The 57,671-nt window shown below is 64.6% G+C and carries 44 protein-coding genes (2 of these 44 cut by a window edge); 30 read left to right on the forward strand and 14 right to left on the reverse strand.

Annotation, left to right across the window (positions count from 1 at the left end; all coding sequences use genetic code 11):
- The 4 genes in view from DCO45_RS05385 to DCO45_RS05400 are tightly spaced (at most 12 nt apart) and all read left to right on the forward strand, a layout consistent with a single transcriptional unit that may run on beyond the window.
- Positions 1-252 carry the 3' portion of a type II secretion system F family protein gene (locus DCO45_RS05385; protein WP_116924833.1) on the forward strand. The gene continues 636 nt to the left of window position 1, outside the view, so the window shows 252 of its 888 coding nt (coding positions 637-888); its start codon lies off the left edge, out of view; its stop codon occupies positions 250-252.
- Between the two features lie 11 nt (positions 253-263).
- Positions 264-572, forward strand: coding sequence for a DUF192 domain-containing protein (locus DCO45_RS05390; protein WP_243419251.1), 309 nt, complete (start codon positions 264-266; stop codon positions 570-572).
- Positions 573-584: 12 nt separating this feature from the next.
- Positions 585-1,754 (forward strand): TadE family protein, encoded by a 1,170-nt coding sequence (locus DCO45_RS05395; protein WP_116924835.1) that lies wholly within the window; start codon positions 585-587, stop codon positions 1,752-1,754.
- On the forward strand, positions 1,723-2,193 hold the full coding sequence (locus tag DCO45_RS05400; protein WP_133248074.1) for a hypothetical protein: 471 nt from the start codon (positions 1,723-1,725) through the stop codon (positions 2,191-2,193). Before DCO45_RS05395 ends, DCO45_RS05400 begins: the two co-directional genes overlap by 32 nt.
- A gap of 5 nt (positions 2,194-2,198) precedes the next feature.
- On the opposite strand, the gene DCO45_RS05405 is transcribed toward DCO45_RS05400, so the two are convergent.
- Genes DCO45_RS05405 through DCO45_RS05440 form a run of 8 tightly spaced genes read right to left on the reverse strand, consistent with a single transcriptional unit; the run spans position 2,199 to position 10,887 of the window.
- Positions 2,199-2,636, reverse strand: a complete 438-nt coding sequence (locus DCO45_RS05405) for a hypothetical protein (protein ID WP_116924837.1) — start codon at positions 2,634-2,636, stop codon at positions 2,199-2,201.
- 42 nt (positions 2,637-2,678) lie between these two features.
- Positions 2,679-3,842 (reverse strand): NADH:flavin oxidoreductase/NADH oxidase, encoded by a 1,164-nt coding sequence (locus DCO45_RS05410; RefSeq protein WP_116924838.1) that lies wholly within the window; start codon positions 3,840-3,842, stop codon positions 2,679-2,681.
- A gap of 11 nt (positions 3,843-3,853) precedes the next feature.
- Positions 3,854-5,086 carry an ABC transporter substrate-binding protein gene (locus DCO45_RS05415; RefSeq protein WP_116924935.1) on the reverse strand — a complete coding sequence of 411 codons (1,233 nt, stop codon included), beginning with the start codon at positions 5,084-5,086 and terminating at the stop codon, positions 3,854-3,856.
- Between the two features lie 18 nt (positions 5,087-5,104).
- The gene (locus DCO45_RS05420; protein ID WP_116924839.1) at positions 5,105-6,130 is read right to left on the reverse strand and encodes a tripartite tricarboxylate transporter substrate binding protein; all 1,026 of its coding nucleotides are present in this window, start codon (positions 6,128-6,130) and stop codon (positions 5,105-5,107) included.
- A gap of 60 nt (positions 6,131-6,190) precedes the next feature.
- Positions 6,191-6,928 carry an SDR family oxidoreductase gene (locus DCO45_RS05425; RefSeq protein ID WP_116924840.1) on the reverse strand — a complete coding sequence of 246 codons (738 nt, stop codon included), beginning with the start codon at positions 6,926-6,928 and terminating at the stop codon, positions 6,191-6,193.
- Positions 6,925-8,100: an acyl-CoA dehydrogenase family protein gene (locus DCO45_RS05430; protein ID WP_116924841.1), complete on the reverse strand. Its 1,176-nt coding sequence runs from the start codon at positions 8,098-8,100 to the stop codon at positions 6,925-6,927. The genes DCO45_RS05425 and DCO45_RS05430 overlap by 4 nt, the downstream gene beginning before the upstream one ends.
- A complete protein-coding gene (locus tag DCO45_RS05435) occupies positions 8,097-9,794 on the reverse strand; it encodes an AMP-binding protein (protein WP_116924842.1) in 1,698 nt (565 codons plus the stop codon). The genes DCO45_RS05430 and DCO45_RS05435 overlap by 4 nt, the downstream gene beginning before the upstream one ends.
- Positions 9,795-9,804: 10 nt before the next feature.
- The gene (locus tag DCO45_RS05440; protein WP_116924843.1) at positions 9,805-10,887 is read right to left on the reverse strand and encodes a cyclase family protein; all 1,083 of its coding nucleotides are present in this window, start codon (positions 10,885-10,887) and stop codon (positions 9,805-9,807) included.
- Positions 10,888-11,023: 136 nt separating this feature from the next.
- Here DCO45_RS05440 and DCO45_RS05445 point away from each other — a divergent pair, with 136 nt between their 5' ends.
- The 4 genes from DCO45_RS05445 (at position 11,024) to DCO45_RS05460 (ending at position 25,854) form a co-directional block, all read left to right on the forward strand.
- Positions 11,024-11,815, forward strand: coding sequence for an IclR family transcriptional regulator (locus DCO45_RS05445; protein ID WP_116924844.1), 792 nt, complete (start codon positions 11,024-11,026; stop codon positions 11,813-11,815).
- Between the two features lie 98 nt (positions 11,816-11,913).
- Positions 11,914-12,996 carry a TerB family tellurite resistance protein gene (locus DCO45_RS05450; RefSeq protein ID WP_116924845.1) on the forward strand — a complete coding sequence of 361 codons (1,083 nt, stop codon included), beginning with the start codon at positions 11,914-11,916 and terminating at the stop codon, positions 12,994-12,996.
- 518 nt (positions 12,997-13,514) lie between these two features.
- Entirely contained in the window at positions 13,515-21,584 is an 8,070-nt protein-coding gene (locus tag DCO45_RS05455) for a hypothetical protein (RefSeq protein ID WP_116924846.1), read from the forward strand.
- Positions 21,585-22,224: 640 nt separating this feature from the next.
- The gene (locus tag DCO45_RS05460; protein ID WP_116924847.1) at positions 22,225-25,854 is read left to right on the forward strand and encodes a choice-of-anchor P family protein; all 3,630 of its coding nucleotides are present in this window, start codon (positions 22,225-22,227) and stop codon (positions 25,852-25,854) included.
- Positions 25,855-25,989: 135 nt separating this feature from the next.
- Here DCO45_RS05460 and DCO45_RS22555 read toward each other — a convergent pair whose 3' ends face one another.
- On the reverse strand, positions 25,990-26,241 hold the full coding sequence (locus DCO45_RS22555; protein ID WP_133248075.1) for a hypothetical protein: 252 nt from the start codon (positions 26,239-26,241) through the stop codon (positions 25,990-25,992).
- Positions 26,242-26,373: 132 nt separating this feature from the next.
- On the opposite strand from DCO45_RS22555, the gene DCO45_RS05465 reads away from it, so the two are divergent.
- Together DCO45_RS05465 and DCO45_RS05470 are read left to right on the forward strand one after the other, a co-directional pair.
- Entirely contained in the window at positions 26,374-27,012 is a 639-nt protein-coding gene (locus DCO45_RS05465; RefSeq protein ID WP_116924848.1) for a DUF6806 family protein, read from the forward strand.
- Between the two features lie 85 nt (positions 27,013-27,097).
- The gene (locus tag DCO45_RS05470; protein ID WP_116924936.1) at positions 27,098-27,646 is read left to right on the forward strand and encodes a YgjP-like metallopeptidase domain-containing protein; all 549 of its coding nucleotides are present in this window, start codon (positions 27,098-27,100) and stop codon (positions 27,644-27,646) included.
- Here DCO45_RS05470 and murI read toward each other — a convergent pair whose 3' ends face one another.
- Positions 27,647-28,498: a glutamate racemase gene (murI, locus tag DCO45_RS05475; protein WP_116924849.1), complete on the reverse strand. Its 852-nt coding sequence runs from the start codon at positions 28,496-28,498 to the stop codon at positions 27,647-27,649.
- Between the two features lie 66 nt (positions 28,499-28,564).
- Positions 28,565-28,939: a hypothetical protein gene (locus DCO45_RS05480; RefSeq protein WP_116924850.1), complete on the reverse strand. Its 375-nt coding sequence runs from the start codon at positions 28,937-28,939 to the stop codon at positions 28,565-28,567.
- Positions 28,940-29,163: 224 nt separating this feature from the next.
- On the opposite strand from DCO45_RS05480, the gene DCO45_RS05485 reads away from it, so the two are divergent.
- Both DCO45_RS05485 and DCO45_RS05490 read left to right on the forward strand, forming a co-directional pair.
- Positions 29,164-29,868 carry a YebC/PmpR family DNA-binding transcriptional regulator gene (locus tag DCO45_RS05485; protein ID WP_116924851.1) on the forward strand — a complete coding sequence of 235 codons (705 nt, stop codon included), beginning with the start codon at positions 29,164-29,166 and terminating at the stop codon, positions 29,866-29,868.
- A gap of 178 nt (positions 29,869-30,046) precedes the next feature.
- Positions 30,047-30,325, forward strand: a complete 279-nt coding sequence (locus tag DCO45_RS05490) for a PsiF family protein (protein WP_021027750.1) — start codon at positions 30,047-30,049, stop codon at positions 30,323-30,325.
- A 129-nt stretch (positions 30,326-30,454) separates the two neighbouring features.
- Here DCO45_RS05490 and DCO45_RS05495 read toward each other — a convergent pair whose 3' ends face one another.
- Entirely contained in the window at positions 30,455-31,477 is a 1,023-nt protein-coding gene (locus DCO45_RS05495; protein WP_116924852.1) for a porin, read from the reverse strand.
- A gap of 293 nt (positions 31,478-31,770) precedes the next feature.
- Between DCO45_RS05495 and DCO45_RS05500 the strand changes: the two genes are divergently transcribed.
- From DCO45_RS05500 to DCO45_RS05545, 10 genes are all read left to right on the forward strand, one after another.
- A complete protein-coding gene (locus tag DCO45_RS05500; protein ID WP_116924853.1) occupies positions 31,771-32,388 on the forward strand; it encodes a Crp/Fnr family transcriptional regulator in 618 nt (205 codons plus the stop codon).
- Between the two features lie 217 nt (positions 32,389-32,605).
- Positions 32,606-34,672, forward strand: a complete 2,067-nt coding sequence (locus DCO45_RS05505; RefSeq protein WP_116924854.1) for a diguanylate cyclase — start codon at positions 32,606-32,608, stop codon at positions 34,670-34,672.
- A 102-nt stretch (positions 34,673-34,774) separates the two neighbouring features.
- Positions 34,775-35,722: a LysR family transcriptional regulator gene (locus tag DCO45_RS05510; RefSeq protein WP_116924855.1), complete on the forward strand. Its 948-nt coding sequence runs from the start codon at positions 34,775-34,777 to the stop codon at positions 35,720-35,722.
- A 62-nt stretch (positions 35,723-35,784) separates the two neighbouring features.
- Positions 35,785-37,377, forward strand: a complete 1,593-nt coding sequence (locus DCO45_RS05515; protein WP_116924856.1) for an ABC transporter ATP-binding protein — start codon at positions 35,785-35,787, stop codon at positions 37,375-37,377.
- A complete protein-coding gene (locus DCO45_RS05520) occupies positions 37,370-38,452 on the forward strand; it encodes an ABC transporter permease (protein ID WP_021027744.1) in 1,083 nt (360 codons plus the stop codon). The genes DCO45_RS05515 and DCO45_RS05520 overlap by 8 nt, the downstream gene beginning before the upstream one ends.
- Positions 38,452-39,372 (forward strand): ABC transporter permease, encoded by a 921-nt coding sequence (locus tag DCO45_RS05525; protein WP_116924857.1) that lies wholly within the window; start codon positions 38,452-38,454, stop codon positions 39,370-39,372. The genes DCO45_RS05520 and DCO45_RS05525 overlap by 1 nt, the downstream gene beginning before the upstream one ends.
- A gap of 78 nt (positions 39,373-39,450) precedes the next feature.
- Entirely contained in the window at positions 39,451-40,599 is a 1,149-nt protein-coding gene (locus DCO45_RS05530; RefSeq protein WP_116924858.1) for a BMP family ABC transporter substrate-binding protein, read from the forward strand.
- 201 nt (positions 40,600-40,800) lie between these two features.
- Positions 40,801-41,949, forward strand: coding sequence for a BMP family ABC transporter substrate-binding protein (locus tag DCO45_RS05535; RefSeq protein WP_116924859.1), 1,149 nt, complete (start codon positions 40,801-40,803; stop codon positions 41,947-41,949).
- 149 nt (positions 41,950-42,098) lie between these two features.
- Positions 42,099-43,088 (forward strand): aromatic ring-hydroxylating dioxygenase subunit alpha, encoded by a 990-nt coding sequence (locus DCO45_RS05540; RefSeq protein WP_116924860.1) that lies wholly within the window; start codon positions 42,099-42,101, stop codon positions 43,086-43,088.
- Between the two features lies 1 nt (position 43,089).
- Positions 43,090-44,133 carry an adenosine deaminase gene (locus tag DCO45_RS05545; protein WP_116924861.1) on the forward strand — a complete coding sequence of 348 codons (1,044 nt, stop codon included), beginning with the start codon at positions 43,090-43,092 and terminating at the stop codon, positions 44,131-44,133.
- A 65-nt stretch (positions 44,134-44,198) separates the two neighbouring features.
- On the opposite strand, the gene DCO45_RS05550 is transcribed toward DCO45_RS05545, so the two are convergent.
- Entirely contained in the window at positions 44,199-44,669 is a 471-nt protein-coding gene (locus DCO45_RS05550; RefSeq protein ID WP_116924937.1) for an HIT family protein, read from the reverse strand.
- A 285-nt stretch (positions 44,670-44,954) separates the two neighbouring features.
- Between DCO45_RS05550 and guaD the strand changes: the two genes are divergently transcribed.
- The 4 genes from guaD to DCO45_RS05570 all read left to right on the forward strand — a co-directional run bounded on the left by guaD (position 44,955) and on the right by DCO45_RS05570 (position 49,666).
- Entirely contained in the window at positions 44,955-46,256 is a 1,302-nt protein-coding gene (gene guaD, locus DCO45_RS05555; RefSeq protein WP_116924862.1) for a guanine deaminase, read from the forward strand.
- A 104-nt stretch (positions 46,257-46,360) separates the two neighbouring features.
- On the forward strand, positions 46,361-46,927 hold the full coding sequence (dcd, locus tag DCO45_RS05560) for a dCTP deaminase (protein ID WP_021027736.1): 567 nt from the start codon (positions 46,361-46,363) through the stop codon (positions 46,925-46,927).
- Positions 46,928-47,150: 223 nt separating this feature from the next.
- Positions 47,151-48,029 (forward strand): neutral zinc metallopeptidase, encoded by an 879-nt coding sequence (locus tag DCO45_RS05565; RefSeq protein ID WP_116924863.1) that lies wholly within the window; start codon positions 47,151-47,153, stop codon positions 48,027-48,029.
- Positions 48,030-48,214: 185 nt separating this feature from the next.
- The gene (locus DCO45_RS05570; protein WP_116924864.1) at positions 48,215-49,666 is read left to right on the forward strand and encodes a DEAD/DEAH box helicase; all 1,452 of its coding nucleotides are present in this window, start codon (positions 48,215-48,217) and stop codon (positions 49,664-49,666) included.
- A 60-nt stretch (positions 49,667-49,726) separates the two neighbouring features.
- Here DCO45_RS05570 and DCO45_RS05575 read toward each other — a convergent pair whose 3' ends face one another.
- Positions 49,727-50,569 (reverse strand): symmetrical bis(5'-nucleosyl)-tetraphosphatase, encoded by an 843-nt coding sequence (locus DCO45_RS05575; protein WP_116924865.1) that lies wholly within the window; start codon positions 50,567-50,569, stop codon positions 49,727-49,729.
- 26 nt (positions 50,570-50,595) lie between these two features.
- Here DCO45_RS05575 and DCO45_RS05580 point away from each other — a divergent pair, with 26 nt between their 5' ends.
- From DCO45_RS05580 to DCO45_RS05595, 4 genes are all read left to right on the forward strand, one after another.
- Positions 50,596-51,903: a hemolysin family protein gene (locus DCO45_RS05580; protein WP_279324801.1), complete on the forward strand. Its 1,308-nt coding sequence runs from the start codon at positions 50,596-50,598 to the stop codon at positions 51,901-51,903.
- 121 nt (positions 51,904-52,024) lie between these two features.
- Positions 52,025-52,312: an H-NS histone family protein gene (locus tag DCO45_RS05585; RefSeq protein WP_021027731.1), complete on the forward strand. Its 288-nt coding sequence runs from the start codon at positions 52,025-52,027 to the stop codon at positions 52,310-52,312.
- Between the two features lie 486 nt (positions 52,313-52,798).
- Entirely contained in the window at positions 52,799-55,723 is a 2,925-nt protein-coding gene (locus DCO45_RS05590) for an aconitate hydratase (protein ID WP_116924866.1), read from the forward strand.
- A gap of 157 nt (positions 55,724-55,880) precedes the next feature.
- Positions 55,881-57,671, forward strand: the 5' portion of a protein-coding gene (locus DCO45_RS05595; RefSeq protein WP_243419252.1) for a bifunctional diguanylate cyclase/phosphodiesterase. 1,068 nt of this gene lie beyond the right edge of the window; the window shows 1,791 of its 2,859 coding nt (coding positions 1-1,791); the start codon lies at positions 55,881-55,883; its stop codon lies beyond the right edge, outside the window.

The following is a 57,671-nucleotide window of genomic DNA, read 5'->3' on the forward strand; positions in this document are numbered from 1 at the left end:
CGCATGGACAACAAGCATGTGCGCGGCCTGGTCTCCAACCTGACGCAGGCCGAATCGCTGGGTGCCAGCGTCACCGATACCCTGGTCGCCATCTCCGAGCAGCGCCGTACCGAGCGCTTCCAGCATGCCGAGAAGCTGGCGATGGAAGCGCCCGTGAAGATGCTCGGCCCACTGGTGATCTTTATCTTTCCGGTCACCTTCATGGTGATCTTTTTTCCACTCGCGGTGCAGATGTACCAGACCTTGAAATGAAAGGGCCGGGCATGCCCGCAGTCAAAGTACAGCTGGCCCGGCGCTTTTCCGAGCGCGCCTTTGGCCTCATTTTTCGCCCGCCACCGGCCAGCGGCGAGGCGCTGGTGTTCGACCGCTGCGCGGCCGTGCACACCTGCTTCATGCGCTATGCGATCGATGTGGTGTTTGTCGATGCGCAGCAGCAGGTGCTGCGCATCAGCGCGGGCCTGGCGCCTTGGCGCATGGCCTGGTGCCGGGGTGCCAAGCGCGTGCTGGAGCTGCGCAGCGGCGAGGCCGCGCGCCTGGGCCTGGCGCCGGGCCAGCGGCTGCAACTGTGTTGAAGGAGCTTTGCCATGTTCTTGAAGAAAGCCAAGCCAGCGCGGCAACGCGGGGTGTCGATGACCGAGACCTTGATCGCGCTGCCGGTGGTACTGGTGTTCACGCTGTCGCTGATCCAGTTTGCGCTGATCTACCGCGCCAGGCTCACCTTACAGTACGCCGCCAACGAGGCCGCGCGCGTGGGCTCGCTCAACAATGCGCTGCCGCTGCCCTATGACCTGCGCATTCCGCTGGCCAAGAAGGGCATGCTGGCCGATGTGAGCCTGGGCAATGTCAAATCGGCGCTCACCAAGGGCAGCGTCTGGCAGGGCTTTGTGCGTGGCATGATGCCGCTCTATGTGGCAGAGTCCAGCGTCTCTGGCCTGCTCAAGGGCTGGGTCAATGCCAACACCGACCTGATCCAGGGCAGCTGTATCGAGTACGTCAACCCCACGCAGAACACCTTTTTGGACTGGGCCATGGTGGAGAACTATGGCGAGTCGCGCGGCATCGTGCGCATCCCCAACGACAGCCTGCGCTACCGCAAGCCGCTGCCTTATGAGCGCGATGCCCGCACGGGTGCCACCGACACCTACAACGGCGACACCCCGAACCTGGAAGACACGCGGCTGCGCGGCGCGGTCTCCAACAAGACCTTGGGCGAGACCAATATCCTGCACCTGCGCGTGCACTATGGCTACAAGCTCAGCGTGCCGATTGCCGGGCCCATCATCATCAAGGCCATGCAGGGCTACCGCTATGTCTCCAAGCACATCGGCTCGGTGCTGACCACCGGCGACGATGTGCTCGGTGCCGAAGCCACTGACCTCTCGGCCATCGATGCCTTCTTTCTGGCGAGCGACCGCTTTCCGCTCACGCAGGAAGCCTCGGTGGGCATGCAGTCCTCGCTGTACTGGCATCCGTTCTATGCCTTTGGGCCGGCGCGCGATACCTCGGACCTCAATGCCAGCTTCAAATGGGACGTGGCCGACGGCAACAGTGGGCTGGGCGACTACGCCACCCTGGTGCCGGATCTGGTCGGTAATATCCGTAACGGAGCGCAGTGGGTGACCGCCCATGTGGGCAATGCAGCCATGGATGGTCTCAAGGATGTGGTGGGCCTGCGCAATGCTTTTTGCCCCGCGATCTGGGCCAATCCGATGGGGGTGGAGAATGTTCCCAATCCATTCGATGCGGCGCCTTGATAGGTCACTGGCTGCTGCGGCCGCGCTGCTGCTGGTAGCACTGGGCGGCGCCCCGGCCTGGGCGCAGACGGTGTGCAAGAGCGAGGGCGTTGAATACATTCTGGGCGGTGCCGCTGCCGCCGGACCCGGCTGCAAGGCCGCAGCCGCCGCTGCACCGCCAGCACGCCGCACCTTGCGCACGGCCGCATCCGCACCCGCCCCAGCGCTCACCCCGTCGCAAGGCCCGCGCCCGCGTGAAGGCGCAGATTTTGGCCAGGACGAGCGCCTCCTGATCCTGGAGACCGAGCTGAAAAAGGCCCAGCAGGTGCTGCAGAGCTTCTCGCAGGCGCTGGGCGGTTCAGCCGGCAGTGCGGCACCGGCAGACAAGAGCCGTGCGCTGGCCGATGTGCGGGCCCTCACGGCCGAGCTGGCCCGGCTGCCGCCGGTAGCAAGCCGCTGAGCGCATTAGTCTTGCTCCTCCAGCGATTGCAGCAGCGCGCCCGCGTTCGCATAGCCCGCCGCCTTGGACCGTTGGGCCCAGAACCGTGCGCCGGCAGCGTCATGGGTGTAGATGGCGATTTGCGCCAGGTTGTAGGCGGCGGCGCCATCGCCCAGATCTGCGGCCAGCACCAGCCAGTCCCGCGCCTGGGCGTCATCGTTGTTTACGGAGCGCAGGTGCTGGTAGACATTGAGGGCGGCGCGCTTGTCGCCCGCCTGCGCCAGGCGCTTTTGGCGCAGCAGCTCAGATTCCGACATGCGCGCAATGCCGGCGCTGTTGGCGCCGGGCTCATAGCGGATGCCGGTCGGCGGGGCGGGCAGCGGCGCGTAGGGGATTTGCTTGCAACCGGCGCTGGCCAGTAGCGCAAGCAATGCCAAGGGGAGGGCGGTGGAGGACAGGCGCATCGACGCATTGTGGCATTGCGCAAGCCGGCGCCGCCAACACCCTCAGCGCACAAAGGTGGAGGGCTGCAGATCTGGTGTGGTCGCCTTGCGCCGCTCCAGCCAGAATGCCTCGTTCTTTGTCAGCATCTGGAAGTCCTGCGCATCCTGCAGCTTTTGCGCCGCATCCATCGGCCAGTTCGGGTTGTAAATCAGCTCACGTGCCAGCGCCACCAGGTCCGCATGGCCGTTGCGCAAAATGGCCTCGGCCTGCTGCGCATGCACGATCAGGCCCACGGCCATCGTGCGCGCGCCGGTGGCAGCCTGGATGGCCGATGCCAGTTCGACCTGGTAGCCATAGCTGGCAGATTGGCCGCTGCGCAGCGGCGAGCCGGCAATGCCGCCCGAGGAGCAGTCGATCACATCGACACCCAGCGGCAGCAGGCGTTTGACCAGCGCGATGCTGTCCTCCAGCGTCCAGCCACCGGGCGCGCCGTCGGTGCAAGACAGGCGCACAAAGAGGGGCAGGGCTGCTGGCCACACGGCGCGCACCGCATCGACGACGGTCAGCAGCAGCCGGCAGCGGTTGTCCAGGCTGCCGCCCCAGGCATCGCCGCGCTGGTTGGCCAGCGGTGACAGAAAGCTGTGCAGCAGGTAGCCATGGCCGGCATGCAGCTCCAGCACCTGGTAGCCCGCCTGCGCGGCGCGGCGGGCCGCAGCGGCAAAGGCCTCCACCACCTGCTGGATCTGCTGCAGCGACATGGGCAGCGGCGTTTCGAGGCCCTTGCCCGCCGGGATGGCGCTTGGGCCCATCGGCATCCAGGCATCCCAGTCGGCGATGTCCGGCTGGTAGGGCAGGGGCCCCCGGCCCTGTGCGGGTGTCAGTTGCCGGGCCTTTCGGCCGGCATGCATCAGCTGGATGCCCGGTGTGGTGCCGCAGTCGCGCATCAGCTGCACAATGCGCTGCAAGGGCGCGACCATGTCGTCCTGCCACAGCCCTATATCGCCCAAGGTGCCGCAGCCGCGCCGCTCCACACCGGTGCCTTCCTGGAACACCAGGCCGCTGCCGCCGGCGGCCAGGCGCCCCAGGTGCATCAGATGCCAGTCCTGCACCTGGCCGTGGCGGCCCTGGTACTGCCACATGGGGGCGGCGACGATGCGGTTCTTGATCACCACATCGCGCAGCTGCAGTGGGCTGAAAAGCTGGTTCTGGGTTTCGCTGTGGGGCATGTTGCTGCCGCCTACTTCTTGACCAGCGGGCAGGCCGATTCGGACAGCGGCAGGAAGGCCTTGTCGGCCGGCACCGTGCTGATGACCTTGTAGTAGTCCCAAGGTGCCTTGGACTCCTGCGGCGACTTGACCTGGAACAAGTACATGTCGTGCACCATCATGCCGTCCTCGCGCAGACGGCCGTTCTTGGTGAAGACATCGTTGATGGGCATCTCGCGCATCTTGGCCATCACCGCCTTGGCGTCCGTACTGCCGGCCGCCTCCACGGCCTTCAGGTAGTGCTTGACCGAAGAGTAGGCGCCCATCTGGCTCATATTGGGCATGGCGTTGACCTTGGCGAAGTACTTCTTCGAGAACGCGCGCGTCTCGTCATTCATGTCCCAGTAGAAGGCCTCGGACAGCAGCATGCCCTGCGCAGTGCGCAGGCCCACCGAATGCACATCGTTGATGTACATCAGCAGCGAGGCGAGCTTTTGCTTGCTCTCGGGGGTGATGCCGAATTCGCGCGCAGCCTTGATCGAGTTGACCAGGTCATTGCCGAAGTTGGCCAGGCCGATCACATCGGCCTTGCTGGCCTGGGCCTGCACCACGGCCGATGAAAAGTCCGAGCCATTGAGCGGGTGCCGGGTCTCGCCGATCACCTTGCCGCCCACGGTGGCAATGGCCTGGGTGGTGGCCTTGACGATGTCATAGCCGCCCGAGTAGTCGGCTGTCAGAAAGTACCACTGCTTGCCGATCTTCTCGGCCGCCGCCTTGCCCACGGTATTGGCCAGCGCGTACGAGTTGTAGGCCCAGTGCGCGACGGTGGGGCCACACATGTCACCGGTGATGCGGTCGCTGGCCGGGCCGCTCATCACCAGCACCTTGCCTTTTTCCTTGGCGATGTTGAGCACCGCGAGCGCGGCCGCGGAGCCGCCCACGTCCTGGATCGCGTCGACGCCGTTGTCATACCATTCGCGCGCCTTGGCCGCTGCCGAGTCGGCCTTGCTCTGGTGGTCAAAGGTCAGCAGCTCGACCTTGCGGCCCAGCACCTGGCCGCCGGCCTCATCGAGCGCCATCTGGGCAGCGGTGATGCTGCCCTTGCCGGTGATGGCCGAGTAGACGCCCGACTGGTCAACGATCAGGCCGATGCGCACCGGCGGGCCCGATTGCGCGATGGCGCTCAATGATAGGCACAGCAGCGCTGCGGCCAGGCCCAGCGGTTTGACGGGTGCGCGCAGCGCGGGGAGGTGAGAAATACGCATCATGGTGGTGTCTCCTGTTCAGCTTGTTGTCAGTACCTGGGATTCGCGGATCATGTGCTGCCAGCGCAGGCGCTCGGCCTGCAAGAATTTTTCATAGGCCTCAGGGCCCTGGGCGGTGACCGAGACGCCTTGCTTTTCCAGCAGGTTCTTGAGCTCAGGCGCCTGCAGCTGGGCCACGGTGGTGCGGCCCAGGCGCTCTACAACCTGGGCACTGGTCTTGCGCGGCACAAAAAAGCCGTTCCAGATCGGCGCGGCATAGCCGGGGTAGCCCAGCTCGGCGACGGTGGGGATCTCGGGCCAGGAAGCCATGCGCTGCGCGCTCAAGGTGGCCAGCACGCGCAGCTTGCCCGACTGCACCTGGGGGCGGGTAAAGAGCGCCGTCATCATGCCCATGTCCACGCGCTGCTGCAGCAGGTCCGGCAGGGCCGGGGCCTCGCCCTTGTAGGGCGCATGGATCATTTGCGCGCCACAGAGCTTCCCCAGGTACTCCATCGCCACATGCAGCGGGCCCAGCGGCCCGGTGGACATATAGCGCAGCTTGCCCGGTGTCTTCTTCGCATCGGCCAGCAGCTCGCCCAGGGTCTGGTAGGGGCTGTCTTGCGCCACCACGAGCACATAGTCCACATTGCAGATCGAGGCCACCGCCGCAAAGTCGCGCTGCGGCCGGTAGCCCAGGTCGGGCATCGTGTGCTCGAGCACGATATTGGTGCCCACGCCGCCCATCAGCACGTTGTAGCCATCGGGTTCGGCATGGGCCACCTGGGTCGCGCCGATGGCGCCGGCTGCGCCCACCTTGTTGTCGACCACCACCGGCTGGCCCAGGCCCGGCTCCAGCGCCTTGGCCAGCAGGCGGCCGAGCACATCGGTGGCGCCGCCGGCGGCAAAGGGCACGACCAACCGCACCGGGCGCGACGGGTAGGGGCTCTGCGCCCAGGCGTGCTGGCCGGCCAGCAGGCTGGCTGCGCCCCAGGCTGCATTGCGCAGCAGCCAGCGTCGCCGGTCCCGGTTGGCGGGTGTTTGGGTTGGGGAAAGTTGGTCGTTCATGGCATTGTCTCCGTGTCCTTTTTGTGGTGTTGCCGTGTCCAGAGGCCCCTTTTGAGAAAGCTATAGCCGGGTTGCGCTGATCGTGAGCCCTCCGTCGATGTGCAAGGTCTGGCCGGTGATGTAGCCCGCCAGCGGGTGCAGCAAGAAGTCGATGGCATGGGCGATCTCCACCGGCTCGGACACCCGCTGTAGCGGCACGGCGGCGAGCAACGCCTCGGTCTGCGGCGCGCCGGGCGGACTGGCGGTATTGAACAGCTCGGTGGCGACGGGCCCGGGGGCAATCACATTGACCGTTATCTGGTCCGGGGCCAGCTCCAGCGCCCAGGTGCGGCTCATGCCGATGACGGCGGCCTTGGTGGCGCTGTAGGCGGTGCGGTTGGGCTTGCCCAGCGCTGCGCGCGAGGAGATATTGACGACCCGGCCCGCGCGCGCCTGGCGCATGCCCGGCAGCAGCGCCTGCATGCAGACCAGGCAGGCGTTCACGTTCAGCGCCATGGCCTCGTTCATGTCGGCTACGCTGGTGTGGGCCAGGTCGGTGGTGTGGGCGAGCGCCGCGTTGTTGACCAGGCCATAGAACGGCGCCTGCGCGGCCAGGTCGCTGACCAGCGCCCGCGTGCCTTCCAGGTCCATCAGGTCACAGGCGATGAACTGCTCATCGGGCCGCGCGTCGGCGGGGATGCTGCGGGCCAGGCCAATCGTCTGGTAGCCCTTGTCGGCGAGGTAGCGCATCGTGGCGCGGCCAATGCCCCGGCTGGCGCCGGTCACCAATACGCGGGGTTGGCGGGAGCTGTCTGTCATGCCTGGCCTTTCAATAGTTGTCGACCGATGATGGTCTTTTGCACTTCGGTCGCACCTTCGTAGATGCGCATAGGGCGCACTTCGCGGTAGAGGCGCTCGACCACGCTGCCGCAGGTGATGCCCATGCCGCCCCACAGCTGCACGGCGGCATCGACCACCTGGAAGGCGGCCTCGGTGCCCTGCATCTTGGCCATCGCCGCCTCGGTGCTGATGCGGCGCTGACGCACATCGCGCAGCCAGGCGGCCTTGTGCACCAGCAGGCGTGCGGCTTCCAGCTGCGTCGCCATATCGGCCAGCTTGTGCTGCACGGTCTGCATCTCGGCCATCGCCTGGCCATAGAGCTGGCGCTGGCTGACCCGCGCCAGGGTCTCATCGAGCGCGCGCTGGCCCATGCCCAGCGCGGCGGCCCCCACCGAGCTGCGGAAGATATCGAGCACGCCCATCGCCACCTTGAAGCCTTCGCCCGGCTGGCCCAGCAGGCGGCCCGCAGGCACTTTGCACGCGTCAAAATGGATCTCGGCGAGCGGGTGGGGCGCGATGATGTCGATGGCGCGGTGGATGTAGAGGCCCGGGGTGTCGGCATCGACCAGCAAGGCCGACAGGCCGCTTGCACCCCTGGCCTCTTCGGTGCGGGCGATGACCACATAGAAGTCGGCGATGCCGCCGTTGGAGATATAGGACTTGGCGCCATCGAGCAGGTAGTGGTCGCCCTGCAGCACCGCCCGCGTCTTGGTGGCGGCCACGTCGGAGCCGCCATCGGGCTCGGTCAGCGCAAACGCTGCCACCTTGCGGCCCTGGCTGCAGGCCTGCACATAGGGCGCCACCAGCTGCGCATCACCCTTTTGCCATAGCGCAGCACTGCCGATGCCCTGCATGCTGAAGACAAAATCGGCCAGCGGCGCGTAGTAGCCCAGGCATTCGCGCACCAGGCAGATGGCGCGCAGGTCCACCGCAGGCGGCAGACCATCGGCCATTGCCGGCGCCGCATATTCCAGCAGGCCATGCTGGGCGAGGCTGTGCAGCCAGTGGGCGCATTCGGCATGCAGGTCGTGTGGGGTTTCATCGGCCAGGCGCGCACGGTTGTGGCTGATCCAGTCGTTGAGCCGGGCGATGACCTCGGCATGCCGGTCGTCAAAAAATGGCGTCTCGGCCAGGGTCCAGCTGTGCTTCATGCGCTGGCCTCCTGGGCGAGCAGGCTGTGGGCCAGGTCGCGCAGCTCGTTGCGTTTGACCTTCTTGCCATTGGGCCCCATGGTGTAGGGAAAGGTCTCGACCCGGAAGATACGGATGGGCACCTTGTAGCGCGCAATCTGCTGCTGCAGCTGGGCCTTGATCGCCTCTTCGTCCCAGCGTTGGTCGGCGTTGTCCCGGGGATCCAGCACAAAGGCCACCGGGCGCGAGCTGCCCGAGGCATTGACCGCGACCACCTGACAGGCGCTCGCCCCGCAAAGCGCCATCACCGACTCCTCAATCTCGGCCGGGTTGACCAAAAAGCCGCCGATGCGCAGCACATCGCCCAGGCGCGAGATATGGGTGAAGCCGCCATCGCCATTGAGGTAGCCCAGATCGCCCGAGCGCAGATAGCCGTCATCGGTAAAGGCCTGCTGCGTCGCCTGCGCGTCGTGCAGGTACTGCTGCATCAAGGTGGGGCTGTAGAACTCCAGCTCACCGGGCTCTTGCGCCTCGGCGATGGCGCCGGTCTCCAGATTGCGCACGCGCACCCGTGCCTGCGGGCAGACCGGAAAACCGCCGGACTGGGCGCGCCGGGGCAGAGGCGCCGCCGGGTCCTGGTGGGCAAACAGCGCAAAGGTCTCGCTCATGCCAAAGCAGCCGACCATCGGTATGCCGTACTGCAAGGCACGGGCGGGCAGCGCATCGAGCCCGGGCACAAAATTGGCATGGCCAAAAAAGCGCAGCGCCTGCGGCTGCCAGCCCGAGGGCAGCTCGGCGATGAGTTTGTCGACCATGTCGTTGGTGCCAAACATATGGGTGATGGGCTCGCGCTGCAGGCAGGCCGCTGCACGTGCGGTATCGAATACCTCGTGCAGCACCAGGCACGCGCCAGCTGCCAAGGTGGCCATCGCCGCCGTGTAGCCAAAGGCCCCGCACAGCGGCAGCGCCAGCAGGCTGCGGCAGCCGCTGTCGATGCCAAAGCCGGGTGCCACATCCTGTGCATGCTGGGCCACGCTGGCCTGGCGGTGCACGATGAGCTTGGGCTGGCTGGTGGTGCCCGAGGACGACAGGATGATGCAGGTCTGCGCGCCCTGGCAGTTGCTGCTGTGCGGCGTTGTTGCGGCTGCGGCCATCAGCGCCTGCCAGGGCTGGATCTGCAGCACGCCGCCACCGGCCTGCAGCGGGGCAGAGGCAGCGGTAGCCGGGCTCAGGCTGGCATCGATCAGGCACTGCAGGCTGCCGCCTTGCTGCGCCAGAATTTGCTCCAGGCTATTGCCGGGCAGCAGGCTGGCAGCACTCGCGGCTGCGCCATTCATCACGGCCAGCGCATTGGCGGTGGCTCGGTCAAAGGCCAGCGCCTTGCAGCCGGAGCGGTCGATAAAGCGGCTGATCTCCTTGACGCCCAGCTTGAGGTTGAGGCTCAAGCTGGTGATGCCCAGCTGGGCGCAGGCCAGGTGCAGCAGCAGCCAGTGCGGCGTGTTGGGCAGCCACAGGCCCAGCACATCGCCGGCCACCAGGCCTTGCTGGCGCAGGCCGTGGGCGCATTGCTGCACCTGGCTGCGCAGCTGGGCATAGCTGTGGGTGCTGGCGCCAAACTGCAGCGCGGGCGCATCGTCCGCGCCCAGCGCCAGCAGGCTGCGCACATCGTTGGCCCGCGCGCTGGGGGGCGCGCTGGCCATAGTTTGGGAGGTCATAGGTCGGCCTTTAGACGGTGGCCACGGGGGTGACGGGCGAGCCCACGGCGCCGGGCAGGCGCAACGCAGGGGCCGTGAGCATGAAGCGGTAGCGGCCATGGGCCTGCAGCCACTGCGCCAGCGGGTGCAGGTACCACAGCTCGCCAAACGGCATGCCGAGCTTGAACAGGCACAGCTCATGCAGTGGCAAAAAGGCGCAGTTGCCATCGACGGGCCGGCCGGGCACCGATTCGATGCCGTAGTTGTCGGCCACCAAGGTGGTGATGTGGCTGTCGATGATCCACTGCTGCAGCTCGGGATCACGCCCGTCGAGCACCGCGCCGACGGTCTCGGGCATATCGGACTTCGGCGGGCCATCGCAGGCGAGCAGCAGCTCGCTAAAGCCGGTGTAGAGCGCGACGATGTCGCCACGGGTCACCTCGATGCCATCGGCCTTGAGCACCTCCTTGAGCATCTTGCCCGAGACGAGCGTGTGGCCGTCGCCAAAGTGGCGGCGCAGGTTGACCAGCACGCCCCGGCCCTGGATGGCCTGCTCGGCCAGGCGCTCCACACCCAGCGCCTTGGCGCGGGACTGGCCGCCCATGTCCGGCAGGTCATCGGGCGCCAGAATGTCGATACCGGCCTGGAAGCCGTTGTAGTAGACCAGCTCGTCGACGCCATCGCCATTGATGTCGAAATGGCTGCCCACGTGCGAGAGCGCATCCCACTGCGTCGAGTACTGCAGGTAAATCTCGGCATAGTCGTCGCTGACCACATCGGTGTAGTTCGGGTTCTCACGCGAGAGCGCAAAGTTCAGGCCTGGGCCCAGCGGGCGGCGCGAGGGCTTGATGATCGGCGGGTGGCGGCGCGGGTTGAGCGCATTGCCGCCGGGCTTGTCCAGCGGCAGGCTCAGGCAAAAGCGCTCGCCGGTCTGTATCTCCTGCGCCGCTTCTTTGACCTTGTCCGCCGTCAGGTAGTTCAGGCGGCCGAGCTGGTCATCGGGGCCAAAGTCGCCCCAGTTCGATTGCGCGGGGCGCTGGGTCCAGCGCGGCGAGCCGGCGCTGCCGACAACTGGGGCAAGGTGCGGGGCATGTACAGGGCGGTAGGCGTTCATAGGGTTTTCCAGATAACGGGGGAGACAGCGCGCAGCGGCGATCTGCCGTAGCTTGTGCGCACCTCAAGAGGTACCGAGCAACTATGAGACGGGATGTGCCGGGATGGCAAAAGCTGGCAGCACGGATGTTCACGATATGAACTCAGGTTTTCCCGGGGCGCAAAGCCCTGCGCGCTTGGTCAAGGTGCTGCGGCTGCTCACGCGCCACCATGTGCAAGGCCTGTCGATTGCGGAGTTGACCGCGCAGTCGGGGCTGGACCGCTCGACCGCACGGCGCTTGCTGATGGTGCTGGCCCAGTCTGGCTATGCGGCCAAGGATGCAGTCACAGGCCGCTACCGCTTAGGCGTCGAAGCCATGCTGACGGGGCTGGCGGCGATGGCCAAGCCGCCCATCTTCGAGGTCTGTCACCCGGTGATGGTCAGCGTGGCCCGGCGCAGCGGCGACACGGTGTTTCTGATCATCCGCGTGGGCGACTTTGCCCACTGCCTGCATGTGCAGCCGGGCAGCACGGTGCTGCATGCCCACAGCCTGATGACCGGGCAGATCCGCCTGCTGGGACAGGGCACGGCCAGCCTGGCGCTGGCCGCCAGCCTGCGCGACGCCGAGCTGGAGCAGATCTACCAGCGCCGCCGGCTGGACTACGAGGCCGCCGGCATCAGCCAGGAGCGGCTGATGGACATGGTGCGCCAGACGCGCAAACGCGGCCATGCGCTCAGCTTCAACCTGCTCACCTCGGGCGCCACCGGCGTGGGGCTGGCGATCGAGTTCCAGACCGCCCATAGCGCGCACATGGCCGCCATCAGCGTGGCCAACCACGACGCGCAGATGGATGCGCTGCACCAGGCGCAGGCGCTGCAGGTGCTGCGCGAGGAGTTGGCCCAGGCGGGTATTGCGCAGGTGGGCGGCGGCGATCGCGTAGGACGGTAGCGCAGAGTGGCCGCTGGCAAGCCAGGGAGCGGAACCTGGACCGCGCCCTGGGCTCCAAGTGCGTTCTTTTGTGCACTTTTAACGCGGAGCCCTGATACATGACGACTGAAGAAATTCGTGCCACTTTGACCCTGTGCCTGCTCGCCTCGTTCGCCGATGGCGAGAAGCACGAGCGCGAGCGCGAGCAGATCCGCCAGGTGGCCGAGGGCCTGGCGGCCGACCAGCAGATCAACCTGCCCCACCTCTACCAGGATGTGCTGCTGCGCCGTGTGCAATTGGGCGATGTGCTGGCCCAACTGCAGACCACCGAGGCGCGCCAGCTCGCCTATGAGATGGCGCTGTGCGTCTGCGAAGCCGATGGCAGCACCAGCCCCAAGGAAGCGGCCTTTTTGGCGCAACTGCGCGAGGCTTTTGGTACGGCAGGGCAGGCGCCCACCGCGCCCGGTCCTACCGCAGCGCCTGCAGTGGCTGCCGCGACGGGGATGGCTGCAGCGGCAGCGTTGGCCACGCCGCCCGCGCAGGCGCTGGCCGGCAACCTGGTCGATGCGCCATTGAACGCCGCCTTGCCCGACACCCCGCTGGCGCTGACGGAGCCCGCGCCCCATCCGGCAGCGGCCGACCCGCTGGTGCCGGCGCAGGCCGAGCGCCGGCCCTCGAGCTTGTCGGTGGAGGCCATGGACCAGAAGATCCTCAAGGCCTCGATTCTCAACGGTGCGATCGAGCTGCTGCCCGAGAACCTCTCGACGCTGGCGATCATTCCGCTGCAGATGCGCCTGGTCTACCAGATCGGGCAGAACTATGGCTACGAGCTGGACAAGGGCCACATCAAGGACCTGCTGGGCGCGCTGGGTGTCGGCTTGACCTCGCAGTACCTGGAGCAGGCGGGGCGCAAGCTGCTGGGTGGCCTGCTGGGCAAGGCCGGCAAGGGCTTGCTCGGCGGCCTGGGCCGGCAGGCCGTCAGCAGCGGCATGAGCTTTGCCTCCACCTATGCGCTGGGCCATGTCGCCAACCAGTACTACGCCGGCGGGCGCCAGCTGTCGACTGACATGCTGAAGAACGCCTACCAGCATGTGATGCAGGATGGCCGCCAGCTGCAGTCGCGCTACCAGGCGCAGATGCAGGAGACCGCGAGCGGCCTGAACACCGCCAAGATCCTGTCGATGGTGCGTGGCGGTCAGTAGCGATATTTCTAAATGTAACTATCGCTGTAAGTCAAATGCTTGAATAAATGCAGGACGACACCGGCAAGGTTGTCAAAATGCATGAATAGTCGCTTGGTGATTTTGCGATGGGGTTCTGCCCAGCCCGCCATTTTGGCGGGCTTTTTTGTCTGACGTCTGCGCGACAAAAAATCATACAAAAACGAGCACTTATCCTATATTTCTCCTCTGAGTTCTGGCGGAGAAAGACCCGAAGTGCACGGCATATTCTGTCGCTCAAGAGGGCGAGGGCGGTAACCCGCACAGGCGGTTTGACCCGCTGGCGCAGCCCGCTTTGGTTATAGACCAGAACTAGCTGCGCTTATAAATTCTTTCAATAAATTAATTTTAGATTTACCAAAGGTTCGCAGTACGGTTGCCCTTGTGAATCGTTGTGTTTGCATGAGTAATCAGCGGCACCTGTCCTCGACCGCCGGGGGGTATGGCCTGGATTGATCCCACCTATCCTGGCGTCCTGGCTTGGTGCCCAAGGAGACGCTATGAACCCGATTGGTGCGCAGAGGACCCTCCGCCATCTGCTCTACGGGGGGCTCGCGAGCCTGGCCCTCATCTGCAGTTCCGCCGTCCAGGCGGCCTCGGCCGGATCCGGCCGGGCCTATGGCCTGCAGGTCACCGCCGATGTGGTGGGTGTGGGACTCGGTGTCCCGATTGCCGATACCGGCCAGAAAACGGCACCACCGGATTTCAATACCCCCACCTCGGTCGTCAGTGCGTCTGTCGCTGCAGGCGTAGGCAATTTGCTGACCGTGCGTACGGGCGTGCTCAACGCCGCCACGCAAAGCAAGCTGGCGCAAAACAGTGTGGTGTCTTCGTCCTCCGTCAACGGCTTGGCCCTCAAGCTCGCGGGGCTGGCGCTGGGGGCTGACACCATCAGTTCGCAAGCCAAGATGTCGTGCGACAACGGGGTGCCCAAACCAGAGGGCAGCGCACAAATCCTCGGGGCGACGGGATCGCTCGTGGGGGTGAGTGTGGCGGCAAATACCCAAACCAATCTGACGATTGGCGTGCCCACGCTCGGAACCATGGTGGGGGTCGTCCTCCACACCAATGAGCAAATACTGAGCAACCAGGGCAAGACACTGAGCGTCAATGCGCTGCGTGTGGAGCTGGTCGCCTCTGCGCTGGGCGCGCGGTTGCTCGGTGCATCCGTCGTGGTAGGCAACTCCTCTGCAACCCTGTCCGATTGCGCGCCCACGGTCACGCTGGCGCCCTTGCCGTTGATTACCACCAGCAACCAGGCGGCTATATCCGTTAGCGGAACCTGCAGCGCCGGCAGTGGCAATGTGGCCATCAGCTCTACGCCCACCGGCGTGAGCCAGTCGCTGCCTTGCTCTGCCACTGGCAGCTATTCCGGTTCGGTGGACACCACAGCGCTGGCCGATGGTCCCGTGACGCTCACGGCATCACAGAGCCCCGCAGGGCCGACCAGCTCGTCGAGCCAGTCCACCACCAAGAACACGGCCCCGGTCTTGCAACCGCCAGTCGTGACGGTCGTCTCTGCGCCGCCTATCACCGCAGCGAACCAGGCGTCCTACAGCGTCTCGGGCACCTGCTCGGCCAATGGTGCATCGGTCTCCATCCTGGTCGGGGTAGTGCCCGCATCGGCACAGTGCAGCGGCGGCCTCTGGTCCGCCTCCGGCCTGAATGTCACAGCCGTGCCCAATGGGGCGGTCACGGTCATGGCCTCGCAAACTGTCAGTGGTCTGCTCGGCTCGGGCAGCTTGACGACCAGCAAGGACGCCGCAGGGGTTCTGCCCGTGGTGGTCGTTACGTCGGCACCTGCGATCACCGCAGCGAACCAGGCCTCCTATACCGTCTCGGGCACATGTTCGGTGAACGGCACCAACGTTTCCGTCGTCATCGACACTGTCAATGCCACGGTGCCCTGTACTGGCAATATCTGGGCCGCCGCAGGCCTGGATGTCACGGCCTTGCCCAATGGGGCTGTCACGGTCACTGCGTCGCAAACCGTTGGTAACCAAACGGGATCGGGCAATCTGGGGACCACGAAGGACTCGGCCGGTGCTATCCCCGTCGTGACCATCAGCCTGGCTCCCGCCATCACGCTGGCCAACCAGGCGGCCTATACGGTTTCGGGCAGCTGCTCGGTCAACGGCAGCAACGTGGCCGTGCTGGTGGGCTCGGTCGCTGCCTCTGCGCTGTGTGCGAATGGCAGCTGGTCCACGGCCGGCCTGGATGTCAGTGGCTTGCCCAATGGGGCCGTCACGGTCATGGCGTCGCAAACGTTGGGCGGCCAAACCGGATCGGCCAGCCTGGTGACCAGCAAGGACGTGACGGGCGCCGTGCCCGTGGTAGCGGTGACCTCGGCCCCCGCGATCACGGCAGTGAACCAGAGCTCTTACACGGTATCTGGTACCTGTTCGGCCAGCGGCACCAACGTGGCCGTGCTGATCGGCTCCATCTCGGCTGCGGCGCCTTGTAACGGCGGCATCTGGTCCACCGCAGCGGTGGATGTCGGTAGCCTGCTCGATGGCGCGGTCACGGTGACGGCGTCGCAGACGGTGGGCGGCCAGACGGGATCGGGCAGCCTGCAGACCAGCAAGAACACGGTGGTGGACGCCCCCGTGGTGACCATTAGCTCGGCACCCGCCATCACGGCGCTCAATGAGGGCGCCTATACCGTCTCGGGCACCTGCTCGGCCAATGGCACGAATGTCGCTGTGCTGGTCGGCTCCGTGGCGGCTTCGGCGCCCTGTACGGGCAACATCTGGTCCAGCTCAGGTCTCGATGTCAGCGGCTTGGCGGATGGGCCGGTGCTGGTCTCCGCCTCGCAAACGGTAGGCGCGCAAACGGGGTCGGGCACGCTGGTGACAGCCAAAGACACGGCGGGTGTCGCACCGGTGGTGACCATCAGCGCTGCACCCGCCATCACGGCGCTGAACGAGGCAGCCTATACCGTCTCGGGCACTTGCTCGGTCAACGGGTCCAACGTCAACGTCCTGATCGGCTCCATCTCTGCATCGGCGACCTGCGATGCCGGCCTCTGGACCACCCCGGCGCTGAATGTCGCTGCTTTGCCGGATGGCGCGGTCACCGTGACCGCTTCGCAAACCGCCAATGGCCAAACCGGATCGGGCACGCTGGTGATCGCCAAGGACACGGCGGGAGTCGCTCCTTCCGTGGCCGTCACATCGGCTCCCGCCATCACGGGTTCCAACCAGGCGTCCTATGTCGTTTCGGGCACCTGCTCGGCCAACGGCAGCAACGTGGCCGTTCTGGTCGGCTCCATCGCTGCCACGGCACTGTGCGACGGCGGTGTCTGGGCCACGGCAGGCCTGGATGTCAGTGGCTTGCCCGATGGCGCGGTCACGGTCACGGCCACGCAAACCGTCGGTGACCGAACGGGATCGGGCAGCCTGGTGACGAGCAAGAGTTCGGCCAGCATCGCTCCTGTGGTGAGCATCACCTCGGCGCCTGCGATCACGGCAGCGAACGAGTTGTCCTATACCGTCTCGGGCACCTGCTCGGTCAACGGCACGGGTGTTGATGTGCTGGTCGGCACCGTCGCTGGCTCGGCGCCCTGCAGTGGCGGCATCTGGTCCACCGCAGGCCTCAATGTCAGTGGCTTGCCCAATGGACCCGTCTCGGTCGTTGCCTCGCAGACGGTGGGCGGCCTGACGGGCTCGGGGAGTTTGGTGATTGGAAAGGACTCCGAGGGAATCGCCCCGGTGGTCACCATTACCTCGGCGCCCGCGATCACCGCGGCCAACCAGTCGGCCTATACCGTATCGGGCACCTGCTCGGAAAACGGCGTGGTGGTAACGGTGCATGTCGGTGACGTTGCAGCGGTGCCGCAGCCTGTGTGCAACGGCGGCATCTGGTCGACCGCAGCGATGGATGTCAGCGCCTTGCCCGATGAGATGGTGCTGGTGACGGCTTCGCAGACGCTGAACGGCCAAACCGGATCGGGCAGCCTGGTGACCGCCAAGGACACGGCCGGCATCGCGCCGGTGGTGGCCATCAGCTCGGCACCGGCCATCACGGCTGCCAACCAGTCTGCCTATACCGTCTCGGGTACCTGCACGGTGGATGGCAGCAACGTGGCGGTACTGGTCGGCTCGGTTGCGGCTTCGGCCCCATGCAGCGGCGGCAGCTGGACCAGCGCAGGGCTGGATGTCAGTGGTTTGCCCGATGGATCAGTCACGGTGACGGCCTCGCAAACGGCCGGTGGTTTGACGGGATCGGGCAGTTTGGTGACCGCCAAGGACACGGCAGGCGTTGCCCCGTCGGTGTCCATCACTTCGGCAGCGGCGATCACGGCGGCCAACCAGTCGGCCTATGTCGTATCGGGCACTTGCTCGGTCAACGGCACGGATGTCTCCGTTCTGGTGGGCCAGGTCGCTGCAGCGGCGCCTTGCAGCAGCGGTACCTGGGTTACCGCTGGCATGGACGTGAGCGGCTTGCCCGCTGGCGCGGTCACGGTCATGGCATCGCAAACGGCGGGTAGCCAAACGGGATCGGTGAGCCTGGTGATCAACAAGGAGCCGGTGGGGATCGTGCCCGTGGTGGCCATCACCCTGCCACCTGACATTACCGTATCTAACCAGGCGGCCTACACCGTCTCGGGCACCTGCTCGGTGGCCGGTACCAACGTGGCGGTTCAGGTTGTATCCATCGCCGCATCGGTGGCATGCGACGGCAGCAGTTGGACCACGGCTCCGCTGGATGTCAGTGGCTTGCCGGATGGATTGGTGACGGTGACCGCCTCGCAGACCGTGAGTGGCGGCTCGGGATCGGCCAGTGTGGTGGTCAACAAGACTGCGGCCGCTACTGCGCCTGTGGTGACCATTGGCTCTGCTCCCGCCATTACGCTGGCCAACCAGGTGTCCTACACGGTCTCGGGCACTTGCTCGGCGAGCGGCATCAGTGTCGCCGTCCAGGTCGGCAGTGTCCCAGCGTCTGCGACCTGTGACGCGGGAGCCTGGACTGCGTCGGGTCTGAATGTCAGTGCCTTGCCTGACGGGGTGGTCGTCGTGACCGCGGAGCAAATCGTTGGCGGCTTGTCCGGGTCGGACAGCGTGGAGACCACCAAGGCCACTGCAGCGATTGTTCCTGTGGTGGTCATCACCTCCGCGCCTGCAATCACCGCCTTGAATGAGGCCGCCTATACCGTCTCGGGCACCTGCTCGGTCAACGGTGAAGTGGTGACGGTACTCGTCGGCTCGATACCTGCATCGGCAACCTGCAGCGATGGCATCTGGGCCACCGAGCCCATCAATGTCAGTGGGCTGGCTGATGGACAGATTACGGTGCAGGCCTCGCAAGACGCCGGTGGCCAGACGGGAACAGTCAGCCTGGTGATCAGCAAGGACTCTGCCGGAGCTGCGCCCGCCGTGGGTGTGGTCTCGGCACCGCCGATCACGGCAGCGAACCAATCGGCTTACACCGTCTCGGGTACCTGCTCAGTCAATGGCGCAGCGGTGGCTGTTCAAATCGGCTCGGTTCCTGCATCGGCGCAGTGCAATGCCGGTATCTGGTCGAGCACGGCCGTGGACGTCAGTGCCTTGCCCGATGGCCCGGTCACCGTGACAGTTTCGCAAACGCTGGGCACACAAACCGGCACGGGCAGCCTGGTGACCACCAAGGATGCGGCCGGAATCGTACCCGTGGTGAGCGTGACGTCGGCACCTGCGATCACGTTGGCCAACCAGGCAGCCTATACCGTCTCGGGCTCTTGCTCGGTGGGCGGCAGCAACGTGGCGGTCCTGGTCGGCTCGGTATCGGCGTCGGCAGTGTGCAATGCGGGCATCTGGTCCACAGCAGCTGTTGATGTCACTGCCTTGCCTGATGGAGCAGTCACCGTCATGGCCTCGCAAACTGCCAGTGGTCAAACGGGATCGGGCAGCTTGGTGACCAGCAAGGAGACGGCAGGCGCCGCCCCAGTGGTGACCGTCAGCTCGGCACCCGCCATTACCGCAGCCAACCAGGCGTCGTATACCGTCTCGGGCAGCTGCTCGGCCGACGGCATCCCTGTCGCGGTTCAGGTCGGTTCGGTGGCTGCAAGCGCGCCATGCGCGGCTGGCAACTGGTCCGCCGCTGGTCTGGATGTCACTGGCCTGGCCGATGGACCGGTCACCGTAACTGCGGCGCAGACCGTCGGCAGTGTGCTGGGCTCGGGTAGCCTGGTGACCCTCAAGGACACCGCTGGTGTCGTCCCGGTGGTGACCGTTACTTCGGCTCCCGCCATCACGGCTGCCAACCAGGGCTCGTATGTCGTCTCGGGCAGCTGCTCGGTCAACAGTACGACGGTGGCTGTACAGATCGGCTCGGTGTCGTCATCGGCGCCATGCGCCGGAAACCTCTGGACCATCCCCGCGGTGGATGTCAGTGGTCTGCCCGATGGATCGGTCACGGTGACCGTTGCGCAGACGGTTGGCGCCCTGCAGGGATCGGGCAGCCTGGTGACCAACAAGAGCACAGGTGGTGTCCAACCCGTGGTGACGATTACCTCGGCTGCGGACATCACGGCAGCCAACCAGTCGGCCTATAGCGTCTCGGGAACCTGCTCGGTCAACGGTACCAATGTGGATGTGCTGGTCGGCTCGGTGTCCGCATCGGTGCCCTGCACCAGCGGCAGTTGGATGACCGCAGCGTTGAATGTCAGTGGCTTGCAGGACGGCACGGTCACTGTGACGGCTCAGCAAACGGTGGGGGCCCTGGTGGGGTCGGCCAATGTGCAAGTCAACAAGGGCACTGGCGTAACTACACCCGTGGTGACCATTACGTCGGCACCTGCCATCACGGCAGCCAACGCATCGGCGTACTCCGTCTCGGGCACTTGCTCGGTGGGCGGCAGCAATGTGGATGTGCAGGTCGGCTCGGTGTCTGCAACGGCGCCGTGCACGGGTGGCCTCTGGGCGACCGAGGGCATGGATGTCCGTGGTCTGCCCGATGGAGCAGTTGCCGTGACGGCATCGCAGACGGACCAAGCCGGCAACACGGGCAGCATCACCCGCGAAGTCTCGAAGTCGACGGGCTCTGGCGGCGAGCCGCCCGAGCCTCCCGTTGCCCGGATTGCGCCCCAGAACGGTACCTGGATCATCAGCGATGAGCTCAATGGCGAGCCAGGCCGCGGCATGGGTATCGACATCCAGGACGGCGTGCTGTTCATGCAGGTCTACAACTACCGCCAGTCGGGGGAGGCGACCTTTCACACGGCACTGGGCACCTTGCGCGACAACAAAGTGACCGCTCCGCTGTACTTCTACGAAGGCGGGCGCTACTTTGGCAGCGAGCAACGCGATGGCCATGCGGCCGGCAGCCCTGGCAATGTGGTCATCACCTTCACCAGCCGCAGCACCGGTACGATCCAGTTCCCGGGCGAGCCGGTAAAGGCCATGCACCGCTTTGACTATGAGGGCACGCCCGCTGGTGTCTTCTCCGATCCGGCCTTTGTCGACCGCTGGGCCATGGTCGAGCTCAACAGCAGCAACCAACCGGTGCGCAGCTGGTGGGCCGATATCGGCACGAGCGAGCAGGTCTCGATGAGCGAGGATTGGGCGGCAGCAGCGATGGGCTGGCCATACCCACCTACCGTGGCAACGGCGGTCCATGGCTTTGGCGGCACCTTGTCGGGCCATGTGGTGGCGCAATGCAGCTACGGCGGCCGGGGTCTGGTGTTCAACTGCTCGGGCAACCGTGCGGGGGCTAACGGTGCGCCGGTGATCGCGATGACGATGCAGCGTGGTGTTGACCAGCTCAGCGGCACGGTGAAGGAGGGCGGTGGAGACACCCGGCGCCTGGTGGGCTTCCGCGTGGCCCGTGCTGCCTACTCCTGGCAGGACAACCAGAGCGTGCGCACCAGCTACTACGCGCCAGGCTACCTGCCTGAGTCGGGTACCTGGGTCGTCAGTAGCGAGTTGCGGGGCCTGCCAGGTCGCGGTATTTCCATCGAGCTGCAAAAGCCGCTGAACCAGGAGGAGCATCTGTTGTTCATGTCGGTGTACGACTACCAGAGCGACGGCAAGGCGACGTTCCACAGTGTGCTTGGCGCGCATGACGCATCGACCACACCAGAGCCCAACACCCCCGATCTGCCCACAGTGCAGTACCAGGGCGGGCGTTACTTTGGTGGCCCGGCTGCGAGTGCTCGCTTCAAGGCGGAAGCGGGACCGACCCAGTCGATCCACTTCAGTGCGCCTTCGGTGGGAACGCTGGCCTTCCCCGGCGAGCAGCCGTTGCAGATAGAGCGTTTCTACTATGGCGTCAACAAGGGCTCGGCCCAGTCGCTGCGCGGATCCTGGTCGGTGCTGTCTGCCACGGATGCGATGCCAAGCCGGATCTTCCGCTTCCAAAAGCGCGACGAGAACTCGGTCATCGATACCGACTCGGGCTATGTCTGTGTCGCCGAAGTGCTGCGCCAGTACAACTTCCGCTGCACTGGCCCTGCGGGCACACCGGCCTTCCGTTTTGTCGCAGGCTTCTATGGCGCCAGCTCCGGCATTGTGGGAGACGCCGAAGATGCCCCAGCCATCACCGTGATGCGGGTGACGGATCCGAACGGCGAGATGGTGCAGGCAGGCGACTGAGGCCAATGAGCCACCGCGGGCCGGCCAAGGCGCAGCGGTGGCAACTGAGCCGGGTTGCGGTCCAGATAAAGCATCTACTTGAGGTTTGAAGGCTATGGCGCTGTTGCCAAATCGGCATCGAATCTATGCCAGGATGTAACCGCCGCTGTAAGCCGAGGCCTTGATTTGACGGTAGAAGGCGCTGTCAGATATGTCAGACGGAGCAGAGTTGAGACGGCTCCCGGGGGCTATGTACCTCTCCACCGCACTTGGCCCACCGTGATTGGGGGGCTCTTTGGTGACTGCGAGGGCTGCGAGCGACCTTTGCAAAAAAATGCATTTATGCGCGATTTCTCCTCTGTAAATCCGCAGTGCAGTAGCAAGGGGGGGGCCGACATGGGCGGATTGGACAGGTCTGCTCCCCCTGTGCTGTGCGGCCCGTAAGAGCCGGGGCTGTTGTAACCAGCTATTGGGGGGAGATGGTTGTGCTTATAAGTGTACTCAATAAAATAATTTACCGTTTACCAAAGATTCGCAGTACCTTTGCGCTTGTGAGTAGTTGTGTTTGTATGAGCAATCAGCAGCACCTGTCCTCGGCCGGTTGGTGGGGTCTGAGTGGATCACCCCCAACGGGCGTTATGGCGGTGCAGAAGGAGACGCTATGAACCCGATTGGTGCACAGAGAACTATCCGCCGTCTGCTGTACGGGGGGCTTGCAGGGCTGGCCTTCGTCTGCAGCACTTCCGCCCTGGCGGCATCCTCAGGATCCGGGCGGGCCTATGGCCTGCAGGTCACTGCCGATGTGCTCGGGGCAGGGCTGGGAGTCCCATTTGCGGATACCGGCCAAAAAAGTGCACCACCGGATTTCAACACGCCTGTTTCTGTAGCGAGTGTGGGCGTGACCGCCGGAGCCAATCTGCTGAGCGTGGGCACGGGTGTCATCAACTCCTCCACCCAAAGCAATCTGGCGCAGAACAACGTGGTATCCAACAGCTCCGTGGACGGTTTGAATCTGACGCTGGCGGGGTTGTCTCTGGGTGCCAATACCATCAGCTCTCAAGCCCGTATGGCCTGCGTCAACGGCGTGCCGCAAGGCTCGGGCGATGCCCAGATACTCGGCGGAACCGGCGCGCTCAGCGGAGTCAGCGCAAGCCTCAATGGTCTTGTAAACCTGACGATCGGGGTGCCAACCATTGGCACGGAGGTGGGTGTCAAGCTCTACACCAATGAGCAAAGCCAAAGCGGCACCTCCATGAGCGTGACCGCGCTGCGCATTGAGTTGGTGGCCAAGGCCTTGACCCTGCCTTTGCTCAACGCCTCGGTGATCGTGGGCAACTCCACCGCATCCATGCCCGATTGCAAGCCCACGGTGACCCTGAATCCTCTGCCGCCGATCAACGCGGGCAACCAGGCGTCGGTGCCCATCAGCGGCAGTTGCAGTGCCGGCAGCGGCAATGTGGCCATCAGCTCCAACCCAGCAGGCGTGAGCCAGTCGCTGCTCTGTGCAGCAGACGGCACCTATTCGGGCTCGGTCAATGCACAAGGCCTGCCCGATGGCACGGTGACGATCACCGCGACACAGACGGTGTCCGGACAGCCCCCTGGCTCGGCGAGCCAGTCGACCACCAAGAGCACGGGCTCGGTACCCCAGTTGCCGGTGGTGGCCGTCGTTGCGGCGCCCCAGATCACGGCAGCGAACCAGGCCTCGTACACGGTGTCGGGCACCTGTTCGGCCAATGGTGAGGCGGTGGCCGTCATGGTTGGATCGGTCCCGGCATCGGCGCTGTGCGGCGGCGGTGTCTGGTCGGCCTCGGGCATCAATGTGAGCGGTTTGCCTGATGGATCGGTCACGGTGACGGCCTCGCAGACGGTGGGCGGTCAGACCGGCTCGGGTAGCCTGGTGACCGGCAAGGACGCGACCGCCCCCGCGGTGGCGATTACCTCGGCACCGGTGATCAATGCGGCCAACCAGTCGTCGTATGGCGTGGCGGGCAGCTGCTCTGAAAACGGGGCGGCGGTCACGGTGCGCGTGGGGACCGTGGCTGCTGTGCCGCAGCCTGTGTGCAACAGCGGTATCTGGTCCACCTCGGGCCTGGATGTCAGTGGTCTGCCTGCAGGCGCGGTTACGGTAACCGCGATGCAGACCGATGCGGCCGGCAACATCGGCAGTGCCAGCCGCACGACCAGCAAGGACAGCAGCGCAGCTGCCGTCACGGTGGTGGTGGCGCCGCGTATCAACAGCAGCAACCAGGCCAGCTATGGCGGCGTCTCCGGCGCCTGCAGTGCGGCTGGCGGCATGGTGACGGTGGCCATTGGCAGCATCAGCAACACGGCGGCCTGCACGGGTGGCAACTGGAGCTTGAGCGCTGTCGATGTGCGCAGCCTGCCTGAGGGCACGGTGGTGGTGAAGGCCTCGCAGACAGTGGCTGGCACCGTCATCTCCGGCACGCTCAACACCGTCAAGGACACGACGGCGCCTGCGGTCTCGATCAGCACCGCGCCGACCATTGATACCTTGAACCAGAACGCCTACAGCCCAGCGGGTACCTGCACCAGCGGCGACGGCGCAGTCACGGTGAGTGTGGGATCCATCAAGGTGACGGTGGCCTGCGTCAACGGCACCTGGACGGCGCCTGGCATGCAGGTGGGCGCCTTGCCCAAGGGACCGGTCACGGTGACGGCATCGCAGACCGATGAAGCGGGCAATACCGGCAGCAGCAGCCGCGAAGTGGCCAAGACCTCGGACCCCAATGGCGAGCTGCCTGCCGGTCTGATCGCAGCCCAGAGCGGCACCTGGATCATCAAGGACGAACTCAATGGGGAGCCGGGTCGCGGCATGGGCATCGACATCCAGGATGGGGTGCTGTTCATGCAGGTCTACAACTACCGTGCTTCGGGTGCGCCGACCTTCCACACAGCACTGGGCACCCTGCACGACAACACGGTGACCGCGCCGCTGTATTTCTACGAAGGCGGGCGCTTCTTTGGCAGCGAACAACGCGACGGCCATGAGGCGGGCAGCCCCGGCAATGTGGTGATCACCTTCACCAGCCGCAACACCGGCACGATCCAGTTCCCAGGCGAGCCCACCAAGGCGATGCAGCGCTACGACTATGAAGGCACGCCAGCTGGCGTCTTTTCCGACCCGGCCTTTGTCGATCGCTGGGCGATGGTCGAGTTCAACAGCAGCAACCAACCGGTGCGCAGCTGGTGGGCCGATATTGGCACGAGCGAACAGGTGCCCATGAGTGGCGAATGGGCGGCTGCGGCGATGGCCTGGCCTTATCCCGCTACAGCGGCAACAACCGTGCATGGCTTTGGCGGCACCTTGTCCGGCCGTGTGGTGGCGCAGTGCAGCTACAGCGGCAGCGGTGTGGTGTTCAACTGCGCGGGCAACCGGGCGGGCGGCGCAGGCGGCGGTGCCGTGGTGTCACTGTCCTTGCAGCGCGGCGTGGACCAGATCAGTGGCAGCGTGCAAGAGGGCGGTGGCGAGGCCCGGCGCCTGGTCGGTTTCCGCATCGCTCGTGCCGCCTACACCCGCCAGAACAACCAGAATGTGCGCACCAGCTACTACGCACCGGGCTATGCCCTTGAGTCGGGCACCTGGGTGGTCAGCAGCGAGCTGCGGGGTCTGCCGGGTCGGGGGATTTCGATCGAGCTGCAAAAGCCTGTGACCAGCGAAGACCATATGCTGTTCATGTCGGTGTACGACTATGAGAGCAACGGACAGGCGACCTTCCACAGCCTGCTGGGCGCGCATGATGCCTCCACCACGCCAGAGCCCAACACCCCCGATCTGCCCACGGTGCAGTACCAGGGTGGGCGCTACTTTGGTGGCCCGGCTGCGATTGCCAGCTTCAAGGCCGATGCTGGTCTGACCCGGTCGATCCACTTCACCGCGCCATCGGTGGGAACGCTGGCCTTCCCCGGTGAGCAAGCGGTACAGATCGAGCGCTTCTACTACGGTGTGAACAAGGCCTCGGCCCAGTCGCTGCGCGGATCCTGGGTGCTGCTGTCGCAAACGGATGCGATAGCCAGCCGCAGCTTCCGCTTCCAGACACGCGATGCCAACTCGGTGATCGATGCGGCCTCGGGCTATGTCTGTGTCGCCGAAGTGCTGCGCCAGTTCAACTTCCGCTGCACCGGCCCGTCAGGCTCCCCAGCCTTCCGCTTTGTGGCCGGCTTCTATGGCGCCAGCACCGGCATTGTGGGAGACGCCGAGGATGCGCCGGCCATCACCGTGGTGCGGGTGACCGACCCGAACGGCGAGATGGTGCAGGCGGGCGACTGAGGAGGGGACACATCGCTGGCCCGGCCTTAGCCGGCCGGGCCGGACCTGGCCTCACCAGGCCGGGCACAGCGGTGGCTACTGACCCTGCGGGACAGGTCCGGGGCCAGACCTGTTAAAATACCTGGGCGCCAAGCACTACTGAGCAACGGTTTCGCAGAAAACGCCTGCAAACCGTTGTTTTTTATTGCCTGCGCCCCAGGCGCTGGCCGGGCATTGCGAAGACATGCTGGCAGCGACGACGACCGTTTCGCATCCCCGGCCTGTGCTGTGCGGGATGCGGTGCGCGAGCCAGCAGGCATCCTGCTGGCTTTTTCTTCGTCTGTGGTCGACAAACCGGGCACAATGTCCGATATTGAAGATATTGCGCCGCTCGGGTGGGTGGCGCATGGAGAGTCGCCAACCTGGCCCCGCATCGGTGGCTGTGCTGGCGCCTTGTGCAGAGCGATGCGGTGTGCCGTGTCATCAGGCGTGGGGTTGGCGAGCGCAAGCGGGCAGCCCCCATTTAGGAAGGTACAGAACATGCCCAGTTACAACCCACCCTTTGAGATCCATGTCCACGGACAAGTGCTGCTGCGCGCCGATGTCGGATTTGACCAGCTGCAAGAGGCCTTGAAACCGCTGTGGGGCTATGCGGGCGCCAAGTCCCTGGTCGATGGCGCGGAGAGCGCTTACGAGGAAGAGCCCGGCATTCTGTTCGAGCCCAAGGACCATATGCTGCAGATGTGCTGGACGGTGCGCGGCGATGATGATTTTCGCCAGTCGCTCGACGACATGTGCATGAACCTCAATGAGCTGGCCGACCAGGGTGCGGCGATCGAGGTCACTTTCTATGACGCCGAGTTTGACGACGAGGAGCAGGACCGCAGCGCCGAGTCGCGCGATGACTTCATGATGCTGTTTGTGGGCCCGACGCCTGCGGCCATCATGCAGGTGCAGCGCGACATGCTGGTGCAGGACGTCGTGAGCACGATGGAGCGCCACTTCGATGCCGGTGAACTCGTCGGTGTCGTCGGTGAGATCGACAAGCTGTTCAGCCAGCGCTTTGATGCGCTGGTCGATTCACTGGAGATCGGCAAGCCGCCTCGCGGCACGGGTGGCACCGGCGGCCCTGGTGGTGGCCACGGCGGCGGCGGTCGCCGCCCGCGCCACCTGCACTGAAAATAAGGCTGCGCGCGCCCCAAGCGCAGCGCATGTTGTTTATCCCAAGGCAGCCGCTGTGCTGCCTTTGTTGTTTGCTCGCGCCATGTCCAGCCCTGTCCCGCTTCCCTATTTGCAGTCCTACCCCGCCAGCTTACAGCAGCAGGCCGCAAGCCTGGTGCAATCGGGCCAGCTGGGCCAGTGGCTGCTGCAGCGCCATCCGCAGCCGCACCAGATGCGCTCGGACAAGGCCTTGCATGCCTATGTGATGGGCCTCAAGGGCGAGCACATGCGCAACAGCGCGGGCTTGGCCAAGGTGGTATATGACAGCAAGCTGCAGCTGGTCTACCAGGCGCTGGGCATCCATGTGCGCAGCGGCAAAAACCATGGCGGCAAGACCCAGTCGCGCCACGAGATCCGCATTGGCAGCCTCTTCAAGCATGCGCCCGAGGCCTTTTTGCGCATGATTGCCGTGCATGAGCTCGCGCACCTGCGCGAGTCCGACCACAACAAGGCCTTCTACCAGCTGTGCGAATACATGGAGCCGTCCTACCACCAACTGGAGCTGGAGGTGCGCCTGTACCTGACCTGGCTGGACCAGGGCGGCCACCGGCTGTGGCAGCTGGGTGCTGAATCGGCGGACGGCGCCCGCTGATCAGCCAGCGGCCTGGCAGCGCTGCGGCGGCAGCCCCAGCCACTGCGCGGCGGCGTATTGCAGCGCCGCCAGCTCGCCGGTGGTCACCAGGCTGCAGGCCTCGTCAAGGCTGGGCGCCTGCGCCGGCTTGCGCAGCATGCCGGTGGCGTGCAGCAGGCTGAAGGTGCGGCGGGCCACGGGCGTGGCCGTGTCGAGCAGTTGCACCTGCTCGCCCACCAGCGCGCGCAAGGTGTCGGTGGCAAAAATGTAATGGGTGCAGCCCAGCACCAAGGTGTCGATCTGGCCGGGCTGCGCGCCAAAGCGGCCCATGGCGGCCAGGTAGGTCTGGCACAGGTCCTGGATTTGCGCGGCATCGGCGGCTGCATCACGCCCGGGGCGGGTGCTGTCTTCAATCGCCCGTGCCAGCCCATTGCAGGCCTGCACCACAAAGCGGGTCTGGGCCGCATGCGCCGTCTGCAGGGCGGCAAAGCGGCTGCTGCTGACGGTGCCCTGGGTGGCGATCACGCCCACCACATGGGTCTGGCTGTGCTGGGCGGCGGGCTTGAGGGCAGGCTCCACCCCGATGATGGGCAGGCCCGGGTGCTGCTCGCGCAGGCCCTCAATCGCCGCTGCGGTGGCGGTGTTGCAGGCAATCACCAGCGCCTTGATGTCGTGGCGCTCGCGCATCTGCTGCGTGATGTGGGCGCAGCGCTGCTGCACAAAGGCGTCGCCACGCTCGCCATAAGGGGCATTGCCGCTGTCGGCCACATAGACGAACTGCTCATGGGGCAGCACATCGCGCAGCGCGCGCAGCACACTCAGGCCGCCGATACCGCTGTCAAAAACACCAATGGGGGAGAGAGGGTGGGGCATGGGGGCGAGCAAGGTCAAGGCTGAGAAAAAGGCGCGGGCGCCGTGATTGTAGGCAGGCTGCAGCTTTTATGCATCGACCGCTGCGAGCAGCATCAGGCTGGTACAGACAATGCTGAGGAGCCAAACCCCGAGCACGACGCCCAGCACATGGGGCCAGCGCGACAGGCCCGGCCAGCAGCGCCGCAGCAGGCAGTGCAGCGGCGTGATCAGCAAAGCCTGCAAAAAGCTCGCCGAGATCAGGATGGGCCAGAGGCTGTCGCCATGGATGGCCTGGAGCAGCGCGCCATCGCCCGCCCAGACAAAGAGCTGCTCGGCCGGCGCGTAGCTGGCAAAGCCGGGTAGGCCCAGCAGTACCAAGGACAGCACGAGGCCGCCCAGGCTCCAGAGCAGGGGGGTGCGCTGGGCCTGGGTCCAACGCCAAAGTCGCTGCAGAACATGCATGGCGGTATTGTGCCTTTGAACGGCAGGCGCAGCCCGTGCTGCGCCGTCGCCCCAGCGTCGCCTGGCCGCTGCGATGCCCCAGGTTTTTTGGCAAGAATTTCCCCTTATAGCCAGCACAGCCTTGGGCGGCAGTGTATAAATTTGCCCTGTCAATCTGGGCTTTGCCCGGCATTGTTGCCAGCAGCGACCGCTGCTGCCCAACCAACAACTAGGAAAACGCAGCCATGGGCGCGCAATGGAAAGCAAAGGGCAAGGCGCTGGTCGCTGATGCCAAGGGAAAACTCTTTGGCAAACTGGTCAAGGAAATCACGGTCGCGGCGCGTTTAGGCGGGGGTGACCCGGCCAGCAATTCGCGCCTGCGCATGGCTGTGGAAGCGGCCCGCAAGGCCTCGATGCCCAAGGACACCTTGGAGCGCGCGATCAAGAAGGGCTCGGGCGCTGGCGCCGATGCCGTCAACTACTCGACCGTGTTGTTCGAAGGCTATGCACCCCACCGCGTGCCGGTGATGGTCGAGTGCCTGACCGACAACCCCAACCGCACGGCGCCCAATATGCGCGTGTGCTTCCGCAAGGGCCAGCTCACGGCCGTGGCCTGGGATTTTGACCATGTGGGCATGGTCGAAGGCGAAGCGGAGAACGGCGCTGATGTGGAGCTGGCCGCGATCGAAGCGGGCGCGCAGGATTTCGAGCCCGCCGAAGAAGAGGGCGTGACCCTGTTCATCACCGAGCCCTCGGATTTGGACACCGTCAGCAAGGCCTTGCCCGACCAGGGCATCAAGGTGCTGTCGGCCAAGCTGGGCTACAAGGCCAAGAACCCCGTCAGCATGGGCAGCCTGCCCGCCGAGGCGCAGGAAGAAGTGCAAGCCTTCTTGGCCGGCCTGGAAAACGATGACGACGTGCAGAACATCTATGTGGGCCTGGTGGACTGATCGCAGTCCCTGCCAACCCTCTTGAGAACGGCCGCGCAGGCCGTTTTTTCATGGGCGCTTGTGAGGCCGTCGTAGGCAGTTTGCGCTTCTTCATCATCTGCCCATTGACAGGGCGGGCCAGATATGCAGAAATTCGCTTGCGCTGGTCGTCGGCGCAGTTTAGATAAGAGCCCATACCATGAAAAAACTCATCGTCCTTGCCAGCATCGCGCTGGCATCCCAGTTTGCGCTGGCAGCCGACAAGACCCCCACGGCCCAGCAGCAGCTGATGGGTACGTGCAACACCGAGGCCAAGACCAAGGAGCTCAAGGGCGATCAGCGCAAGGCGTTCATGTCCAGCTGCTTGTCTGATGGCCGCAAGCGCCAGCAAGAACGCATGAAGACCTGCAACGTCGATGCCACTGGCAAGAAGGGCGACGAGCGCAAGGCCTTCATGAGCGAGTGCCTGAAGAAGTAAATACTTCTTTCGATCCGGCGCCAACGTGCTGGGTCTGCCGAACCGGCAGGAAAAAACGCCAAGCATGCACACATGCTTGGCGTTTTGCGTGGTGGGCCCGAAGGCCGCACAGATCGCTACAGAAACCGTTTAGAAGCGGTGGCGCACGCCCACACCAAAGCTGGTGCCGTTGCCGAAGTTCTTGACCTTGTCGTACATCACGATCGCGTAGCCATCGGTGCGCTTGGAGAAGTCGTAGTTGTAGCCGACCGAGACGGTATCACGCTTGGAATCGCTGTCTTGCAGCTTGCTGTGGGCCCAGGCGGCGAGGATGCGGCTGGTGGCGCCCAGTGGCACGGTCGCGCCCAGGCTGGCGGTCTTGATCTTGAAGTCGGTGTCCTTGCCAGTGGTCTGGCCGTAGGTCGCGTAGGCCTTGGCAAAACCGGCGTCATAGCTGGTGCCCAGCATCCAGTTGCGGTGGTTCTCGGGCAGCACCACGGACACGGGGTTGCTCAGGTCCACGTCTTCGTAGAAGCCGGTGATGGCAAAGGGGCCGCTCGCGTAGGTGGCGTTCAGGCCGATGTTGTTCTTGCCGCCTTGGCCAGCCTGTTCACCAAACTGGTAGTGCAGGTTGCCGCTGAAGCCGCCGACCTTGGGCGTGCTGTAGATCACCTGGTTGCCCCAGCCGGTGTCGGAGGGGTTGCTGCTCTGCCAGCCGCTCTTGTTGAACAGCGACACGTTTTGGTGCAGCACCAGCGGCGAGAAGGTGAAGGAATCCCCAAAGGGGTTCATCGAGATCGTGGGCACAAAGTTGGGCGCCACGGTGCGGCCCAGGGTGACGGCGCCGAAATCGCCTGACAGCGACACCAGCGCATCGCGCGACCAGAAGATATCGCCGTTGAAGCGGCCGGGTGTGCCGGTGTCTGCGCGCATGAAGCTGGTCAGCACAAAGCTGGCCTTGAGGCCGCCGCCCAGGTCTTCCGTGCCCTTGAAGCCGAACCAGGAGGTGGTCATGCCACCGCTGCCCAGCGTGGAGGTGCGGCCATCATCGCCAGGAGCTTTCATCGAGCCGATATACATATCGACCAAGCCGGTGGCGGTCACCGACGATTGGGCCTGCGCCGCGGAGGCGCAGACGGCCATCACGGCCAGGGCGAGCAGTTTGTTGTTCATGGCATTCCTTTGTTACAAGCGTGTGAATTTGTGATAGCGGTGAATTGTGAAGTCAGTGCCGACCGCTCTGAGCAATATGTGTGCCAAAAGCTAAAAAAACCGCTGGTAAAGACCCGAGGTGTGGCGTGTACGCCGCATATTGGGGGTATATGGTTTTTGCATGGACTTAGCCGCTGTTGCCAGATGAGCACGGTGGATCAGGGCTGAAAGCTGCCGTGGTGGCGGGGCTGATCGCTGGCAAGGATTGATGTAGCTCAATGTGCGCAGGCGTCAATCGGGGCAAAGTGCGGCCCATGCCTGACTTACTCTGCCTGGATGAATTCGCCCCCCACAGCGCCGGCGCCGGTGCCTTGCTGCGCCAGCGCCACCAGCACTTGCTGGATGTGCTGTACCTGGAGCGGGGCTCGGTCGCCTTCGGGGTGCAGGAAGAGGGCCGCATGCGCCACCTCCTCGGGGTCATGGAGGGGCCCTGCTGGCTCGATGCCGCGCCGGCACTGGCCGAGCAGCCCTGTGCGGTGGACATGGTGGCGCGCACCGCCGTGCAATGGCGGGCGGTGCCCGTAGTGCAGCTGCGCAGTTACCTGCTGCAGTGGCCGGCCGAGGCCCAAGGCCTGGTGGCCAGCATGGCCCAGGGCTACTGCCAGCAGGCTGCGCTGGCAGTCAGCCGGGTGGCGCAGGACGCTGTGGCGCGCTGCGCCGAGTGGCTGCTGCAGCATGCCGAGCCCGGCGACCAGGGGCTGCGGGTGCAACTGGCACAATCGAAACGCCAGATTGCCGCGCACCTGGGCATTGCGCCCGAGACGCTCTCGCGCGTGCTGCGCCAATTGCGCGACCAGGGCCTGCTTGACGGCCTGGGAAAGAACCTCTGGCTGCCGCAGCCCGAGTCGCTGCGCCAGCTCGCCAAGTCCTAGCCAACCCTATCGGGCCCTGCCCAGCATGGGCCAGCCCATCGGTGACCCGGGTTTTCTCCGTCCGGTCTTTTCCCGATACCGGCGCCGGACCTAAACAGCGAACATGTGCGCAGCTGAAAGGAGGCGCCGCATGCCAGAGTCTGTTATTTGCTATTGCCGGGCCGACTCGGGCGTTCGCTGCCGCAGGCCATGGGCCATGCAGGTCAGGTAGCGCGGCATGGATGACAGGAAGGTGCATTGGCAGCCAGATCCCCCACCCCCGGTCGACGGCCTGCGCGATACGGCCGGGCCCTGGCTGTGGCGCCTGTGGGTGGTGGTGCCCTTGATGGTGCTGCTGGGCACGGCGCTGGTGCAGTGGCTGGCGATCCATGCCAGCCAGCAGACGGTGATCACCCAGCTGTCGGCCCAGCAGGCCGACGAGACCGAGATGCTGGCCAGGCTGATGGGCAGCAAGTTCGAGCAAAGCCAGAAGGTGCTGGGGGCCCTTGCCGAAGCGGCTGCGCCCTGGGTGCAAGGCCCCGCGTCCCAGCCGCCCCCGCTGCTGGAGCAGGGTCTGGCGGCCACGCGCTACTTTGACAGCCTGGTGTTTGCGCGCGGCACCCAGGTCTTCAGGCGCCATGTGCGCGATGCGGGCGAGGGCGACGAGGCCGTCGAGCCAGCCGAGCGCGATGTGCTGCGCCGCGTGATGGTCGATGGCAAGCCCCTGGTGTCCGAACCTTTCAAAAGTGCGTCCGGCGGGCCCAGCATTGCGCTGGGCATTGCGCTGCGCGACAAGCAAGGTGCAGTGCAAGGCGCCATGGCCGGGGTGCTGCGGCTGCAGTCCCAGAGCCTGTTGCCGGTATCGCTGGCAGCCACCCCGCCGGACAGCGGACAACTGGTGCTGATGACGGCAGCGGGCGTGCTGGTCTCCCACCCCGACCCGACGCGCATTCTGGGCACGACCGAAGATGACGCCTTGTTGGCCCCGGTGCTGCAACGCTGGCAGGAGCGCGCTGCCCGTGGCGGCGCCCAGACCGCGCAGTCCTGGTGGCTGGCGCCCAACCTGGTGAGCGTCGCGCAGATGCCTGCGGCCCGCTGGCTGGTGGTGCGCGTCATGCCCCATGACCAGAGCCTGCAAAGCTGGGGGCGCCAGTGGCGCAGCTGGTGGTGGCTGCTGCTCATGCCTGTGGCCCTGGCAGCGCTGACCTGCCTGTGGCTGTGGGCGCACAGCCGGCGCTTCAAGCAATTGGTGGCGCAGACACCGCTGCCCGTTGCACCCACCCCGGTGCTGGCACTGGCCTCGGGGCCGGTCCAGGTGGCCGACCCTGCCAGCGGCCCGCCGCCCGACGAGATTGACCGCATGGGCATGCACCTGCAAGAGCTGGGCCAGCAGCGCGAATCGCTGGCCGAGCAGTTGCGCCAACAGCAGCAACTGGCCGAGAGTGTGCTCGCGCATGCGCGTTTTTCCTTTTTGCTGCTGCAGCGCGATCAGATTCAACAGGTCTCCCAGGCGCTGGCCCATTTGCTGGGCTACAGCCGCCAGGACCTGCAAGGCCAGCCGGTGCGCATGCTGGCGATGGCCGACCAGGACTTCGACCAGGCCTGGGAGCAACTGGCCCCGGATCTGGAGCGCCTGGGCAGCGCTGAGACCAGCGTGGTGCTGCGCCACCAGTCGGGCGCGCCGGTCATGGTCAGCCTGCACCTGGTGAACATTGCGCAGGCGGGGCCGGATCTGCGCTGGTGCTTTGTGCGCGCCGGCCAGGCCCGCGTGGCCGCGCAGTCGCCCAGCCGCATGGACAAGCTCACCCTGCTGCCCAACTACGAGGCCTTGCTGCTGCACCTGACCGCCCTGCTGCAGGCTAGGCGCGAGGGGCTGGACCAGTCCTCGCCCAGCGCGCCGGTGCTGTTCTATGTGAATGTCGACAATATGTCGGCCATCAATGCACTGGCCGGCCATGCACAGGGCGATCTGGTGCTGCAGCATGTGGCGCGCCAGCTGCAGCTGCTGCAGCCTTTCCAGGGCTATGCGGCGCGGGTGGCGGGCGACAAGTTTGCGCTGGTGCTGCGCCAGTGCAGCCCGGAAAAGGCCCATGAGCTGGCTGCCCAGCTCTGCGACACCCTGCAGAACTGGCAGCCCCAGCTGCGCAGCAAGCATTTTGTGGTCACCGTCAGCATCGGTCTGCTTCAGATGGATGCCTCGTTTTCCGATGCGCTGCAGGTGGTGCGTGCCGCCGACATGGCCAGCTACAGCGCTAAGCGCCAGGGCGGCAACCGGGCCTGCTGGCGTGAGGCCAAGGTGGCCTGAAGGCCAGGGGCTGAGGGACATCCGCCACAGCTTGGGGTAACAACCGGGATAGGCTGCAGCCCCCGGCTGATAAGCTTGAATGTCCTCATTCAAAACACCCGCATGCGCGACCAAGCCCTGTTTGACAAGATTGACCTGCACCTGATCCGGGTGCTGCACACGGTGCTGACCGAGCGCAGCGTCTCGCGGGCGGCCTTGCGCCTGGGCATGTACCAGCCGGCGGTGTCGGCCGCACTCAAGCGCCTGCGCGACCTGGTGGGCGACCCTTTGCTGGTGCGCTCGGGCGCGGCGATGATGCCCACCGACAAGGGCCAGCGCATGGTCGAGCCGGCCGCTGCCATCCTGCGCGCTGCCGAAGGCCTGTTCAGTGATGCCCGCGATTTTGACCCGCAGACGGCGACCCGCACTTTCCGCATTGCAGCGAGTGATTACTTCGATCCGCTGTTCCTGCCCGCGCTGGTCGCGCGCATCAAGTCCGAGGCGCCGCTGTGCGTGGTGGAGATCTACCCGCTGTCGTCCGAAACCCACTACCACGCCCAGCTCGCCCAGGGCGATATCGATGTGGTGGTGGGCAACTGGCTGCAGCCCACCGGTGACCTGCACATGACCAGCCTGATGAGCGATGAGGTGGTGAGCCTGGTCAGCCGCCGCCACCCGGCCGTGCGGCGGGGCTGGGATGTCGAGGCCTGGCTGCAGGCCGAGCATATTGCGCCCACTGCCACGCACCCGGGCGCGCGCGGCATCATCGACGCCCGGCTTGATGCACTGGGGGTGGAGCGGCGCATCATGGCGCGCTGCGCCCACTTCAGTGCCATTCCTGCCATGGTGGCATCGAGCTTGCTTGTGCTGACCACGGGGCGCCAGTTCTGTGAGCGCTTTGTCGACACGCATGCGCTGGCCATTTTGGACTGCCCGCTGGCGCTGCCGCCGCTCGATTACTACCTGCTGTGGCACGCCCGGACCCATGCCTCTGATGCGGCCATCTGGCTGCGCAGCTGCCTGAAAAAAACCGCGCTCTCGCTGCGAAGCCCGGCGGGCTATTCGCCGTGAGTGAGCGCATCTTCGCGTTTTATCCCGCGCTCGGGTAACAATTTGAGGGACAATTGCCGCCCATGAAAGAACAGACCCCGACACCGACGACCGATGGCGCGGCCGCGCCCCGGTTACAGCTGATCGGCATCACCAAGCGCTACCCAGCGGTTGTAGCCAATAACAAAGTAGCGTTGACTGTACGCGCCGGGGAAATCCACGCCGTGCTAGGCGAGAACGGCGCGGGCAAGTCCACGTTGATGAAGATCATCTACGGCTCGGTCAAACCCGATGAGGGACAGATCCTGGTCGACGGCCAGCCAGTGCAGATCCGCAACCCCCAGGAGGCACGCCAGCTGGGCATCAGCATGGTGTTCCAGCATTTCAGCCTGTTTGACACCTTGACGGTGGCCGAGAACGTCTGGCTGGGTCAGAACAAGCGGATGTCGCTCGCGGAAGTGACCGCCCGCATCACCGAGGTGGCCAGCGAGTATGGCCTGGACATCGATCCGCAGCGGCCGGTGCACAGCCTGTCGGTGGGCGAGATGCAGCGGGTGGAGATCATCCGCGGCCTGCTCACCCGCCCCCGCGTGCTGATCCTCGATGAGCCGACCTCGGTGCTCACGCCCCAGGCGGTGGAAAAGCTGTTTGTCGTGCTGCGCAAGCTGGCCGCCGAGGGCTGCAGCATTCTCTATATCAGCCACAAGCTCCATGAAATCCGCGCGCTGTGCACCGCCTGCACGGTGCTGCGTGGTGGCGAGGTGACCGGCGAGTGCGACCCGCGTGAGCAAAGCAATGCCTCGCTGTCGCGCATGATGATTGGCGCCGAGCCGCCGATGCTCAAGCTGCGCCCCAGCCAGGCAGGGGCCACGGTGCTGAGCGTGCAGCAGCTGCGCCTGGCCAAGCAGGACCCGTTTGGTGTGGACCTGGATGGCATTTCGCTGCAGGTGCGGGCCGGCGAGGTGGTGGGGATTGCCGGTGTCTCGGGCAATGGCCAAAAGGAGCTGCTCTATGCGCTCTCGGGCGAAGACATGCGCGCCGAGCCGCAGGCCGTGCTGATGGATGCCACGCCGATGGGGCGCATGGGTCCGGGCCAGCGCCGCGCGCTGGGCCTGCATTTTGTGCCCGAAGAACGCCTGGGGCGGGGCGCCGTGCCCAGCATGAGCCTGGCGCACAACCTGGTGTTGACGCGCAACGAGATGCTGGGCGCCGGCGGCTGGCTGCGCATGGGCCAGCTCGACCAGATGGCGCGGGGCATCATCGCGCGCTTTGGTGTCAAGGCTGGTGGCCCGCAGGCCAGTGCGCAGTCGCTCTCGGGCGGCAACCTGCAAAAGTTCATCGTGGGCCGGGAAATCGATGCCCAGCCCCGCCTGCTGATCGTCTCGCAGCCCACCTGGGGGGTGGATGTGGGCGCGGCAGCGCAGATCCGCGGCGAGATCCTGGCGCTACGCGATGCGGGCTGCGCCGTGCTGGTGCTCAGTGAGGAGTTGGAAGAATTGTTTGAAATCAGTGATCGCCTGCATGTGATTGCCAAGGGCCGCCTGTCGCCATCGGTGGCGCGGGCCGATGCCTCGGTGCAGTTGATCGGCGAATGGATGAGTGGCCTCTGGGAAGGCCGCAATGCCGCCCCGGCTGCCGCTGCTGCCGCTCTCGCCGAGGAGGGCCGCCATGCTTAAGCTAGAGCAACGCCCCCAGGCCTCGCGCTTTTGGACTTTTGGCTCGCCGGTGCTGGCCTTGCTGATCACCGTGCTGATAGGCGTGGGCCTGTTTGTGCTGCTGGGCAAGGACCCGGTCAAGGGCCTGCAGGCCTTTTTCTGGGAGCCGATCAAGTCTGGCTACGCGCTGGGCGAGCTGACGATGAAGGCCACGCCGCTGCTGCTGATTGCACTGGGCCTGGCCGTCTGCTTTCGCTCCAATGTCTGGAACATTGGTGCCGAGGGCCAGTTTGTCATTGGCGCCGTGGCCGCGGGCGGTATGGCCTTGCTGGCTGACAAGAATACCGGGCCCTGGATCGTGCCCGTCATCCTGCTGGCTGGCATGCTCGGCGGCATGGTCTGGGCCGGCATCGTGGCCTGGCTGCGCGACCGCTTCAATGCCAACGAGATCCTCGTCAGCCTGATGCTGGTCTATGTCGCCACGCTGGTGCTGGGCTACCTGGTCTACGGGCCCTGGAAAGACCCGATGGGCTACAACTTTCCGCAGACCAAGAGCTTCGAGAAAATCACGCAAATCCCCAAACTGGTGCAAGGCATGCGCATGAACATCGGCGTGCTGATTGCGCTGGCCGGTGCTGCGCTGCTGTGGGTCTACCTGTTCCGCACCCGCGCCGGGCTGGCCCAGCAGGTGGGGGGCCTGGCGCCCTCGGCGGCCCGCTATGCCGGCTTTTCGTCGCGCAAGGCCTTGTGGACGGCGCTGATGATCTCGGGCGCCACTGCCGGCCTGGCCGGCGCACTGGAAGTGGCCGGCCCCCTGGGCCAGCTCACCCCCTATGTGCCCGCCGGCTATGGCTTTGCGGCCATCATCGTCGCCTTTGTCGGTCGCCTGCACCCGGTGGGCATGGTTTTCTCCGCGATTCTTATGAGCATGTTCTATATCGGCGGAGAGCTGGCGCAGTCGCGCCTGGGCCTGCCCAAGGCCCTGACCGGCGTCTTCCAGGGGCTGCTGCTGTTCACCTTGCTGGCTTGCGACACCTTGGTGGTCTACCGCCTGCGTTGGGTGGCATCGCGCGCCGCAGTGAAAGGAGGCCTGTGATGGAATCCTATGCACTGCTGTTGGGCGCCACGCTGAGCGCTGGCACCGTGTTGGCGCTCGCCGCACTGGGCCTGCTGATCAACGAGAAGGCCGGCATCGTCAACCTGGGCGCCGAGGGCATGATGCTGTGCGCAGCGATTGCCGGTTTTGCCACCGTCGTCCACACCGGCAGCACCTGGCTGGGCTTTGGTGCGGGCATGCTCGCTGGCGCCGTGCTGGCCGCCATCTTTGGGGTGCTGGTGATCTGGCTCAACACCAACCAGTACGCCACGGGCCTGGCACTGTCGCTGTTTGGCGCCGGTTTCTCGGCTTTTGTCGGCCTGTCCTACGTGCAGGCCAAGCTGCCCAGCCTGCCCAAGTACGCGATTCCGGGCCTGGCCGATATCCCGCTCTTGGGCCCGGCGCTCTTTAGCTTGCACCCGCTGGTATATGGCGCCATGGCGCTGGTGCTGGTGATGATGTGGTTCCTCTACCGCACGCGCGCAGGCCTCGTGCTGCGCGCCGTCGGTGAATCGCCCACATCTGCCCATGCGCTGGGCTACCCGGTGCGCCGCATCCGCCTGATGGCGGTGGTGTTCGGTGGCGCGATGTGTGGCCTGGCCGGTGCCTATATCTCGACCGTCTACACGCCGCTGTGGGTGGAGGGCATGGTCTCGGGCCGGGGCTGGATTGCGCTGGCGCTGACCACCTTTGCCACCTGGCGCCCCGCGCGGGTGCTGCTGGGCGCCTACCTGTTTGGCGGTGTGACCATGCTGCAGTTCCACCTGCAGGCCAGCGGCGTGCAGCTGGCCAGCCAGCTGCTGTCGATGCTGCCTTACCTGGCCACCATCGTGGTGCTGGTGCTGATCTCGCGCAATCCAACCTGGATTCGCGCCAATATGCCGGCCTCGTTGGGCAAGCCTTTCTATCCCGGGTCATAAGCGCGTGTCAGCACGCGCCCATCACAATAACAGCGGCCCGCTTTTCGTCCGTTCTTTATAAAAACCAAGGATTCATCCATGCAAACCATGCGCAAGCGCTCCGTGATCAAGTTGATCGGCCTGTCGGCCCTGTCGTTGGCGACCCTGGCCGCCTGCGGCAAGAAGGAAGAGCCCGCCGCCCCGGCAGCTCCTGCGCCGGCTGCCGCCGCCCCTGCTGCCGACAAGCTCAAGGTCAGCTTCATGTATGTGAGCCCGATTGGCGACGGCGGCTGGACCTTCCAGCACGAGCTGGCACGCAAGGCGATTGCACAGAAGTTTGGCGACAAGATCGAGACCTCGATGGTCGAGAGCGTGCCCGAGTCGGCCGATGCCGAGCGCGTGCTGCGCGACATGGCAGGCCAGGGCAACAAGCTCATTTTTGCGACCAGCTTTGGCTACCAGGAATTTGTGCAAAAGGCCGCTGCCGACCTCAAGGATGTGAAGTTCGAGCACGCCACCGGCTACAAGCAGGCCGACAACGTGGCGGTCTACGACACCAAGACCTTTGAAGGCGCCTACCTCGCCGGTATCGTGGCCGGCTCGATGACCAAGACCAAGACCGTCGGTGTGGTCGCCTCGGTGCCGATTCCGGAAGTGGTGCGCAACATCAACAGCTTTGTGCTGGGCGCGCAAAGTGTGGACCCCAGCATCCAGGCCAAGGTGGTCTGGGTGAACGAATGGTTTGCACCGCCCAAGGAGTCGGAAGCGGCCACCAGCCTGATCAACGGCGGCGTGGATGTGATGTACCAGAACACCAACTCGCCCGCCGTCCTCAAGACCGCCGAAGAGCGCGGCGTCTACGCCTTTGGCAAGGACGGCGACATGAGCGCTTTTGCACCCAAGGCCCACCTGGGCTCGGCCGTGATCGACTGGACGCCTTACTACAGCAAGGTGGTCGAAGACACCTTGGCCGGCCAATGGCAGTCGGGCAACTTCTGGTGGGGTGTGAAGGAAGGTGCGATGGACCTGGTCAAGATTGCCGACCAGGTGCCCCAGGACGCCAAGGACAAGGTCGAAAAGGCCAAGCAAGGCATGAAGGACGGCAGCTTCGCCGTCTGGACCGGCCCGATCGTGGACAACAAGGGCCAGGAAGTGCTGGCCAGCGGCACGGTGGGCGATGATGCCTTCCTGCGCGGCATCAACTTCTATGTCAAGGGCATCGAAGGCGCAGTGCCCGGCGCCAAGTAAGCCGGCTGCAGCGCCAGGTCGGGACTTGGGCGCCCGGCCGGGCCTGCTGGCAAACAAACAACAGTGCCGCGCGGCGGGCCGGGCGTCACTTGGAACCTGGCCCGATTTATGCATATATTGGCCGGGCGATGTTCTACCCGCTGCAGGCCGGCATGGTGGCTTGTAGAGCTCGGCATTCCAACAACATTCGAGGACACACAGATGACTGATTTCCATAAGCGTTCGCTGATCAAGGTGGCCGCGCTCTCCGCGCTGGTCGCTGCCGCCGTCGTGGGTTGCAGCAAGAAGGAAGAGGCGCCAGCGCCTGCACCCGCTGCTGCCCCGGCAGCCGCAGCCCCTGCGGCCGATCCGCTGAAGATCGCCTTTGCCTACGTGGGCCCGGTGGGCGACGGCGGCTGGACCTTTGCACATGACCAGGCGCGCAAGGCGCTGGAGAAGGAATTTGGCGACAAGATCCAGACCAGCTTTGTCGAAAGCGTGCCCGAAGGCGCGGACGCCGAGCGCGTGCTGCGTGACACGGCCACCCAGGGCAACAAGCTGGTGTTTGGCACCACCTTTGGCTATATGGACGTGATCCAGAAGCTGGCGCCCGAGTTTGCCGATGTGAAATGGGAACACGCCACCGGCTACAAGGTGGCCGGCAATGTCAGCACCTATGACAGCCGCACCTACGAAGGCGCGTACCTCGCCGGTATCATCGCCGGCTCGATGACCAAGTCCAACACCTTGGGCGTGGTGGGCTCGGTGCCGATCCCCGAGGTGATCCGCAACATCAACAGCTTCACCCTGGGCGCGCAAAGCGTCAACCCCAAGATCAGCACCAAGGTGGTCTGGGTCAATGAATGGTTCAGCCCTCCGAAGGAAACCGAAGCGGCCACCAGCCTGATCAATGGCGGCGCGGACATTCTGTTCCAGAACACCGACTCGCCGGCCGTGCTCAAGACCGCTGAAGAAAAGGGCAAGCGCGCCTTTGGCTGGGATTCGGACATGACCGCCTACGGCCCCAAGGCCCACCTGGGCTCGGCCATCATCAACTGGGCGCCATACTACATCGACACCACCCGCAGCGCGCTGGAAGGCAAGTGGACCAGCCGCCAGACCTGGTGGGGCGTGAAGGAAGGCACCATTGATCTGGTGTCCATGGCTGACGATGTGCCGGCCGAGACCAAGGCCAAGGTCGAAGAAGTCAAGAAGGGCCTCAAGGACGGTACGTTCAGCATCTGGAAGGGCCCCATCCTGGGCCAGGACGGCAAGGAGATCCTGGCAGCCGACAAGGTCGCCGACGACGAGTTCCTCAAGGGCATCAGCTTCTACATCAAGGGCGTGGAAGGCCAGGTTCCTGGCAAGTGATGCGCGGGCGCTGCGCCGGTGCTCGACGCCCGGCGTTCGATGTCCGTTCTAAACGTGAGTGGCAGCGGTGCTTTTGGCTCCGATGCTAACATTGCGACCAAAGGCTGCCCCAGGGCAGCCTTGTCATTTATACCAAGAGATTTCCCCCGATGATCGAAGCCCAACAATGGCACCCGGTTGCCTTGTCTGATGTGGTGGTGGATGCCCCGCTGCCGGTGCGCCTGCTGGACCAGGAGCTGGTGCTGTGGCGCGATGCGCTAGGCCAGGTGCAGGCCTTTGTCGACCGCTGCCCGCACCGCGGTGCCCGCCTGTCGCTGGGCCGCGTGCAGGATGGCCAGCTGGAGTGCCCCTACCACGGCTGGCAGTTTGCCAGCGGCGGCCAGTGTGTGAAGGTGCCGGCCGTGCCCGCCTTTGTGCCGCCCGCCAAGCACTGCGTGGCCTCCTATGGCGTGCAGGAGGCCAATGGCCTGGTGTGGGTGCAGCTGGCGCCGGCGGCAGAAGGCCAGGCGCCCGTGCCTCTGCCGGTGTTCGAGGCCGAAGCCGATGAGCGCCTGCGCAAGCTCAACTGCGGCCCTTATGATGTGGAGGCCAGCGCCCCGCGCATCATCGAGAACTTTCTCGATATGTCGCACTTTGGCTTTGTGCACGAGGGCTGGCTGGGCAGCCGCGATGCAACCGAGATGTCCCACTACGAGGTCGAAGCCACCGAGCGGGGCGTGAAGGCCACCGGCTGCAAGGCGATCCAGCCCCAGTCGAACCTGCACTCCACCAAGCCGGCTGAAGTGGACTACAGCTACGAGGTGACCGCCCCCTACACCGCCTTGCTGACCAAGGTGCCCGAGAGCGGATCGAGCAAGCAGGGCTGGCGCGAGGCGATTGGCCTATTTGTCTGCCCGGTCACGCCCGAGCGCAGCCGCGTCTGGTTCCGCCTGGCCGTGGCGGATTTCGACAGCTCGGACGAGCAACTGCAGCAGTTTCAGCATACGATCTTTACCCAGGATCAGCCCGTGCTGGAGTCGCAGATGCCCAAGCCGCTGCCGCTCGATGCCAAGGCAGAGCTGAACTCACCGGCCGACCGCATGTCGGTGGCCTACCGCCGCTACCTCAAGGCCAGTGGCGTCACTTTTGGAGTGTGTTGAGATGTACACCGTCCCCCAGATCGAAGCGGCCCGCCTGCCGGGCCTGCTGCGTGCCATGCCCAAGGCCGAGCTGCATATGCACATCGAAGGCTCGCTCGAGCCCGAGCTGATCTTTGCGCTGGCCCAGCGCAATGGCGTGGTCTTGCCCTATGCCGATGTCGAGAGCCTGCGCGCCGCTTACGCCTTTACCAACCTGCAGAGCTTTCTCGATATCTACTACGCAGGCGCCAGTGTCTTGCTGACCGAGCAGGACTTCTACGACATGGCCATGGCCTACCTGGAGCGCGCCGTGGCCGACAATGTCGTGCACACCGAGATCTTCTTTGACCCGCAAACGCACACCGCCCGTGGCGTGGCGATGGCGAGCGTCATCCAGGGCCTGCACAAGGCCTGCGTGGATGCGGAAAAGCGCTGGGGCATCAGCGCGCAGTTGATTCTGAATTTTCTGCGCCACCTGAGCGAAGAAGAAGCGCTGCAGACCCTGGATGAGGCCTTGCCTTACCGCGCCTATTTCAGCGGGGTGGGTCTGGACAGCAGCGAGGTCGGCAACCCACCGGAGAAATTTGCCCGCGTGTTTACGCGCTGCAAGGATCTGGGCCTGCGCCGCGTGGCCCATGCCGGCGAGGAAGGGCCACCGGCCTACATCTGGGGCGCGCTGGATATGCTGCATGCCGAGCGCGTGGACCATGGCGTGCAAGCGGTGCACGATGCCGCGCTGATGCAGCGGCTCAAGGACGAACGCATTCCCCTGACCGTCTGCCCGCTGTCCAACCAGAAGCTGCAGGTGTTCCCCGACCTGGCCGACCACAATATGCCGCAGCTGCTGGCTGCGGGCCTGGTGGCCACGGTCAACTCGGACGACCCGGCCTATTTTGGCGGCTATATCAATGAGAACTTTGTACAGCTGTTTGCCACCACCGGCATGGGCTCGGACGAGGCCTACCAACTGGCGGCCAACAGCTTTGAAGCCAGCTTTGTGCCGCAGACGCGCAAGCAGGCCTGGCTGGGCCAGCTGCAGATGGCCTTTGCCGAGGCAGCCCGTTGAACTGAAACGCTAAAGCAAACAGGGCGCCGCGAGGCGCCCTGTTTGCTGGCAGGTGAGCGGCGACGTTAAGCGGCGGCTGCTGCGGGCACCGACTCCGACAGCATGGCATTGCGCAGCTGCAGCGCATAGCCTTCGAGCACCGCGCCGCCAGGCTCCTTGCGCGGCCAGCTGAAGCTCACGCCGTCGTCGGCATGGCGCGGCACGACATGCAGGTGGAAGTGCGCGACGGTCTGACCGCCTTCGACGCCATTGGCCTGCAGCAACGTGAGGCCTGCGGGCTCGAAAGCGATCTTGGCGGCCAGTGCCACCTTGCGCGCCGTCTGCATCACCGCAGCCGATTCTTCGTCGGTGATCTCGAAAATATTGGCTGCGTGGCGCTTGGTTGCGACCAGCACATGGCCGGGGTTGACCTGGCCCAGGTCCATGAAGGCGATCGTCAGCGCATCTTCATACACCTTGGCCGAAGGGATTTCTCCTTGCACCAGTCGGCAGAAAATGCAGACACCGGCAGGGGACGGATCAACAAAATGCGGCATGGGCCAAGCCTCCTCCTTGGGCTTTGGCAGCGGCTGCTGTCTGTGCAGTGCCACTACCAGTGGATTTAACCAACAGGTAAAACAAACACTATAGACCGCAGATATGACCCGCGTATACATCTGAGCCTGGGGTTTTCCCTGGTTAACCATCGCGCTGCTGTCAGCCTACAGCCCGAGTTGCAGCGCGGTCAGCAGCCGGCACTGCCGACAGCGCTGCTGCGGCGCATAGAAACTATTGCCAGGTCCATATAACGGCAGACCTTGGCAGACGCTAAGCTTGGCAGCATGCATATTTACCGATCCGCCCTGTTGCGCTTTGCCGATGACGGCCAGGCGCTGTATGAAGAAGATGGCCTGCTGGCCGTGGCCCCGGGCCCCGATGGCCGCGAGCGTGTGCTGGCCGCAGGCAGTTGGCAGGCGCTGTCGGCCCAGCTGCTGGCCCAGGCGGGGGCCGATGCCGTGGTCGAGCAACTGCCCGGCCGCATCATCGCGCCGGGTTTTGTCGACATGCACATCCACTACCCGCAGACCGATGTGATCGGCTCGCCCGCCAGCGGCCTCCTGCCCTGGCTCAATGACTACACCTTTCCCCATGAGTCGCGCTTTGTCGATGCCGCCTACGCGGCAGAAGTGGCGCAATTCTTTGTCGATGAGCTGCTGCGCAATGGCGTGACCACGGCGCTGACCTTTGCAACCTCGCACCCGGCATCGGCCGATGCGCTGTTTGCCCAGGCGCACAAGCGCCAGATGCGGCTGATCACCGGCAAGGTGCTGCAGGACCGCCATTCGCCCGACGGCGTGCGCGATGAGACCGAGCAAAGCCTGGTCGACACCGAAGCGCTGATCCGCCGCTGGCATGGCGTGGACCGCCTGGGATACGCGATCACTCCGCGCTTTGCGCCCACCAGCAGCGAGGCCCAACTGCGCGGCGCCGGCGAGCTGGCAGCGCGCTACAGCGATGTCTGGATCCAGTCGCATGTGGCTGAAAACCTCGACGAGATTGCCTGGGTGCGCGAGCTGTTTCCGGACAGCCGCAGCTACCTGCAGGTCTATGCCGACCGGGGGCTGATGCGTGAGCGTGCCGTCTATGCCCATTGCATCCACCTCGATGCACGTGACCGCGCGCTGATGCACGAAACCCGCACCGCCGCAGCGGTGAGCCCTACCAGCAACCTTTTTTTGGCCAGCGGCTTTTTTGACTATGCCCAGGCCGACGCCGCGCAGATGTTGTACGGCCTGGCCAGCGATGTGGGCGGCGGCACGAGTTTTAGCCCGTTTCGCACCATGCTGGCGGCCTACTTTGTCGGTCGCGAGGGGCGCGACAAGCAGGGCCTGTCGCTCGCGCCCAGCCATCTGTGGTGGCAGCACACGGCCGGTGCGGCGCAGGCGCTGGGCCTGGCTGGGGTGGTCGGCAACCTGCAGCCGGGTTGCGAAGCCGACTTTGTCGTGCTCAACCCGCAGGCCACGCTGCTGATCGCCCGCAAGACGGCGCAGGCCCGCAATCTGGAGGAGCTGCTGTTCAGCCTCATCGTGCTGGGCGATGACCGCCTGATCGAGCGCAGCCGGATTGCGCAGAAGCAGGGCTGATCCTGGTGCAGCGGTAGTGCAGGGGCAGGCCTCGGGGCGGCTGCAGATGCCGCCCGCCGGGGCAATGCCTTTCGCTACAATGCCGCCTAGGAGTTATTTCAGACATGAGCATTCAAAGCGACAAGTGGATTCGCCGCATGGCGGAACAGCACGGCATGATCGAGCCCTTCGAGCCCGGTCAGGTGCGCCAGGTGGATGGCAAGAAAATCATCAGCTATGGCACCTCCAGCTACGGCTACGACATCCGCTGCGCCCGCGAATTCAAGGTGTTCACCAACATCCACAGCACCGTGGTCGATCCCAAGAACTTCGATGAAAAAAGCTTTGTCGATTTTGAAGGCGACTACTGCATCATTCCGCCCAACAGCTTTGCGTTGGCCCGCACCGTCGAGTACTTCCGCATTCCGCGCGATGTGCTGACCGTCTGCCTGGGCAAGAGCACCTATGCGCGCTGCGGCATCATCGTCAATGTGACGCCGTTCGAGCCTGAGTGGGAAGGCTATGTAACCCTCGAGTTCTCCAACACCACGCCGCTGCCGGCCAAGATCTATGCGGGCGAGGGCTGCGCGCAGGTGCTGTTCCTGCGCGGTGATGAGCCCTGCGAGGTGAGCTACAAGGACCGCAATGGCAAGTACCAGGGCCAGCATGGCGTCACCTTGCCAAAGGCCTGACAACGCGCCATCTTGCCCTGCAGCCACTCCCGTTTTGGAGTGGCTTTTTTACGGGGCCTGTTTACAGTGGCCCAGGTCTTTGCAAATTTTCTTCAATGGGGGCGCTGCGGGCCCATTTTCTGCGCGCTCGGGAGCCGGTCTTACGCGCTGGGCCACCGCAAATGCGCTACTGTAGACGGATCAATAACAGAGGCAGTGCCAGGGCACTGCAAGGAGAGCGACCATGAAATGGGAAGGCAACCGCGAATCGAGCAATGTGGAAGACCGCCGCGGCAGTGGTGGCGGGGGCGGCGGAGGCTTTGGCCTGGGCGGGCGCAGCATCGGCATTGGCACCGTGGTGCTGGCGCTGATTGGCTGGGGGGTGTTTGGCATCAACCCGCTCACCACCATCGGCGTGCTCTCGGGGGGGGGCTCGCCCGCGCCCACGCAGCAAGGCCCGGCCAAGGCGCCACCGGCCAATGACCAGGGGGCCAAGTTTGTCTCCACCGTGCTGGCCTCGACCGAAGATGTCTGGAGCGATATCTTCACCAAGGGTGGCGCCCAGTACCGCGCGCCGCGCCTGGTGCTGTTCACCGGCGTCACGCGCACCGCCTGCGGCACCGGCCAGTCGGCGATGGGCCCGTTCTACTGCCCCGGTGACCAGAAGGTGTACCTGGACATGGATTTCTTCAACACCATGAGCCGCCAGCTGGGCGCGCCCGGTGAGTTTGCGCGCGCATATGTGGTTGCGCACGAGGTGGGCCACCATGTACAGAACCTGCTGGGTATCTCGGGCAAGGTCGATGCGATGCGCGGCCGCATCAGCGAGCGCGAGCAAAATGCGCTGTCGGTGCGGCTGGAGCTGCAGGCCGACTGCTATGCCGGCATCTGGGCCAACCATTCCCAGCAGGCCAAGAGCTGGCTGGAGCAGGGCGACATTGAATCGGCCGTGAATGCCGCTCAGCAGATCGGTGATGACAAGCTGCAGCGCGAAGCCACCGGCACCGTGCGCCCCGACAGCTTCACCCACGGCTCCAGCGCCCAGCGCGTGCGCTGGTTCACGCAGGGCTACAAGACCGGCAGCGTCCAGTCTTGCGATACCTTCCAGGCCGGCAGCCTGTGATGCACTTGGCCCCGGCCGCTAAAAATCGGGCTGGGCCGATCCGCTGCGGCCTTCCGCTGCAGGCTGGCGGCGCCCGTTTCTACGCTGGCCAGCCAGGATTTTCAGGGGCCGCGTGCGAATCCGTAAGGCAAGACAGGGTTAAGCTAAGCGCCGATTTGTCTGCAGTGCGACAATAGGGGGCTTACATGACAAATTCTTTCTCCAACCTTCATCTGGCCGAGCCCCTGGCCAAAGCCATCTCCGAGATGGGCTACGCATCCATGACTCCCATTCAGGCACAGGCCATCCCTGTGGTGCTGACTGGGAAAGACGTCATGGGTGCTGCACAAACTGGCACGGGCAAGACAGCTGCTTTCTCATTGCCGCTGCTCCAGCGGATGATGGTGCACGAAAACAGCTCGGCATCGCCCGCGCGCCATCCGGTGCGTGCGCTGGTGCTGCTGCCGACGCGTGAACTGGCCGACCAGGTCGCCCAGCAGATTGCCCAGTTCGCCAAACACACCAAGCTGCGCAGCACCGTGGTGTTTGGCGGCATGGACATGAAACCGCAAACCCTGGAGCTTAAAAAGGGTGTGGAAATCCTGGTGGCGACCCCCGGTCGCCTGCTGGACCACATCGAGGCCAAGAACGCGGTGCTCAACCAGGTGGAGTACGTGGTGCTGGACGAGGCCGACCGCATGCTCGACATTGGTTTTCTGCCCGATCTGCAGCGCATCCTGTCCTTCCTGCCCAAAAAGCGCATCACCTTGCTGTTCTCGGCCACGTTCTCGCCCGAGATCAAGCGCCTGGCCGGCAGCTACCTGCAAGACCCGGTCACGATCGAGGTTGCACGCCCCAACGAAACCGCGTCCACCGTCGAGCAGCGCTTCTACGCTGCCTCTGACGATGACAAGCGCCGTGTGCTGACCAAGGTGCTGCGCGAGCGCAAGATCCGCCAGGCCTTTGTGTTCGTCAACAGCAAGCTGGGTTGCTCGCGCCTGGCGCGTACGCTGGAGCGTGAGGGCCTGCGTGCCGCAGCGCTGCACGGCGACAAGAGCCAGGATGAACGCCTCAAGGCGCTCGAAGCCTTCAAGCAAGGCGAAGTCGATCTGCTCGTCTGCACCGATGTGGCCGCCCGTGGTCTGGACATCAAGGATGTGCCCGCCGTCTTCAACTTTGATGTGCCCTTCAATGCCGAAGACTATGTGCACCGCATTGGCCGCACCGGCCGTGCTGGCGCATCCGGTCTGGCCGTCACGCTGGTCTCCCATGCCGATGCCCGCCATGTGTCGGACATCGAGAAGCTGATCAAGAAGAAGATCGACGTCGAGAACTTTGCGCTGGACGAGCAGCCCCAGCGCGAGCGATTCAACGATGGCAACCGCGAACGCCGTGAGCGTGAAGCTGGCCGTGAGCGCGACAGCTCGCGCAGCCGCGACCGCCGCGCGCCGCGCGAGGACGACGCGCAGGACCGCCGTGAGCGCTACCGCCCGGCACCCGTCTCGCGTGATCCGTTCTTTGACAAGCCGTACGAGCCCAAGGCCGCTGAGCCCGCTGCCTGGGATGCGAACGCCAAGCCGGCGCCAGCACGTGGCCCCGGCATCAAGCCACGCCGCAAGGTCGCTGCGCTGTTCAAGCCTTCGCCAGCATCTGAATAATCTCGGTAACGACGATGGACCAAGGCCTCAGCTAACCGCTGAGGCCTTTTTTTGTCGCGCTCATCCCGGCTGCTGGGCCTGCTCGCAATCGACATGGATCAGCTCGCGCTCGGCCAGCGTATTGCCAAAGCGCACCGCGCTCAGGCAGCCACCCCAGACGCAGCCGGTATCGAGCGCCAGCAGATGGGGGCGCTGCAGATCGCCCAGGGTGGACCAGTGGCCAAAGGCAATGGTGGTGTTGGCAGTGGCGCGCCCGGGCAGGTCAAACCAGGCGGTCAGACCTTCGGGGGCATCGGCCAGGCTCTCGGTACTGTCAAAGTCCAGGCTGCCATCGGCATGGCAAAAGCGCATGCGCGTGAGCACGTTGGTGATCATGCGCAGACGCTCCATGCCCGTGAGCTCCGGATCCCATTGCGCAGGGATATTGCCGTACATGGCTTGCAAGAAGCTGGTCAGCTCTTCGCTGCGCAGCACCGCTTCCACCTCGGCCGCATAACGCAGCGTGTCGGCAGCATTCCAGCTGCGGTGCACGCCGGCATGCACCATCAGCAGTTTTTCACCCGCCACTGTGTGCGTACGCGCCAGCGGCTGCTGGCGCAGCCATGCCAAGAGCTGTGCGGCATCGGGTGCCTGCAGCACTTCCAGCAAGGTGTCGCGCCGGGAGAACTTGCGCCGGCCATGGGCAGCCGCCAGCAGGTGCAGGTCATGGTTGCCCAGAAGCGCCTGGATGCTGCCGTCCGCGTCTATGCAGCGGCGCAGGGTCTGGGCCGATTCGGGGCCCCGGTTGACCAGGTCGCCCAGCAGATAGACCGTGTCGCGGCTGGGGGAGAAGTCGATTTTGGCCAACAGACGGCCCAAAGCGCTATCGCAGCCTTGGATATCGCCGATACAGTAAAGTGACATGCTTGTTGAACTACCTGTGAACTATTTTGTTTGACGTACTCTTGATCGCGCTTTTGACCTTGCTCAACGGGGTCTTTGCCATGTCCGAGCTGGCGCTGGCCAGCAGCCGCAAGTCCCGTTTGCTGGCCATGGCCGAAAGTGGCGACAAGGGCGCCAAGGCGGCGCTGGATTTGCTGAGCAATCCTACCCAATTTCTGTCCTCGATTCAGGTGGGTATTACCTCGATCGGCATGCTCAACGGCATTTTTGGTGAAGCGGCCTTCAGCGACGGGCTGGCGCAATCGCTGATCACCTGGGGCATGCCGGCCTCGTTTGCGTCGGTGGTGGCCACCACCACGGTGATCATTGTCATTACCTTCATGACCATTGTGTTTGGCGAGCTGGTGCCCAAGCGCATTGGACAGATGTACCCCGAGGCGTCGTCGCGCCTCATTGCGCTGCCGCTCACCTGGGTGTCGCGCATCGCCAAGCCTTTTGTCTGGCTGCTGGCCATTTCTGCACAAGGCGTGCTGCGCCTTCTGCGCATCAAGGATGAATCGGACCGCGCGGTGACCGAAGAGGAAATCGTCGCCAGCCTCGATGAAGGGCGAGACGCTGGCGTGATCGAGCACCACGAACACCAGATGGTGCAGAACGTGTTCCATCTGGATGACCGCCCCCTGATCTCGATGATGGTGCCCCGGGGCGATGTGGAATGGCTCGATGCCAATCTGACCGTGGCCGAGGCCTTGCATGCGGTGCGGGCCTCCAGTGGCAAGGGGGCGCATTCCTGGTATCCCGTCTGCCGCGAATCGCTGGACAACGTGGTGGGCCTGGTCAGCGTGGCACACCTGCTCGACGTCGTCGATACGCACAACACCGCGATTGCGAAGGTGGCCTTGGCGGCCAGCTACGTGCCCGAAACGCTCAGCGGCTTTGAACTGCTCGAGCAGTTCCGCGCGCGCGCGGGCCGCATGATTTTTGTTGTCGATGAATACGGGGTCGTGCAAGGCATCATCACGCCGCGTGACTTGCTCGAAGCGATTACCGGCGAGCTTAAACCCGGGGCCGCCAGCGAAGCCTGGGCGGTACAGAACGACGATGGCTCCTGGTACCTTGATGGCCTGATGCCGGTATCCGAATTGAAGGCGCGTTTGGAAATCAAGGAGTTGCCCGATGAGGACAAGGGCCGCTATAACACCTTGGCTGGCATGCTGATGGCCGAATCGGGCCATCTGCCGCCGTTGGGTGAAAAGATTTATTGCGCGGGTTGGGTATTTGAGGTGCTGGCGCTGGAAGGCAAGCGCGTCGACAAGGTAATCGCCAGGCTGGACGTGATGGCACTCGATTACTGAAAGTTACAGGTAGGGGGATCCAGGTTTACCATTCCTTTAAATAGAAAAATGTGTGGACTTACTCGGTTATTGCATTTTTAGGTATACTGCAAACGTTAACCGAATTGAATGGATATTAAACATGCCTACTTTGAAGGAAATCGATGCCCAACTGGCAGCACTGCAACAACAACGTGAAGAAGTTCGTCGCAACGAACTGAAGACCGCTGTCGACCAGGTGCGCAAGCTTGTGGCAGATTACGGCTTGACCGAACAGGATGTATTCCCTCCTGCACGTGGCCGCTCGGCTTCCGCAGGCTCTAAAGTCGCTCCCAAGTACCGCGACCCAGCAACGGGCGCTACCTGGACGGGCCGTGGCAAGGCGCCAAAGTGGATTGAAGGCCAGGATCGTGAAAAGTTCGCGATTTAAGTGGGGCGTCCTTCAAAGAAAAAACCTGCTTCGGCAGGTTTTTTTCGTTGCGGGGTCGACTTGTAGGGCAGCTTTATAAAAATTCCTACATCTCTTCTTCATTTCTCCTATTTTTGTAGGAGTGGATTGTTGCTAACTATCCGTTCAGCGATCCATCATATCTGAGCGATGCTAAATGTATGCAATTGCTCATAGTGCCTTGCTATAATTGTATTTGCTAATCTATAGGCTTATTCATTTTTTTTACGATTTTGTAGATTTTATGGAGCCCTGGCAGCGGATTGGCAGTTTGTGGAGTGGGTCGCATTTCGATGCCCATGGTGTCCGGTATGGATGGTTAATGGGAATGCGCAAATCGCATTGCGATCACTCCTGCGATTGCACCTGGGATTGCAGGGCTTAGCCTTTGGATGACATATGCAGGACCAGGCCCGGGAGTAGACTGTTTGCAGCGTTCCGTCTAATACGTGTAAAACAGGAGTCACGATGAAATCAGGTGATCATGAGGCAGCGCAACACGCCTTCGCCTCGACCCTCCAAGCCCTCTCGATCCCTTCGTCCAAGAAGTCTGGCAAAGGTGGCAAGGCCAAGTTCTATTCGCTGCCCGAGCTGAGCAAACAATTCCCCAATATCCAGCGCCTACCGATGTCCCTGCGCATTGTGCTGGAGTCGGTCTTGCGCAACTGCGATGGCCAGCGCGTGCTGCCCGAGCATGTGGAGCAGCTGGCCAACTGGAAGCCGCAGGCCGAACGCACCGAAGAGATTCCCTTTGTCGTGGCACGCGTGGTGCTGCAGGATTTCACCGGCGTGCCGCTGCTCGCCGACCTGGCTGCGATGCGCAGCACGGCCGAGCGCATGGGCAAGAACGCCAGCGCCATCGAGCCGCTGGTGCCTGTCGATCTGGTGGTGGACCACTCGATCATGGTCGATTACTACGGCAGCAAGAACGCGCTGGACCTGAACATGAAGCTGGAGTTCGAGCGCAACAACGAGCGCTACCAGTTCATGAAATGGGGCATGCAGGCCTTTGACACCTTTGGCGTGGTGCCGCCGGGCTTTGGCATCGTGCACCAGGTCAATCTGGAATACCTCGCGCGCGGCGTGCACCAGGACAAGCACCATGTCTACTACCCCGACTCGCTGGTGGGCACTGACAGCCACACGACGATGATCAATGGTGTGGGCGTGGTGGCCTGGGGCGTGGGCGGTATCGAGGCCGAGGCGGCGATGCTGGGCCAGCCGGTCTACTTCCTCACGCCCGATGTGGTGGGCTTTGAGCTCTCGGGCAGCCTGCGCGAAGGCGTGACCGCCACCGACCTGGTGCTGACCGTCACCGAGCTGCTGCGCCGTGAAAAGGTCGTGGGCAAGTTTGTCGAGTTCTTTGGCGAGGGCACGCGCAGCCTGTCGGTGCCTGACCGCGCCACCATCGGCAACATGGCGCCCGAGTATGGCGCCACGATGGGCTTCTTCCCGGTCGATGACAAGACCATGGACTACTTTGAAGGTACGGGCCGCAGCAAGGCCGAGATTGCCGCCTTTGAAGCCTACTTCAAAGCCCAGGGCCTGTATGGCGTGCCCCGGGCGGGAGACATTGATTACTCCCAGGTCGTGCGGCTGGACCTGGGCACGGTGGCGCCCAGCCTGGCGGGCCCCAAGCGGCCTCAGGACCGTATCGAGATCGGCCAGGTGGCTGCCAAGTTTGACATGCTGTTCAGCGCGCCGGGGGCCCAAAACGGCTTCAACCTGCCTGCAGACCAGCTTGCCCGGCCCGTCAAGGTGCGCATCAATGGCGCGGGCGAGACGGCCGAGCCGTCCACCAAGCCCTTGCCGGCCGGCTCGCCGCGCAATGCCGAGGAGATGGTCGCCAACAAGCCCGCGGTGGTGGATGAAGAAGCCAGCCTGGATGCGGCCGATGCCCATGCCGAGCGCATCGAAGGGCGCGATGTTGACCTGCACAACGGCGATGTGCTGATTGCCGCCATCACCAGCTGCACCAACACCTCCAACCCCAGCGTGATGCTGGCCGCGGGCTTGCTGGCCAAGAAGGCCGTCAAGGCTGGCCTGCGTGTGCAGTCGCACATCAAGACATCGCTGGCCCCTGGCTCGCGCCTGGTGACCTTGTACTTGACCGAGTCGGGTCTGCTGCCCTATCTGGAGCAACTGGGCTTCAATATCGCCGGTTATGGCTGCACCACCTGCATCGGCAATGCCGGCGATCTGCTGCCGGAATTCAACAGCGCCATCCAGCACCATGACCTGGTCTGTGCGGCCGTGCTGTCGGGCAACCGCAACTTCGAGGCGCGCATCCACCCCAATATCCGCGCCAACTTCCTGGCCAGTCCGCCGCTGGTGGTGGCCTATGCGATTGCCGGCAATGTGCGCAAGGACCTGATGACCGAGCCGGTGGGCCAGGGCAAGAATGGCCGCGACGTCTACCTGGGCGATATCTGGCCGACGACCGACGAGGTGCAGAAGCTGATGAAATTTGCGATGAACGGCAAGGCTTTCCGCGCCAACTACGAAAAGGTCAGCAGCGAGCCGGGCAAACTCTGGGAAAAGATCAAGGGCGTGACCGGCGCCACCTATACCTGGCCGCAGAGCACCTATATTGCCGAGCCCCCCTTTTTCAAGGACTTCTCGCTGGCAGCGCCCGAGCCGCGTGCCGATCAGCGCGACAATGCGGTGCGCAAGGCCAGAGTGATGGCTTTATTTGGTGATTCGATTACCACTGACCATATCTCGCCCGCTGGATCGATCAAGGACAGCTCGCCCGCCGGCCAATGGCTGCTGGCCAACGGCGTCAAGAAGAGCGAGTTCAACAGCTATGGATCGCGCCGCGGTAACCATGAGGTGATGATGCGCGGCACCTTCGCCAATGTGCGCATCAAGAACCTGATGCTGGCGGCCAAGCCGGACGGCTCGCGCGAAGAGGGTGGCCTGACGCTCTACCAAAATCCGGGCGACGAACAAGGCAGCAAGCTCTTCATTTACGATGCCGCCATGCGCTATATGGCAGCGGGCACGCCCACTGTGGTGTTTGCCGGCGAGGAATACGGCACGGGCTCGAGCCGCGACTGGGCGGCCAAGGGCACCCAGTTGCTGGGTATCAAGGCAGTGGTGGCGCGCAGTTTCGAGCGCATCCACCGCGCCAATCTGGTGGGTATGGGCGTGCTACCTCTGCAGTTCAAGCAAGGGGAAAGCTGGGAGAGTCTGAACCTGCGCGGCGACGAGCTGATCGACATCGTGCCCGACCCGTCGCTGGCGCCGCGCAGCAAGGCCAAACTGGTCATCCAGCGCGCCGATGGCAGCGTTACCGAAGCCGAGCTGGTGTTGCGTATTGACACGCCTATCGAGGTCGAATACTACAAGGACGGCGGTATACTGCCCTTCGTTTTACGCCAATTGCTGTAAGAGTTGACCTACACGCGACTGACACGGGCCTTGTTACGACGAGGCCCGTTTGCATTTGTTGACCGTTACTGGTCAAATAGATGGACGTTAGTTTACTTTTAATTACATTTAGCCAACTATGGCCCATCCCTACACCCCCTTGTCGCTAGGCAGGCGCATGCACGAGATCCACACGCGGATCATGTGGTGTCTGCTCGCTGGCGGGGTGCTGTTGGCGGGGCTGGTGTCTACCGATGCGCAGGGCGTGGGCTTTGCCCGGGCGCTGCAGACCTGGATACAGGTGCTGCTGCTGCTCGCAGCTCTTGCCACCTTGGGTTGGGGCGGGCGCCTGTTGCTGCAGGGCACGGTCGGCAGTGCGTTCATGGGCCGGCCGCTGTGGGTCTGCAGTGCCGTCGTGCTGGGCGGCTTTGCGGTGTTGCTGGCGCTGCCGCTGCGGCTGTCTGAACACGGCAGCCGGCCGGCCTTGTGGCTGGAGCTGGCGGTCAATATTTTGCTATCAATATGCCTATTGATAGTCTCCATAGATTTATTGTCTTCTGCGCGGCGCAATAGCCCGGGCGCCGTGCCCCGAGCCAGCCATTGGTTGCACCTGCAAAGCAATGGCGCGGTGCTCACGGCGCTGGCGCTCTTGGTGGCGGTCACGGCAGGGGTGGCGCAGGGCCTGGTCGATCTGGAAGGCATGCGCCGCTATGTCTTGCCGCTGGGCATGCTGGCCTGCTGCGCCTGGGCTGCGCTGCAGAGCCGCCATTTTGCGGGCCAGTCCGGCCGCTGGACGGTGTTGAGACTCGCGGCCGCCTTGGCCGTGGGCGCAGCAGCCATCTTGCTGGGCGCGGGCAGCCACTGGGCCATGCTGCTGGAGCAGGCGGCCTGGTGCTATGCGTTGTCGGTGCTGGCCCTGGTGCTGGTCATGGCCTCGCTGCGCCACAGCCTGGTGGGCTGGGCCTCGGCCCACCCTGCGCGCATGCAAGGTGAGGAGTGGCTGGAGCAGGCCCCCATTGGTGTCGTGCGGGTCGACGGCTCGGGCGCCATCGTCCATGCCAACCGCACCCAGCTCGACTGGCTGGGCGTGCCCAGCCTGGTGGACCAGCCCTGGACCGAAGCGCTGGCGCCGAGCCTGCGCAACCAGGCGCCCGATTGGCTCGCACGCTTGCGCGCTGGGCAGTCGCTCGCCTTTGAGCAAAGCATGGATACGCCCCAGGGCCTGCGCCACTTCCAGACCGATATCCTGGTCGCCCCGCAAGGGCGCGATGCGCATGCCTTCATGCTGCTCTCGCACGATGTGTCGATGCAAAAACTGATGGTCGGCCGCGTGCAGGAGCAGCAGTCGCAACTGGTGTCGCTGGTCAGTGCCATCCCGGACCTGGTCGTGCTCAAGGGGGCCGATGGGCGCTTTTTGCACTGCAACCAGGCCTTTGAGCGCCTGGTGGGCCTGGCACACGCGCAGATCATCGGCCGCACGACCTCGGACCTGGGCCTGCAAGGGCGCATGCCCTCCGATTGGGAGACTGATCTGCGTGCGCGCAATGCCAACACGCCGGTGGTCTATGAAGAGACCTTGCAGTTTGCCGACAATGGCTACCAGGGCCGTTTCGAGATCACCAAATCGGCCATCCGTGCTGCCAATGGCGAGGTCACCGGCCTGCTGTGCATCTGCCGCGATCTGGCCGAGCGCAGCCGCGCCCGCAAGGAAATCGAGCGCCTGGAGTTCTTCGATGTGCTCACTGGCCTGCCCAACCGCCGCATGCTGATGGACCGGCTCGAATGGTCGATCATCGCCTGCAAGCAGCGCGGCACCTATGCGGCGCTGCTGTTCATCGATCTGGACAATTTCAAGGACCTCAATGATTCGCTGGGCCACCAAAAGGGTGACCGGCTGCTGTGCGAAGTGGGCAAGCGCCTGATTGCCAGCGTGCGTAGCGGCGATGTGGTGGCGCGCTTTGGCGGTGAC

This window comes from Comamonas sp. JNW, from assembly GCF_003105075.1.
Lineage (GTDB): Bacteria > Pseudomonadota > Gammaproteobacteria > Burkholderiales > Burkholderiaceae_C > Comamonas > Comamonas squillarum.

What these genes read in the sequence shown, in the direction of transcription:
- DCO45_RS05390 (WP_243419251.1), top strand. Translation starts at nt 264, where the DNA reads ATGCCCGCAGTCAAAGTACAGCTGGCCCGGCGCTTTTCCGAGCGCGCC.
- DCO45_RS05395 (WP_116924835.1), top strand. Translation starts at nt 585, where the DNA reads ATGTTCTTGAAGAAAGCCAAGCCAGCGCGGCAACGCGGGGTGTCGATG.
- DCO45_RS05400 (WP_133248074.1), top strand. Translation starts at nt 1,723, where the DNA reads ATGTTCCCAATCCATTCGATGCGGCGCCTTGATAGGTCACTGGCTGCT.
- DCO45_RS05405 (WP_116924837.1), bottom strand. Translation starts at nt 2,636, where the DNA reads ATGCGCCTGTCCTCCACCGCCCTCCCCTTGGCATTGCTTGCGCTACTG.
- DCO45_RS05410 (WP_116924838.1), bottom strand. Translation starts at nt 3,842, where the DNA reads ATGCCCCACAGCGAAACCCAGAACCAGCTTTTCAGCCCACTGCAGCTG.
- DCO45_RS05415 (WP_116924935.1), bottom strand. Translation starts at nt 5,086, where the DNA reads ATGCGTATTTCTCACCTCCCCGCGCTGCGCGCACCCGTCAAACCGCTG.
- DCO45_RS05420 (WP_116924839.1), bottom strand. Translation starts at nt 6,130, where the DNA reads ATGAACGACCAACTTTCCCCAACCCAAACACCCGCCAACCGGGACCGG.
- DCO45_RS05425 (WP_116924840.1), bottom strand. Translation starts at nt 6,928, where the DNA reads ATGACAGACAGCTCCCGCCAACCCCGCGTATTGGTGACCGGCGCCAGC.
- DCO45_RS05430 (WP_116924841.1), bottom strand. Translation starts at nt 8,100, where the DNA reads ATGAAGCACAGCTGGACCCTGGCCGAGACGCCATTTTTTGACGACCGG.
- DCO45_RS05435 (WP_116924842.1), bottom strand. Translation starts at nt 9,794, where the DNA reads ATGACCTCCCAAACTATGGCCAGCGCGCCCCCCAGCGCGCGGGCCAAC.
- DCO45_RS05440 (WP_116924843.1), bottom strand. Translation starts at nt 10,887, where the DNA reads ATGAACGCCTACCGCCCTGTACATGCCCCGCACCTTGCCCCAGTTGTC.
- DCO45_RS05445 (WP_116924844.1), top strand. Translation starts at nt 11,024, where the DNA reads ATGAACTCAGGTTTTCCCGGGGCGCAAAGCCCTGCGCGCTTGGTCAAG.
- DCO45_RS05450 (WP_116924845.1), top strand. Translation starts at nt 11,914, where the DNA reads ATGACGACTGAAGAAATTCGTGCCACTTTGACCCTGTGCCTGCTCGCC.
- DCO45_RS05455 (WP_116924846.1), top strand. Translation starts at nt 13,515, where the DNA reads ATGAACCCGATTGGTGCGCAGAGGACCCTCCGCCATCTGCTCTACGGG.
- DCO45_RS05460 (WP_116924847.1), top strand. Translation starts at nt 22,225, where the DNA reads ATGAACCCGATTGGTGCACAGAGAACTATCCGCCGTCTGCTGTACGGG.
- DCO45_RS22555 (WP_133248075.1), bottom strand. Translation starts at nt 26,241, where the DNA reads ATGCGCCACCCACCCGAGCGGCGCAATATCTTCAATATCGGACATTGT.
- DCO45_RS05465 (WP_116924848.1), top strand. Translation starts at nt 26,374, where the DNA reads ATGCCCAGTTACAACCCACCCTTTGAGATCCATGTCCACGGACAAGTG.
- DCO45_RS05470 (WP_116924936.1), top strand. Translation starts at nt 27,098, where the DNA reads ATGTCCAGCCCTGTCCCGCTTCCCTATTTGCAGTCCTACCCCGCCAGC.
- murI (WP_116924849.1), bottom strand. Translation starts at nt 28,498, where the DNA reads ATGCCCCACCCTCTCTCCCCCATTGGTGTTTTTGACAGCGGTATCGGC.
- DCO45_RS05480 (WP_116924850.1), bottom strand. Translation starts at nt 28,939, where the DNA reads ATGCATGTTCTGCAGCGACTTTGGCGTTGGACCCAGGCCCAGCGCACC.
- DCO45_RS05485 (WP_116924851.1), top strand. Translation starts at nt 29,164, where the DNA reads ATGGGCGCGCAATGGAAAGCAAAGGGCAAGGCGCTGGTCGCTGATGCC.
- DCO45_RS05490 (WP_021027750.1), top strand. Translation starts at nt 30,047, where the DNA reads ATGAAAAAACTCATCGTCCTTGCCAGCATCGCGCTGGCATCCCAGTTT.
- DCO45_RS05495 (WP_116924852.1), bottom strand. Translation starts at nt 31,477, where the DNA reads ATGAACAACAAACTGCTCGCCCTGGCCGTGATGGCCGTCTGCGCCTCC.
- DCO45_RS05500 (WP_116924853.1), top strand. Translation starts at nt 31,771, where the DNA reads ATGCCTGACTTACTCTGCCTGGATGAATTCGCCCCCCACAGCGCCGGC.
- DCO45_RS05505 (WP_116924854.1), top strand. Translation starts at nt 32,606, where the DNA reads ATGGATGACAGGAAGGTGCATTGGCAGCCAGATCCCCCACCCCCGGTC.
- DCO45_RS05510 (WP_116924855.1), top strand. Translation starts at nt 34,775, where the DNA reads ATGCGCGACCAAGCCCTGTTTGACAAGATTGACCTGCACCTGATCCGG.
- DCO45_RS05515 (WP_116924856.1), top strand. Translation starts at nt 35,785, where the DNA reads ATGAAAGAACAGACCCCGACACCGACGACCGATGGCGCGGCCGCGCCC.
- DCO45_RS05520 (WP_021027744.1), top strand. Translation starts at nt 37,370, where the DNA reads ATGCTTAAGCTAGAGCAACGCCCCCAGGCCTCGCGCTTTTGGACTTTT.
- DCO45_RS05525 (WP_116924857.1), top strand. Translation starts at nt 38,452, where the DNA reads ATGGAATCCTATGCACTGCTGTTGGGCGCCACGCTGAGCGCTGGCACC.
- DCO45_RS05530 (WP_116924858.1), top strand. Translation starts at nt 39,451, where the DNA reads ATGCAAACCATGCGCAAGCGCTCCGTGATCAAGTTGATCGGCCTGTCG.
- DCO45_RS05535 (WP_116924859.1), top strand. Translation starts at nt 40,801, where the DNA reads ATGACTGATTTCCATAAGCGTTCGCTGATCAAGGTGGCCGCGCTCTCC.
- DCO45_RS05540 (WP_116924860.1), top strand. Translation starts at nt 42,099, where the DNA reads ATGATCGAAGCCCAACAATGGCACCCGGTTGCCTTGTCTGATGTGGTG.
- DCO45_RS05545 (WP_116924861.1), top strand. Translation starts at nt 43,090, where the DNA reads ATGTACACCGTCCCCCAGATCGAAGCGGCCCGCCTGCCGGGCCTGCTG.
- DCO45_RS05550 (WP_116924937.1), bottom strand. Translation starts at nt 44,669, where the DNA reads ATGCCGCATTTTGTTGATCCGTCCCCTGCCGGTGTCTGCATTTTCTGC.
- guaD (WP_116924862.1), top strand. Translation starts at nt 44,955, where the DNA reads ATGCATATTTACCGATCCGCCCTGTTGCGCTTTGCCGATGACGGCCAG.
- dcd (WP_021027736.1), top strand. Translation starts at nt 46,361, where the DNA reads ATGAGCATTCAAAGCGACAAGTGGATTCGCCGCATGGCGGAACAGCAC.
- DCO45_RS05565 (WP_116924863.1), top strand. Translation starts at nt 47,151, where the DNA reads ATGAAATGGGAAGGCAACCGCGAATCGAGCAATGTGGAAGACCGCCGC.
- DCO45_RS05570 (WP_116924864.1), top strand. Translation starts at nt 48,215, where the DNA reads ATGACAAATTCTTTCTCCAACCTTCATCTGGCCGAGCCCCTGGCCAAA.
- DCO45_RS05575 (WP_116924865.1), bottom strand. Translation starts at nt 50,569, where the DNA reads ATGTCACTTTACTGTATCGGCGATATCCAAGGCTGCGATAGCGCTTTG.
- DCO45_RS05585 (WP_021027731.1), top strand. Translation starts at nt 52,025, where the DNA reads ATGCCTACTTTGAAGGAAATCGATGCCCAACTGGCAGCACTGCAACAA.
- DCO45_RS05590 (WP_116924866.1), top strand. Translation starts at nt 52,799, where the DNA reads ATGAAATCAGGTGATCATGAGGCAGCGCAACACGCCTTCGCCTCGACC.